Annotated in this window: 47 protein-coding genes, 2 tRNA genes and 1 other RNA gene (2 of these 50 only partly in view); 17 read left to right on the top strand and 33 right to left on the bottom strand. The window is 69.8% G+C overall.

The window, feature by feature from the left end; genetic code table 11:
* From QNO11_RS11460 to QNO11_RS11540, 17 genes are all read right to left on the bottom strand, one after another.
* Positions 1 to 139: the start of a D-alanyl-D-alanine carboxypeptidase family protein gene (locus QNO11_RS11460; protein WP_257508153.1), read on the bottom strand. It extends 1,208 nt beyond the left edge of the window; 139 of the gene's 1,347 nt are visible here — the first part of the coding sequence; the start codon lies at positions 137 to 139; its stop codon lies off the left edge, out of view.
* A gap of 265 nt (positions 140 to 404) precedes the next feature.
* On the bottom strand, positions 405 to 1,013 hold the full coding sequence (locus tag QNO11_RS11465; RefSeq protein WP_257508152.1) for an NADase-type glycan-binding domain-containing protein: 609 nt from the start codon (positions 1,011 to 1,013) through the stop codon (positions 405 to 407).
* Between the two features lie 310 nt (positions 1,014 to 1,323).
* Complete coding sequence (locus QNO11_RS11470; RefSeq protein WP_257508151.1) at positions 1,324 to 1,905, bottom strand: isochorismatase family protein; 582 nt, start codon at positions 1,903 to 1,905, stop codon at positions 1,324 to 1,326.
* A gap of 49 nt (positions 1,906 to 1,954) precedes the next feature.
* Entirely contained in the window at positions 1,955 to 4,261 is a 2,307-nt protein-coding gene (locus QNO11_RS11475) for an MMPL family transporter (RefSeq protein ID WP_257508150.1), read from the bottom strand.
* 45 nt (positions 4,262 to 4,306) lie between these two features.
* Positions 4,307 to 4,726, bottom strand: a complete 420-nt coding sequence (locus tag QNO11_RS11480; RefSeq protein WP_257508149.1) for a hypothetical protein — start codon at positions 4,724 to 4,726, stop codon at positions 4,307 to 4,309.
* A 43-nt stretch (positions 4,727 to 4,769) separates the two neighbouring features.
* Positions 4,770 to 4,842: transfer RNA gene (locus tag QNO11_RS11485), tRNA-Thr, on the bottom strand.
* A 68-nt stretch (positions 4,843 to 4,910) separates the two neighbouring features.
* Complete coding sequence (locus tag QNO11_RS11490) at positions 4,911 to 6,464, bottom strand: alpha/beta hydrolase (RefSeq protein WP_257508148.1); 1,554 nt, start codon at positions 6,462 to 6,464, stop codon at positions 4,911 to 4,913.
* On the bottom strand, positions 6,461 to 7,618 hold the full coding sequence (locus QNO11_RS11495) for a DNA polymerase III subunit delta' (RefSeq protein ID WP_257508147.1): 1,158 nt from the start codon (positions 7,616 to 7,618) through the stop codon (positions 6,461 to 6,463). The genes QNO11_RS11490 and QNO11_RS11495 overlap by 4 nt, the downstream gene beginning before the upstream one ends.
* Positions 7,619 to 7,659: 41 nt before the next feature.
* The gene (gene tmk / locus QNO11_RS11500) at positions 7,660 to 8,286 is read right to left on the bottom strand and encodes a dTMP kinase (RefSeq protein WP_257508146.1); all 627 of its coding nucleotides are present in this window, start codon (positions 8,284 to 8,286) and stop codon (positions 7,660 to 7,662) included.
* Positions 8,283 to 10,997 (bottom strand): type I DNA topoisomerase, encoded by a 2,715-nt coding sequence (gene topA, locus QNO11_RS11505; RefSeq protein WP_257508145.1) that lies wholly within the window; start codon positions 10,995 to 10,997, stop codon positions 8,283 to 8,285. Before topA ends, tmk begins: the two co-directional genes overlap by 4 nt.
* Before the next feature lie 134 nt (positions 10,998 to 11,131).
* On the bottom strand, positions 11,132 to 12,643 hold the full coding sequence (locus QNO11_RS11510) for a thioester domain-containing protein (protein ID WP_257508144.1): 1,512 nt from the start codon (positions 12,641 to 12,643) through the stop codon (positions 11,132 to 11,134).
* A 68-nt stretch (positions 12,644 to 12,711) separates the two neighbouring features.
* Positions 12,712 to 14,610 carry a DUF5979 domain-containing protein gene (locus QNO11_RS11515; protein WP_257508143.1) on the bottom strand — a complete coding sequence of 633 codons (1,899 nt, stop codon included), beginning with the start codon at positions 14,608 to 14,610 and terminating at the stop codon, positions 12,712 to 12,714.
* Positions 14,611 to 14,795: 185 nt separating this feature from the next.
* Entirely contained in the window at positions 14,796 to 15,122 is a 327-nt protein-coding gene (locus tag QNO11_RS11520; protein ID WP_257508142.1) for an Rv3654c family TadE-like protein, read from the bottom strand.
* A complete protein-coding gene (locus tag QNO11_RS11525) occupies positions 15,122 to 15,463 on the bottom strand; it encodes a TadE family type IV pilus minor pilin (protein WP_257508141.1) in 342 nt (113 codons plus the stop codon). Before QNO11_RS11525 ends, QNO11_RS11520 begins: the two co-directional genes overlap by 1 nt.
* Positions 15,463 to 15,675: a DUF4244 domain-containing protein gene (locus QNO11_RS11530; protein WP_257508140.1), complete on the bottom strand. Its 213-nt coding sequence runs from the start codon at positions 15,673 to 15,675 to the stop codon at positions 15,463 to 15,465. The genes QNO11_RS11525 and QNO11_RS11530 overlap by 1 nt, the downstream gene beginning before the upstream one ends.
* A gap of 34 nt (positions 15,676 to 15,709) precedes the next feature.
* The gene (locus QNO11_RS11535) at positions 15,710 to 16,639 is read right to left on the bottom strand and encodes a type II secretion system F family protein (protein ID WP_308211120.1); all 930 of its coding nucleotides are present in this window, start codon (positions 16,637 to 16,639) and stop codon (positions 15,710 to 15,712) included.
* Positions 16,636 to 17,733, bottom strand: coding sequence for a TadA family conjugal transfer-associated ATPase (locus QNO11_RS11540; RefSeq protein ID WP_257508139.1), 1,098 nt, complete (start codon positions 17,731 to 17,733; stop codon positions 16,636 to 16,638). The genes QNO11_RS11535 and QNO11_RS11540 overlap by 4 nt, the downstream gene beginning before the upstream one ends.
* A 638-nt stretch (positions 17,734 to 18,371) precedes the next feature.
* On the opposite strand from QNO11_RS11540, the gene QNO11_RS11545 reads away from it, so the two are divergent.
* The 6 genes from QNO11_RS11545 to acs all read left to right on the top strand — a co-directional run bounded on the left by QNO11_RS11545 (position 18,372) and on the right by acs (position 26,499).
* Positions 18,372 to 19,667 carry an ABC transporter substrate-binding protein gene (locus QNO11_RS11545; RefSeq protein ID WP_257508138.1) on the top strand — a complete coding sequence of 432 codons (1,296 nt, stop codon included), beginning with the start codon at positions 18,372 to 18,374 and terminating at the stop codon, positions 19,665 to 19,667.
* Positions 19,664 to 20,638 carry a carbohydrate ABC transporter permease gene (locus tag QNO11_RS11550; protein ID WP_257508137.1) on the top strand — a complete coding sequence of 325 codons (975 nt, stop codon included), beginning with the start codon at positions 19,664 to 19,666 and terminating at the stop codon, positions 20,636 to 20,638. The genes QNO11_RS11545 and QNO11_RS11550 overlap by 4 nt, the downstream gene beginning before the upstream one ends.
* The gene (locus QNO11_RS11555; RefSeq protein WP_257508136.1) at positions 20,635 to 21,510 is read left to right on the top strand and encodes a carbohydrate ABC transporter permease; all 876 of its coding nucleotides are present in this window, start codon (positions 20,635 to 20,637) and stop codon (positions 21,508 to 21,510) included. The genes QNO11_RS11550 and QNO11_RS11555 overlap by 4 nt, the downstream gene beginning before the upstream one ends.
* 135 nt (positions 21,511 to 21,645) lie before the next feature.
* Entirely contained in the window at positions 21,646 to 23,232 is a 1,587-nt protein-coding gene (locus QNO11_RS11560; RefSeq protein ID WP_257508135.1) for an FAD-binding oxidoreductase, read from the top strand.
* 1 nt (position 23,233) lies between these two features.
* Positions 23,234 to 24,148: a fumarylacetoacetate hydrolase family protein gene (locus QNO11_RS11565; RefSeq protein ID WP_257508134.1), complete on the top strand. Its 915-nt coding sequence runs from the start codon at positions 23,234 to 23,236 to the stop codon at positions 24,146 to 24,148.
* A gap of 380 nt (positions 24,149 to 24,528) precedes the next feature.
* On the top strand, positions 24,529 to 26,499 hold the full coding sequence (gene acs, locus QNO11_RS11570) for an acetate--CoA ligase (RefSeq protein ID WP_257508133.1): 1,971 nt from the start codon (positions 24,529 to 24,531) through the stop codon (positions 26,497 to 26,499).
* Positions 26,500 to 26,549: 50 nt separating this feature from the next.
* Here acs and QNO11_RS11575 read toward each other — a convergent pair whose 3' ends face one another.
* A complete protein-coding gene (locus tag QNO11_RS11575; protein ID WP_257508132.1) occupies positions 26,550 to 27,017 on the bottom strand; it encodes a RidA family protein in 468 nt (155 codons plus the stop codon).
* A 2-nt stretch (positions 27,018 to 27,019) separates the two neighbouring features.
* Complete coding sequence (gene sp36 / locus QNO11_RS11580; protein WP_257508131.1) at positions 27,020 to 27,235, bottom strand: Sp36 family protein; 216 nt, start codon at positions 27,233 to 27,235, stop codon at positions 27,020 to 27,022.
* 108 nt (positions 27,236 to 27,343) lie between these two features.
* On the opposite strand from sp36, the gene QNO11_RS11585 reads away from it, so the two are divergent.
* The 4 genes from QNO11_RS11585 to QNO11_RS11600 all read left to right on the top strand — a co-directional run bounded on the left by QNO11_RS11585 (position 27,344) and on the right by QNO11_RS11600 (position 31,773).
* A complete protein-coding gene (locus QNO11_RS11585; RefSeq protein WP_257508130.1) occupies positions 27,344 to 29,893 on the top strand; it encodes a transglycosylase domain-containing protein in 2,550 nt (849 codons plus the stop codon).
* A complete protein-coding gene (locus QNO11_RS11590) occupies positions 29,886 to 30,818 on the top strand; it encodes a metallophosphoesterase (protein ID WP_257508129.1) in 933 nt (310 codons plus the stop codon). The genes QNO11_RS11585 and QNO11_RS11590 overlap by 8 nt, the downstream gene beginning before the upstream one ends.
* 48 nt (positions 30,819 to 30,866) lie before the next feature.
* Positions 30,867 to 30,940: transfer RNA gene (locus tag QNO11_RS11595), tRNA-Pro, on the top strand.
* A gap of 65 nt (positions 30,941 to 31,005) precedes the next feature.
* Positions 31,006 to 31,773, top strand: coding sequence for an HAD-IIB family hydrolase (locus tag QNO11_RS11600; RefSeq protein ID WP_257508128.1), 768 nt, complete (start codon positions 31,006 to 31,008; stop codon positions 31,771 to 31,773).
* A gap of 272 nt (positions 31,774 to 32,045) precedes the next feature.
* On the opposite strand, the gene QNO11_RS11605 is transcribed toward QNO11_RS11600, so the two are convergent.
* The 3 genes from QNO11_RS11605 to QNO11_RS11615 form a co-directional block, all read right to left on the bottom strand.
* The gene (locus tag QNO11_RS11605; protein ID WP_257508127.1) at positions 32,046 to 33,320 is read right to left on the bottom strand and encodes an alpha-hydroxy acid oxidase; all 1,275 of its coding nucleotides are present in this window, start codon (positions 33,318 to 33,320) and stop codon (positions 32,046 to 32,048) included.
* 20 nt (positions 33,321 to 33,340) lie between these two features.
* Positions 33,341 to 34,039, bottom strand: a complete 699-nt coding sequence (locus QNO11_RS11610) for a FadR/GntR family transcriptional regulator (protein ID WP_257508126.1) — start codon at positions 34,037 to 34,039, stop codon at positions 33,341 to 33,343.
* 70 nt (positions 34,040 to 34,109) lie between these two features.
* Positions 34,110 to 34,751, bottom strand: coding sequence for a thymidine kinase (locus QNO11_RS11615; RefSeq protein WP_257508125.1), 642 nt, complete (start codon positions 34,749 to 34,751; stop codon positions 34,110 to 34,112).
* Positions 34,752 to 34,847: 96 nt separating this feature from the next.
* On the opposite strand from QNO11_RS11615, the gene QNO11_RS11620 reads away from it, so the two are divergent.
* Together QNO11_RS11620 and QNO11_RS11625 are read left to right on the top strand one after the other, a co-directional pair.
* Positions 34,848 to 35,288, top strand: coding sequence for a YciI family protein (locus tag QNO11_RS11620; protein WP_257508124.1), 441 nt, complete (start codon positions 34,848 to 34,850; stop codon positions 35,286 to 35,288).
* A 12-nt stretch (positions 35,289 to 35,300) separates the two neighbouring features.
* Entirely contained in the window at positions 35,301 to 36,527 is a 1,227-nt protein-coding gene (locus QNO11_RS11625; RefSeq protein ID WP_257508123.1) for an RNA polymerase sigma factor, read from the top strand.
* Between the two features lie 187 nt (positions 36,528 to 36,714).
* Here QNO11_RS11625 and QNO11_RS11630 read toward each other — a convergent pair whose 3' ends face one another.
* The 6 genes from QNO11_RS11630 to QNO11_RS11655 form a co-directional block, all read right to left on the bottom strand.
* Positions 36,715 to 37,143, bottom strand: a complete 429-nt coding sequence (locus QNO11_RS11630; RefSeq protein WP_257508122.1) for a pyrimidine dimer DNA glycosylase/endonuclease V — start codon at positions 37,141 to 37,143, stop codon at positions 36,715 to 36,717.
* A gap of 8 nt (positions 37,144 to 37,151) precedes the next feature.
* Complete coding sequence (locus QNO11_RS11635; protein WP_257508121.1) at positions 37,152 to 38,624, bottom strand: malate:quinone oxidoreductase; 1,473 nt, start codon at positions 38,622 to 38,624, stop codon at positions 37,152 to 37,154.
* 98 nt (positions 38,625 to 38,722) lie between these two features.
* Positions 38,723 to 39,793 carry an aspartate-semialdehyde dehydrogenase gene (locus QNO11_RS11640; RefSeq protein ID WP_257508120.1) on the bottom strand — a complete coding sequence of 357 codons (1,071 nt, stop codon included), beginning with the start codon at positions 39,791 to 39,793 and terminating at the stop codon, positions 38,723 to 38,725.
* A gap of 203 nt (positions 39,794 to 39,996) precedes the next feature.
* Positions 39,997 to 41,283 carry an aspartate kinase gene (locus QNO11_RS11645; protein WP_257508119.1) on the bottom strand — a complete coding sequence of 429 codons (1,287 nt, stop codon included), beginning with the start codon at positions 41,281 to 41,283 and terminating at the stop codon, positions 39,997 to 39,999.
* Positions 41,284 to 41,561: 278 nt separating this feature from the next.
* Positions 41,562 to 42,155 carry a recombination mediator RecR gene (recR, locus tag QNO11_RS11650; RefSeq protein ID WP_257508118.1) on the bottom strand — a complete coding sequence of 198 codons (594 nt, stop codon included), beginning with the start codon at positions 42,153 to 42,155 and terminating at the stop codon, positions 41,562 to 41,564.
* Positions 42,156 to 42,158: 3 nt separating this feature from the next.
* The gene (locus tag QNO11_RS11655; RefSeq protein ID WP_257508117.1) at positions 42,159 to 44,468 is read right to left on the bottom strand and encodes a DNA polymerase III subunit gamma and tau; all 2,310 of its coding nucleotides are present in this window, start codon (positions 44,466 to 44,468) and stop codon (positions 42,159 to 42,161) included.
* Positions 44,469 to 44,567: 99 nt separating this feature from the next.
* Here QNO11_RS11655 and QNO11_RS11660 point away from each other — a divergent pair, with 99 nt between their 5' ends.
* Positions 44,568 to 45,251 carry a hypothetical protein gene (locus QNO11_RS11660; protein ID WP_257508116.1) on the top strand — a complete coding sequence of 228 codons (684 nt, stop codon included), beginning with the start codon at positions 44,568 to 44,570 and terminating at the stop codon, positions 45,249 to 45,251.
* A 98-nt stretch (positions 45,252 to 45,349) separates the two neighbouring features.
* Here QNO11_RS11660 and QNO11_RS11665 read toward each other — a convergent pair whose 3' ends face one another.
* From QNO11_RS11665 to pta, 4 genes are read right to left on the bottom strand one after another with little or no spacing between them, the layout of a single operon-like run.
* Complete coding sequence (locus tag QNO11_RS11665) at positions 45,350 to 47,902, bottom strand: glycoside hydrolase family 65 protein (RefSeq protein WP_257508115.1); 2,553 nt, start codon at positions 47,900 to 47,902, stop codon at positions 45,350 to 45,352.
* Between the two features lie 36 nt (positions 47,903 to 47,938).
* Positions 47,939 to 48,670, bottom strand: a complete 732-nt coding sequence (locus QNO11_RS11670) for an HAD family hydrolase (RefSeq protein WP_257508114.1) — start codon at positions 48,668 to 48,670, stop codon at positions 47,939 to 47,941.
* Positions 48,671 to 48,717: 47 nt separating this feature from the next.
* Positions 48,718 to 49,956: an acetate/propionate family kinase gene (locus QNO11_RS11675; protein ID WP_257508113.1), complete on the bottom strand. Its 1,239-nt coding sequence runs from the start codon at positions 49,954 to 49,956 to the stop codon at positions 48,718 to 48,720.
* Positions 49,953 to 52,085 (bottom strand): phosphate acetyltransferase, encoded by a 2,133-nt coding sequence (gene pta / locus QNO11_RS11680; RefSeq protein WP_257508112.1) that lies wholly within the window; start codon positions 52,083 to 52,085, stop codon positions 49,953 to 49,955. The genes QNO11_RS11675 and pta overlap by 4 nt, the downstream gene beginning before the upstream one ends.
* Positions 52,086 to 52,191: 106 nt before the next feature.
* On the opposite strand from pta, the gene QNO11_RS11685 reads away from it, so the two are divergent.
* On the top strand, positions 52,192 to 52,755 hold the full coding sequence (locus QNO11_RS11685; RefSeq protein ID WP_257508111.1) for a dihydrofolate reductase family protein: 564 nt from the start codon (positions 52,192 to 52,194) through the stop codon (positions 52,753 to 52,755).
* A 29-nt stretch (positions 52,756 to 52,784) separates the two neighbouring features.
* Here QNO11_RS11685 and ffs read toward each other — a convergent pair.
* An RNA gene (gene ffs, locus QNO11_RS11690) (signal recognition particle sRNA small type) lies at positions 52,785 to 52,881 on the bottom strand.
* A 99-nt stretch (positions 52,882 to 52,980) separates the two neighbouring features.
* Between ffs and QNO11_RS11695 the strand changes: the two genes are divergently transcribed.
* The 3 genes in view from QNO11_RS11695 to QNO11_RS11705 are tightly spaced (at most 7 nt apart) and all read left to right on the top strand, a layout consistent with a single transcriptional unit that may run on beyond the window.
* Positions 52,981 to 53,973 (top strand): AAA family ATPase, encoded by a 993-nt coding sequence (locus QNO11_RS11695; RefSeq protein WP_257508110.1) that lies wholly within the window; start codon positions 52,981 to 52,983, stop codon positions 53,971 to 53,973.
* A 7-nt stretch (positions 53,974 to 53,980) separates the two neighbouring features.
* Positions 53,981 to 55,321 (top strand): DUF58 domain-containing protein, encoded by a 1,341-nt coding sequence (locus QNO11_RS11700; RefSeq protein WP_257508109.1) that lies wholly within the window; start codon positions 53,981 to 53,983, stop codon positions 55,319 to 55,321.
* Positions 55,308 to 57,671, top strand: partial view of a transglutaminase TgpA family protein gene (locus QNO11_RS11705; RefSeq protein WP_257508108.1) — the 5' portion only. The gene runs 36 nt beyond the window's last position; 2,364 of the gene's 2,400 nt are visible here — the first part of the coding sequence; it begins with the start codon at positions 55,308 to 55,310; its stop codon lies off the right edge, out of view. Before QNO11_RS11700 ends, QNO11_RS11705 begins: the two co-directional genes overlap by 14 nt.

Below are 57,671 nucleotides of genomic sequence, written 5' to 3' on the forward strand. Positions count from 1 at the left end.
CCGTGGTGATGATCAGGCCGCGGCGACGGTTTTTGCGCCGGACATCGGGGTCGATTTGGTTATCGAAGGTTGCCTGGTCGTCAAGGAGCAGTGCTGTGAAGTCTTCGAGCGCATCGTCGGGCCGGTGCTGCGTCGTCATCGTGCGGGACCCCCATCCAATTTCTGTCTACCACGCATATGCGCGGGAGCGCATCTACGGGTTTTCGGGGTGTGCGGGGGCGCGGATTTGCCGGGGTGAGGAGATCTGCCCGGGCGCGGGCCGTGGCGCGGCATCCGCCCTCAGCTCGGCCGATCCCCGCTCCTCGGCAATTCCGGGGGGGCGCGGCTCAGGCAGCGGACTCGGCCAGGTCCGCGCCCGCCGTGCCCAAGCCGCCCTGCGCCACGAGCTCTTCTTTGGGGTGACGTCAGCGCGCCCAGAACTCCAGCTCCGAGAGCGCGAGGTCGCGCTCCCCGGAGACCGGCTCGTATGGCAGATGGACGGACACGAGCGTGAACTCGATGAAGTCGGTGCGGCCTGGCACGATCGCGATGGACTGCCGAACCCGAAGCTCATCCGGTGATTTCTCGCGGAGCGACCTGCGTTCCACACCATGTTCGGTCGCCGCCTCGACCGTGGCCAGCGTGGCGTTCCGCGCGAAAAGCGCCTCGCTCCTCGCCCATCCGTTGGCCAGGCAGACCAATGCCAGATCGGTGTCGGTAGGCAGCTCAACCCGCAGGGTCACGCCCTCCCCGTGGTCCGCCATCCCCTCAATCCACGCGGAATTGAGATCCCCATCAATGAGATTGCTCGCCTCATAGCCCGGTTCGGTATAAGTGCTGGAGGCTTCCACAGGCACAGGCACAACTCGCTGTAACTCCCCGGGGTCGTCGCACATGGGCTCCGGGCGCGGCGCAATGAACGCGGCGGCGACGGCCACCACTCCCGCACCGACGAGTGCCGTGACGATACCGTCCAGGTGACCGAGCACCCAGGACCGGAGCCTTCGCCCCCGCGAAACCTCTTCTTCAGCCACGATGCCCTCCACGGACTCGCCCCCACACGGCTTGGAGTTGGGCGCGAGAATACACCTTCCGACGTCCGTCCCGTAGGTTGCGATTTCGAGGACCGCGCGCTGCCGAGGCGAGGAGATCTGCCCGGGCGCGGGCCGCAGCGCGGCATCCGCCCTCACTTCGGCCGATCCCCGCATTTCGGCGAATCGGGCGCGGCTCCGGCCTCGGGTTACCGGGGAGAGGAGATCCGCCCGGGCGCGGGCCGCGGCGCGGCATCCACCCTCAGCTCGGCCGATCTCCGCAGCTCGGCAACACCGCGCCGGCAGGCGCGGCTCAGGCGCCGGACTCGGCCAGCTCGGCGCCGGCGTGGGCGAGCTCGGCCAGCGCGGCATCGCTCGACTCCGGTGCGACGCCGGCGACCAGGTCGGTCAGCACGCGCACCCGGATGCCGTGAGCGATGGCATCCAGCGCCGACGCCCGCACGCAATAATCCGTCGCCAGTCCGACGACATCGACCTCCAGGATGCCGCGAGCGGTCAACAGCTCCGCGACGGACTCGCCCTCTTCGGTGCTGCCCTCGAACAGCGAATAAGCGGGAACGCCCTGCCCCTTCTTCACGTGGTGGGTGACGGCGTCGGTGACCAGGCCGGGGTCGTATTCGGCGCCCTCGGTGCCGGCGACGCAGTGCGGCGGCCAGGTGTCCACGAAGTCGGGCTCGCCGCGGGCGAAGTGCCCGCCGTTGTCGCCGTCGGCATCGTGCCAGTCGCGGGAGGCGATGACCAGGTCGTAGCCGTCGGGGTTGGCGGCGAGGTGCCGGGTGATCGCCTCGGCGACCGCGTCACCGCCCTGCACGGCCAGCGCGCCGCCCTCGGTGAAGTCGTTCTGCACGTCGACGATGAACAGTGCCTTACTCATGCTCGCTAGGGTACGCCGTCGCGCGCGTGCACAACGTCGCTAATCCGGGTCAGCGACGGCGCAAGGAGCGGCGGGTGGCCCCTGTCGGCGCCGGTTTGGCGACGTTGTGCTCGGCGGGAGCGCCGCCGCCAGCGCCAGCGCCGCCGGCGCCGGCGCCGACCTCACCCGCAGCCCGTTGCCGCCCGCCGATGTCGTTGCGCCACAGCTTCGACGGCCACCAGATGGCCCGGCCGATGTCATACGACAGCGCCGGCACCAGCAGCGACCGCACGATGAACGTGTCCAGCAGCACGCCGAACGCGACGATGAACGCCAGCTGCGCGAGGAATAGGATCGGGATAACGCCCAGCGCGGCGAAGGTCGCTGCGAGCACGAGCCCGGCAGAGGTGATCACCCCGCCGGTGGCGACGAGCCCCCGCAGGATGCCGAGGCGGGTGCCGTGCGCGAGGGACTCCTCCCGCACGCGCGTCATGAGGAAGATGTTGTAGTCGATGCCGAGCGCGACGAGGAACACGAACCCGTACAGCGGGACGGCGGGATCGGCCCCGGGGAAGTCGAAGATCCCGTTGAAGACCAGCGCGCTCACCCCCAGCGCGGAGCCGAACGACAATATGACGGTGCCGATCAGCAGCACCGGCGCGAGCAGCGATCGCAGCAGCGCGATGAGGATGATCAGGATCACCAGCAGGATGATCGGGATGATCAGCGTGCGGTCGCGGATCGACGTGTCGTTGGTGTCGACGTCGGTCGCCGTCTCGCCACCCACCAGCACGTCGCTGCCGACGGTGTCGGTGAGCTCGGTGCGCAGGTCGCGCACGACGTCCTCCGCGGCGATCGAGTCGGCGGTGTCGGTCAGGGTCGCAACGAGCAGCACGTCGCCCTCGGCCACGGTGGGCGCCGGCACGGGCGTTCCGGGGGGACCCATCGCGGTGAAGACGACGTCCCCACCCTCCAAGGCCACGCCCGCCTGACCGTTGGGCGAATCCTCCGACGCCACGGCGACCGAGTCGATGCCGTCGTTGGCGGTGAGCACCTCGACACCTGCGGCGAGCTGATCCTCCGGGAGGATCACGTACACCGGGCTGCCGGAGCCCCCCGGAAAGTGCTCGACGAGCTCGTCCTGCCCGTCGCGGGCTTCGGACGCACCGAGCACGAGGTCGCTCGAGGGCACTCCATCGGCCTTCAGCTGGGTGACCCCGAAGCACGCGGCCAGCAGCACCAGCGTGGAGACGATCCACACGGCACGCGGATGCCGCGAGACGAACCGGGCCTGGCGGGGCCACAGTCCCTTCTGCGGCTGGGTGAAGTCATCCGGGATGCCGAGCGCGTCGGGCTTGGGAGCGAACGGCCAGAACGCCGCCCGCCCGGTGAGCGCCAACATCGCCGGCAGGAAGGTGAGAGCCGACAGCATCGCGAACGCGATGCCGATCGACGCGATCGGGCCGAGCGCCCGGTTCGTGGCGAGGTCACTGAGCAACAGGCACAGCAGCCCCGCGATCACGGTGCCGCCGGAGGCCAGGATCGGCTCGAACGCCCCACGCCAAGCCGCCATCGTCGCTTCCCACCGATGCTTGCCCGAGGCGAGCGCCTCCCGGAAGCGCGCGACGTACAGCAGCGCATAGTCGGTGGCCGCGCCGATCACGAGGATGAACAAGATCCCCTGTACCTGCCCGTTGAGCACGAAGATGCCCGCCTTCGCGAGCCACCACACCGTCAGCAGCGCCACGCACAGCGCGAACACGCTGGTCAGCAGCACGAGCACCGGCAGCAGCGGCGACCGGTAAACGATGATGAGGATGACGAACACGGCGATGAGCGCGACCGCCAGCAGGATCCCGTCGATGCCGAGGAACCCTTCGACGAGGTCCGCGGAGAACCCGGCGGGGCCGGTCACCCACGTTTCGATGCCGGCTGGTGCCACGTCGACGAGGTGCTGACGCAGCTCGGTGACGGCGTCGGCGAGCTCGGCGTCGGCATCCAACGGCACGAAGATCTGCACTGCCTCGCCGTCCTCGGACGGCACCGCGGGCGAGACCTCACCGGCCACTGCGTCGAGGTCGGCCAGGCCCGCGGCAACCTCGCCGAGTTCGGCCAGCTGCTCTTCGGTCAGCTCGCCGTCGCCGGTGGCCACGACCAGGGCGGGCACGCTGTCATCGCCGAGGAACGCCCCCAGTCGCTCGTTCACCTGCGTCGCGTCGGCGCTGGAAGGCAGGTAGGCGGAGCGGTCGTTGATCGCGACCTCGTCGACCTTGCCGAAGTACGGGCCGCCGATCGAACCGCCGATCAGCCACACCAGCACCAGGATCGCCGGAATTCCGATGCGCAACCAGCGCGGCACGGTTCGCTCATTTGCCATATTGCTAGCTTATCTAGCGATCACCGAGATCGCCACCGGGCGACCTCAGCCGCGAACGAACAGAAGAATTCCGGATGCCGCGAACGCCAGCACCCCGAGCATCGCGAGCCCCGCGGCCAGCCAGGCGGCGGCGCGCACACCGGGTGAGTGGTGCGTCAATCGGAAGCGGTCGCGGGAGCCGTGCCGGTACCAGATGTCGACCATCGACTCGCCGGCGAGGCGCTCCGCGTCGGCGTGGCTGGCGACAGCGCCGCCCACTCCCCCGTCATCGTCGAACCAGCGGACGACGGTGCGGTCCTCGTCCTGGTCCACGACACCGCGGGTGGGAAGCCACGATCCGTCCACCGCCCACAGCACGAGGGCGACGAGTCCGACCAGCGCGCCGGCGCCGAGGCCAACCCAGCTGAAGATCTCGAGGATCGCGTCGAGCGCGGCATCCATGAGTCCCCCTGCGCGCTCGATCACCCGATACGAAAATGGGGCTCCGAAGAGCCCCACTTTCGGTCAGAGCCACCTAAGGGAATCGAACCCTTGACCTATTCATTACGAGTGAATCGCTCTGCCGTCTGAGCTAAGGTGGCGTACTCCGCTTGCGCGGTGCACGATCATCGATCTTACATGGCCGAAAGTGCGCTCGCGAACCGGCGGATCACTCGCAACGCAGGCCGTCCTCGGGCACGGTGCCGTCCACGAGATACGCCTCGACGGCGGCATCCACACAGGCGTTGCCCTTGTTGTAGCCAGTGTGTCCCTCGCCCACGCGCGTGACGAGCACACCCGAGGCCAGCTGGTTCGCCAGCGACACCGACCACTCGTACGGCGTGGCGGGGTCGTTGGTGCTGCCGACCACCACGATCGGCGGTGCACCCTCTGCCGCGATCGGCTCGCGCACGCCGGTGGGCGGGTAGGGCCACACGGAGCAGGAGTCCGGCCCGCTCCAGTACGGCGCCACCGTCGGCGCCTGCGCGTTCAGCAGCGTTTCGGCGGCGGCCTCTTCGGTGCCGTCGCTCACCGGGTAGTCCATGCAGTTGTACGCCCGGAACGCCTCGGTCGAGTTGTCGGTGTAGACCCCGCCCTGGCGCCCGTTGTAGAAGTCGGCCAACTGCAGCGCGAGGTCGGGGTTGCCCTCGAGTGCGTCGGCAAGCGCGTCGATGAGGAAGGGCCAGCTGCCCTGCGCGTACAGCGCGGCGATGATGCCGGTCATGAGCGAATCCGCTCCCAGCTGCCTGCCGTCCGCTCCCTGCAACGGGCGTGCGTCGACGCTGGCCAGAAGCGTGCCGAGGTCGGCCATGGCATCATCGACCGTGCCGCGGAAGGGGCAGTCCTGACCCTCGAGACACGCGGCCATGAACGCGCGCAGTGCCGACTCGAAACCGACCGCCTGGGTGATGCCGACCTCCAGCCCTGATACGGCGGGATCGATGGCGCCGTCGAGCACCAGCCGGCCCACCCGCTCCGGGTAGAGCTTGGCGTAGGTGGCGCCGAGGAACGTCCCGTACGAGTAGCCGAGGTAATGCAGCTGGTGGTCACCGAGCACGCCGCGCAGCAGGTCGAGGTCGTGCGCGGCCTGGATCGTGGTGATGTACGGGAGGATGCCGTCGCTGTTCGCTTCGCAGGACTCGGCGAACTCGGCGTTGCGGTCGGTGAGTTCTTCTTCCCATTCGACGGAGCCGCGTGGGTTCTGCGGCAGGTCGTACAGGTACGCGTCCATCTCGGCGGCGTCGAAGCAGCGCACGGCGGTGGATTCCCCCACCCCGCGCGGGTCGAAGCCGATGACGTCGTAGTTCTGCCGCAGCGCCTCACCGGTGGCGAAACTCGCCGAATCACGCACGAGCGCGACGCCGCTGGCTCCCGGTCCGCCGGGGTTGGTCAGCAGCGATGCGATGGGCTCACCCGAGTCGGAGTGGCGGCGGATGACGGCCAGGTCGATCTCGCCGTCGCCTGGTTCGTCCCAGTTCAGCGGTGCGGTGACGGTGGCGCAGTCGTAGTACCCGCCGTCGACGCCGTCGCAGGGCTGCCAGTCGACGGCCTGCTCGTAGAACGGCAGCAGCTCGGCAGAGACGCCGTCGACGACGGGAGCACGGCTCGGCCCCGGCGAAGGCTGGGCCTCGTCGGGGATCATCGCCGACAGACACCCGGTGAGGGCGAGCGTGAGCGCGGCGAGTGACGAGGTGACGAGCAGGAGACGGCGGCGAATGCTCACGGGGTCCTTCCGCTGGCGACGGTGACGAGCATGCTCTCGAGCGCGAGCACCGGCGCGGCGTTCTGCTCGAGGTTGGTGCGGGTGACGGCGATCTGGTCGAGCACGGTGAGGGTGCGCTGCATGGTCCACGCCGCGGCGAGGGCGCGCAGGTCGGCTTCGAGTTCGCGGTTGATCAGGTCGCCGTCGCGGCCGAACTGCAGCATCAGGGTGTCACGGTACAGCGACTGCAGGTCGGTGAGCACCCGGTCGATGCCGTCGCGCAGGCTGCGCGTGGCGCGGCGCTTCTGTTCGTCCTCGAGGGCATTGATCTGCCCCCGCACCGACGGCGGCACGGCGGCGCCCTCGGCGATTCCGAGCGTGCGCCGCAGCGACGCGCGTTCGGCCTCGTCCCGGTCGGCGGTGAGCGACTTGGCGTCTTCCGTGGCGGCCTGCACGATGCGGCCGGCGACCTCCACGGCATCGCCCACGCCCCGCACGCTCAGCACGGCGCGCAAGGTCTGCTCGCGGCGGGCGCGCGATGCGGCATCCGTCGCCAGTCGCTGCGCCATGCCGATGTGACGCTGCGCGAGCCGGGCCGACTGCTCGGCGATCGCCTCGTCCACCCCGGTGCGCTGCACGATGAGGCGCGCCACGTCAGCGATCTCGGGATCGCGCAGGCGCAGCGTCCGCACCCGCGAGCGGATCGTCGGCAGCAGGTCGGCGTCGCTCGGCGCGCACAGCACCCAGACGGTGCGCGGAGGTGGCTCTTCGAGCGCCTTGAGCAGCACGTTCGAGGTGCGCTCGGTCATGCGATCGGCGTCTTCGACGACGATCACGCGGTACCGGCCCAGCGACGGCGAGAAGTAGGAGCGCTCCACGAGGGAGCGGGCGTCCTTGATCGAGATGATCACGCCCTCGGCGCGCAGCGTCGTGAGGTCGGGGTGGGTGCCGCCGAGCACCTGGCGCATCACATGCTCTTCGCCCTCGTCGGCGATCAGCTGCGCGGCGAAGGCATGCGCGATGGTGGAGCGACCCGATCCGGGTGGACCGGTGATGAGCCACGCGTGCGTCATCGCGGCGGGATCGGATGCCGCGGCCTGCAGCTGCGCGACCGCCTCGTCCTGCCCCCAGATCTCCCCCCATGGCAATGAGTGCACGGTGGGGGCGGATTCCATGGGCTCCAGCTTATCGACGGGCATCGACACGACGGCCCCGGTCAGGACAGCGCGGCCGAGATGCGGGCCTGCACCCGCGCGGCGATCTCGTCGACGGGCAGCAGGGCATCCACGACGAGGAAGCGGTCGGGTTCGGATGCCGCAAGCTCCAGGAACCCGGCCCGGACCCGCTCGTGGAACTCGGTGAGCTCGGCTTCAAGCCGGTCGAACGGCTTGTCGTCGGCGTCGAGGCGGGTGCGCGCGGCGACCGGGTCCAGATCCAGCAGCACCGTGACATCGGGCAGGGCGCCCTCTGTCGCCCACAGCGACAGGTCGCGCACCTCACCGGCATCCAGCACCCGCCCGGCGCCCTGATAGGCGACGGAGGAGTCGAGGTAGCGGTCCTGGATCACGACGTCGCCGCGCTCGAGCGCGGGACGAACGAGGGTCGCGACGTGATGCGCGCGGTCGGCCGCGTACAGCAGCGCCTCGGCGCGCGGCGCGATGTCCCCGCGGTGGTGCAGCACGATGTCGCGCACCAGCACTCCGACCTCGGTGCCGCCCGGTTCCCGGGTGCGCACGACGGTGCGCCCCTGCGCCTGCAGCCACTCGTGCAGCAGGCCGGCCTGGGTGGTCTTTCCGGCCCCGTCGCCACCTTCGAACGTGACCCAGAGACCCGCGGCGCTCACTTCTTGGCCGCGGCCTTACGCGGCGCAGCCTTGCGGGCGGTGGCGCGCTTGGGCGCCGGTCCCTTCGCGCGCTTGTCGGCCAACAGCTCGACGGCGCGCTCGAAGGTGATCTCTTCGGCGTTCTCGCCGCGCGGGATGGTGGCGTTGGTCGTGCCGTCGGTGACGTACGGACCGAAGCGGCCGTCCTTCAGCTTGATCGGCTTGCCGCTGACCGGGTCGGCCTCGAATTCCTTGAGCGCGCTGGACGCGCCGCGGGCGCCGTACTTCGGCTGCGCGTACACGGCGAGGGCCTCGTCGAGGGTGATGTCGAAGAGCTGGTCCTCGCTCTGCAGCGTGCGCGAGTCGGTGCCCTTCTTCAGGTACGGGCCGTACCTGCCGTTCTGCGCGGTGATCTCGGCGCCCGTTTCGGGGTCCACACCCACGACGCGGGGCAGCGCGAGCAGCTTCAGCGCGGTGTTCAGGTCGACCGTCTCGACCGACATGCTCTTGAACAGCGACGCGGTGCGCGGCTTCGGGGCGGCATCCGCCTTCTTGCGCGTGGTCTTCTTCTTGGGCGCCTCTTCGACAACTCCGGTCTCGGCGTCGACGGCATCCGGATCGACCGGCTCCACTTCCTGCACGTACGGGCCGAATCGGCCGTCCTTCACGACGACCAGCTTGCCGTTGTCGGGGTTCTCCCCCAGCACCCGGTCCCCGGCCACCGGAGCGTCGATGAGCTCCTGTGCGCGGGCGGGAGTCAGCTCGTCGGGGGCGAGCTCGTCGGGGACGTTGACGATGCGGGGCTTGGCCTCGGGGTCGCCGCTGGGGTCGGGGACCTCCAGATACGGCCCGTACTTGCCGAAGCGGAGCGTGGCCACGTCGCCGATGGGCGTGGAGTTGAGTTCGCGCGCATCGATGTCGCCGAGGTTGTCGACGATGTGACGCAGGCCCACGTGGTCCTTGGAGCCGTAGTAGAAGTCCTTCAGCCACGCGACCCGCTGCTGCTCGCCGCGGGCGATGGCGTCGAGGTCGTCTTCCAGCGCGGCGGTGAAGTCGTAGTCGACCAGGTCGGCGAAGTACTGCTCGAGCAGACGCACGACGCTGAACGACAGCCAGCTGGGCACGAGTGCCTGGCCGCGCTTGGTGACGTAGCCGCGGTCGAGGATGACATCGATGATGCTGGCGAAGGTCGACGGGCGGCCGATGCCCTTCTCCTCCAGCGCCTTGACCAGGCTCGCCTCGGTGTAGCGGGGCTTGGGGCTCGTGGCGTGGCCCTTGGGCTCCACCTCGCGCAGCGACAGGGTGTCGCCGACGGCGAGGATGGGCAGCGACTGGTCGGCGTCACGGTCGGCGTCGCTGCGCTTCTCGTCACGGCCCTCTTCGTACGCCTCGAGGAAGCCCTTGAACGTGTAAACGGTGCCCGACGCGGTGAACTCGGCGCTGCGGCCGGCCGCGGTGGCGGTGAGGACGACCGTGGTGGTCTCGTACTTGGCGTCGGCCATCTGGCTCGCGACAGTGCGCTTCCAGATGAGGTCGTACAGGCGCGCCTCGTCGCGGTCGAGCTCGCCCGCCACGGATGCCGGCGTGCGGAACTGCTCGCCGGAGGGGCGGATCGCCTCGTGCGCCTCCTGGGCGTTGCGGCTCTTGCTGCGGTATTCGCGGGGCTTGTCGGGCACGGATGCCGCGCCGTACAGCGCCGTCGCCTGCGCCCGGGCCGCCTCGATCGCCTGCGTGCTCAGCGCCGTCGAGTCGGTACGCATATAAGTGATGAAGCCCTTTTCGTAGAGCCGCTGGGCAACGCTCATGGCGTGCTTCGCGCTCATCGAGAGCTTGCGGCCGGCTTCCTGCTGCATCGTCGACGTCGTGAACGGCGCCTTCGGGCTGCGGGTGCCGGGCTTGGAGTCGACGGAGGTGACGGATGCCGTGGCTTTCGCGGCGATGGCCTCGGCCAGTTCCCGCGCCTGCTTCTCATCGAAGACGATGACGGCCTTCTTCAGCTCACCGCGGTCGTCGAAGTCGGTGCCGCGGGCCAGCGGCAGACCGTCGACGCGGGCCAGGCGCGTGCCGAAGCTCGCGCCGTCCTTGGCGGCGGTGGCCTCGACGTCCCAGTACGACGCGGAGACGAACGCCATGCGCTCACGCTCACGCTCGACGACCATGCGGGTCGCGGCGGACTGCACGCGGCCGGCGCTGAGCGCCTGCCCTTCGCGGCCACTGCCGATCTTGCGCCACAGCACCGGCGAGACGTCCCAGCCGTAGAGGCGGTCGAGCACCCGGCGGGTCTCCTGCGCGTCGACGAGCGCGTGGTCCAGTTCCCGGGTGTTCTCGGCGGCCGCCTGGATGGCGTCCTTGGTGATCTCGTGGAACACCATGCGCTTGACCGGCACCTTGGGCTTGAGCACCTCGAGGAGGTGCCACGCGATGGCCTCGCCCTCGCGGTCCTCATCAGTGGCGAGCAGCACTTCGGCGGCACCCTTCAGTGCGCGCTTGAGTTCGGCGACCGTCTTGGTCTTGCGGTCGTTGACGACGTAGAGCGGATCGAAGTCGTTGTCGACGTCGATCGAGTACTTGCCGTAGGCGGCCTTCTTGTCCGCCGGGATGTCCTTCTTATCCGCGAGATCGCGGATGTGGCCCACCGAGCTGAGCACCTCATAGTCATCGCCCAGGTATCCCTGGATCGACTTCATCTTCGTCGGGGACTCGACGATGACGAGCTTCTTGCCCTGTGCCACGGTGGCCGCCTTTCTATCCGTGCACACCATACACACCGGCAAGCACAGGGAATGCTGAGTACGCTCAGGGCGCAGGACCCTCATTTCGCGGTGGCGGGTGGGGCGGACGCCGCGGCATCCACCCCACCCTCACCTCACTCGGCCCTGCGGCGCTTCGCTCGGACGGCCGCCATCAGCAGCACTCCGAGACCGATCACGCCCGCTGCCAGCGCCAGCAGCGGCGTCGGCGCGTCGCCTCCCGTCTTCGCCAGCGCGTCGCCTCCTGACATCGACACCGCGCCACCGGGCACGGCCTTCACCGGCTCCACTGTGTTGGTCAGCCTGGCCTCCGTGGCTGCCCCCGGTGCGATCGTCACCGTCACCGGGTCGTCAGCGACCACGCTCACCGAGCTGTTGCCACCGGCCTCCCGCTCCGCGACGGTGCACTCGGTACCGGCGGGAAGGTCGCCGAACGTCCGCACATACTCCCCCGCAGCCGTACCGGCGGGGATGTCGAAGGTCTCGGCCAACCCGTTCTCGCAGATCACCGACAGGGAGATCGCGGACTGCTGGCCGGCCCCCGCGCCGTCGATGACCTTGACGACGTTGAGTGCGCCGGGATTGAGCTCGCCGGCGGTGAAGAACTCCGTCGTCGCCGTCGCGACGGCCTCCCGCTGCGTCGTGTCGGCGAGGACCAGCGGCTGCGCCTCGCTGTACGACGGGGTGTTGCCGTCGTAGAGGTAGATGCTGCCTCGCTGCACCGTCACGGTGGCTCGGGCGGTCAGGACGGTTTCCACGCCCGGCACCCCTGGCCCGGTGATCCAGATGGATGTCTCCGACGGGACGCTGCTCCCGTTCGCGATCGGCTTCGTGGCGTCGGCGTCGTGGTACATCGTGTAGTCGTCGGGCACGCTCACGGTCACCGCCTCAGCACCCTCGACCGTGACGACGTAGGGGCCTGCCACGCTCCCCGCGGGTGCGGAGACGGATGCCGGGTTGATCGCCACCTCGGGCGCCGCCGGCTCGGTGACCGGCCCGTTGGCCTGGGCGTCCGCGATCATCGCCGCGGTGGCAGCGCGAACCACAGGCGACTCCGCGCCCAGCACCAGCCCGTCCGTGAAGTACCAGATCGCCGCCTGGGTGGCGGCCGCTTGCTCGTCGGGCGTCAGCCCTGCGGGCGCATCGACCGCCGGGAAGTAGTTGTTGAGGATGTAGGTGACGTAACCGATGTTCGGCACATTGGCCTCCGACCACGTCCCCGACTGGTAGCCGATGTCGACGGCGGTGGGAGTGCGTGCGGCGATGCAGTACATCTCGCCGGTGCTGGACGGGTCATCGACCGACTTCGTGGTGATGATGCCGATGAACCCCGTCCGTGAGGTGTAGTCCGCCGGTGGGCCGTCCGGATACGGGGCTGCGGGATCGGGCACGATGGCCGTGGGGGGCAGATAGCCCGTGGTCCGCAATCCCTCGTCGATGCCTGTGGTGACGATCTCGGTGTTCGATCCCCTGCCGGCGTCCGCCACCGGGGTCGCGTCGTCGATGCTCGCTTGTGCGGCCGTCAACGGCGTCGCCACCAAGGCTGCCGCGGCGAATGTGCCCACGACCGCGAGCAGACCGTGTTTGCGGTGGCGGGAACGGGCGGGGGAAGAGAATGGTGAGTTCATGATTGCCTTCCGAATTCTTCGCAGTGCGGCGGACTGGCGGATGCCGCGGTATCCGCCCCACCCTCATCTCATTCGGCGTTGCGACGGTTCGCCTGGACGGCCACCATCAGCAGCACACCGAGACCGATCACGCCCGCAGCCAGCCCCAGCAACGGCATCGGCGCGTCGCCTCCCGACATCGCCAGCGCGCCCCCGCTCGCGGTGGTCTCCGCGCCCCCGCTCGGGGTCCCGTGCGCGCCACCGCTCGGGGTGCCCTCGGCGCCACCGCTCGGGGTGCTCTGCCCGCCACCGCTCGGGGTGCTCTGCCCGCCACCGCTCGGGGCGGTCTGCGCCGGCTGCACGGTGTTGATCAGCCTGGCATCCGTGATCGCCCCCGGCGCGATCGTCACCGTCACCGGGTCGTCAGCGGCGACGCTCACCGAGCTGTTGCCACCGGCCTCCCGCTCCGCGACGGTGCACTCCGTGCCGGCCGGCAGGTCGCCGAACGTCCGCGCGTACTCCCCCGCGGCCGCGCCGGCGGGGATGTCGAAGGTCTCAGCCAGCCCGTTGCCGCATGTCACCGACAGGGAGATGGCGGACTGCTGGCCGGCTCCCGTGCCGTTGATGACCTTGACGACGTTGAGTGCGCCGGGATTGAGCTCGACGGTGTTCGTCACCGTCAGCGCGATGCCGGCATCGACCATCGTGCCCGTCTGCGGGGCGTCGGTGGTGACGCCGACCTCGGTGGTGGCTCCGGTGGTCGGCTCGGTGACCGTACAGGTGTTACCCACGGGGATGCCACGGAACCTGTAGGTCTGGGTCGCGCTGGTCCCCGCGGGGATGTCCTGCGTGAACGTGTAGCCCTGGCCGCAGTCGATCACGAGCTGGGCCGCGCCCTGCTGACCCACCGCGCCCCCGGCATACGCCTTGTTGACGGTGAGCTCGGTGAAGAACTCCGTCGTCGCCGTCGCGACGGCATCCCGCTGCGTCGTGTCGGCGAGGACCAGCGGCTGCGCCTCGCTGTACAACGGGGTGTCGCCGTCGTAGAGGTAGATGCTGCCTCGCTGCACCGTCACGGTGGCTCGGGCGGTCAGGACGGTTTCCACGCCCGTCACCCTTGGCCCGGTGATCCAGATGGATATGGATTTTGTCTCCGATGGGACTGGGACGCTGCTCGCGTTCGCGATCGGCTTCGTGGCGGCGTCGTCGTGGTACATCTTGTAGCCGTCCGGCACGCTCACGGTCACCGCCGCAGCACCCTCGACCGTGACGACGTAGGGGCCTGCCACGCTCCCCACGGGTGCAGAGACGGATGCCGGGTTGATCGCCACCTCGGGCGCCGCCGGCTCGGTGACCGGCCCGTTGGCCTGGGCGGCCGCGATCATCGCCTCGGTGGCAGCGCGAACAGGCGAATCGGCGCCCAGCACCACCCCGTCCGTGAAGTACCAGATCGCCGCCTGGACTGCGGCCGCCTGCTGGTCGGGCGTCAGCCCCGCCGGCGCAGCGACCGCCGGGAAGTAGTTGTTGAGGATGTAGGTGACGTACCCGAGGTTCGGCACGTTGGCCTCGGACCACGTCCCCGACTGGTAGCTGATGCCTGCGGCGGCGGGAGTGCGCACGGAGATGCAGTACATCTCGCCGATCAGGGACGGGTCATCGACCGACGTGGTGGTGATGATGCCGATGAACCCGTACTGCGAGGTGAAGTCCGCCGCTGCATCGTCCGGATACGGGGTTGCGGGGTCGGGCACGATGGCCGTGGGTGGCAGATAGACCGTGGTCCGCAGTCCCTCGGCGGGGGCCTTGGTGACGATCTCGGTGTTCGGTCCAATTCTGGCGTCGGCCACCGGGGTCCCGTCGTCGACGCTCGCTTGTGCGGCCGTCAACGGCGTCACCACCAAGGCTGCGGCGGCGAGTGTGCCCACAAGCGCGAGCAGACCGTGTTTGCGGTGGCGGGAACGGGCGGGGGAAGAGAGGTGTGAGTTCATGATTGCCTTCCGACTTGCGTGGCAATGCGGCGGAATGACCACGCCGCATACCCATCGGTGGCCCGGACGAATGAGGCTGACGGTCGGGACCACCGCTAGAGTCGCGGCGACAGGATAACCACTGCGACGTTCGCGGCTCAATTTGGAAGCTGCTATGAAAAATCCGTGACGTCCGTCACTGCGCGTCACGGCGCAGCGGGAGGCGGGCCTGCGCGCGCCGCCGCCGAGACGGGCAGCACGCCGTACGTCGCACCGAGGGTGACGGTGGCCACGAGGCCGTCGAGTTCGCACGCGATCACCTCTGCCCCCACGGTGGCGCCGACCTGCGCGGCACGTTCACAGGGCACGCCGGCGACGGCGCCGGATGCCGCGTCAGCGGCGGCGAGCGCGGCGGCATCGGCCGCTCCCGCCAGCCGCTGGCTCCACGCCGCCGCGGTTCCGACGCTCAACAGCGACGCGCCGAACAGCACGCCCGCCGCGAGCACGCCGACAGTGGCGACTGTACCGGGCATCAGCGCCCCTCCCCCACGGCGCACGCCGTCGCGCGCAGGTCGCCGAGCGGCAACGGCAGGCCCGTCGGCGCGGTCGCGGTGACGCACACGAGGTCGCCGTCGGATCCGATGGTGGCGGCGGCACCGGTGACCGCGCGCGACACGGCATCCTGCACGCGCCCGTCGGCTTCGCCCCGCGCCGCCAGGCGCGCGCCCTGCGCCGCGCCCTGCTCGAGTCTGACCTGGCGCCCCGAGGCGGTCAGCGCCCCGGCGAACAGCAGGAACACGATGATCACCGCCGGCAGGGCGACCGCGAACTCGGCGGCGGCCGAGCCGCGATCGTCCCACCGGCGGCTGCTCATCAGGCGACGGTGAGGGCTCGGCGGATGAGATCGGTGAGGATGCCGCGCACTTCGTCCGAACGCATGATGATCACCAGCAGCCCGGCGAACGCAACGGCGGCCATCGTCGCGATCGCATACTCGGCGGTGGCGGCGCCGGAGTCCTCTTTCAGTAGCCGGGCCGCGCGGCGGCGGGTGAGGCCGGGCAGGGGGTCGGGTGTCGTTCTCGTCATGATTCTCCTTGTCGTGAGGTGGTTCGGGCACGGGTCAGAGAGTGAGCGGCGTCGTCGCGAGCACGCCGAGGAGCATGGGCGCCACCCCGAGCAGGAGGAAGGCGGGGAGCGTGCAGACGCCGAGCGGCAGCAGCAGGCGTGACGACAGGCGCGCCGCGCGCAGCCGCCCCTCGACGCGCGAACGGTGGCGGGCGTGGGCGGCGTCGGCGCGCAGCAGCTCGACCGCGGGCGCGCCGGCCGTGCGGGAGAGGTCGAGCACGGCGACGGTGCGCGGGTGCTCTTGCATGCCGGTCGCAGTGACGAGATCTCGGGCGCGGGGAATCGAGACGCCGCCGGCGAGGGCGACGGCGAGCAGTTCGGCATCCAAGCCGGGAACTCCCGGGGGCGGCTGCGCGCGTGCGATCAGCCGGGCGGTCCACCCGCGCGCGGCGAACATGAGCAGGGCGCCCGCCACGACCGCTACCGTGCCCAGCGGCTGGGTGAAGACGACGCCCACGGCGTTGAAGCCGAGCGCTGCGCCGAGGGCGACCGCGACCAGCGGCAGCCAGGCGATGAGTCGTGCCGTCGCGATCGGCTCGGCGAGCGCGACCCGCACATCGTCGGCGGCCGCCTGGGCATCGCGCAGCGCTTCGGCGACCGCCCGCAGGCTCACGGCCAGCGGGGCCCCGACGGTCGTCGCCACCGACCAGGCGTCGGCGACGTGGCGCCAGGGGCCATCGGCCCCCGCGATGGCTGCCGGCAGCGCCGCACCCTCCGCGACCCGCGCGCACACGCCCGCCGCCGTGGCGTTTCCGGACGAGGCGAGGTGCTGCCAGGCACGGTCCGGTGTGATCCCGGCCTGCAGCAGCACCGCAAGCTGCAGCACGGTGGTCGCCGCGGCATCCGCATCGGGGGCTTGCGGGCGTCGGCGCCGGCGGATCGCCGCGGCATTCGCATCCGGAGCTCGCGGGCGCCGGCCGATCACCGTGGCACCGCCTCGAGCGACAACGCCCCGCCGGACAGCACGGGCCACGCCATCCCCGCGACCTTGCGCGCCCCGTCCGCCCCGCGCGCCACGTGCACGATGCAGCCGATCGCACTGACGACCTGCCGTGCGACCGCGCGCTCATCCATCCCGGCAAGCGCGCCCAGAGCCTCCAGCCGGGCGGGCACGTCGTCGATGCCGCCGGCGTGCAGCGTGCCGGCCCCGCCGTGGTGGCCGGTGTTGAGCGCGGTGAGCAACTCCCGCACCTCTTCGCCGCGGCACTCCCCCACCACGAGACGATCGGGACGCATCCGCAGCGCCTCGCGCACCAGCCGCGCCAGGGAGACGCAACCGGCACCCTCGAGGTTCGGTTGACGTGCCTCCAAGCGCACGTGATGCGGATGCCGCAGACGCAGCTCGGCGACGTCCTCGATCGTGACGATCCGCTCGGTGGACGGCACCCGGCCGAGCAGGGCCGCAAGCAGGGTCGTCTTTCCCACCCCGGTGGCACCGGTGATCAGCACGTTGACGCGCTCGTCGACGACCGCCTCGAGCAGCTCCCGGGTGCGGGTGCCGAACATGCCGCGGGTCTGCAGCGCGTCGAGGTCGGGGACCTCGGCGGCGGGCGCTCGCACCGAGATCATGGTGCCGCCCCGCGACACCGGCGGCAGCACGGCGTGCACCCTGATGCCGCCGGCCAGTTGCACGTCGACGCAGGGCGTCGCGTCATCGAGATGACGCCCGCCGAGCGCGATGAGGTCGACGGCGAGCGCTCGGACGTCCGCCTCGTCCGCCCGCCACGCGAGCACCGGCTGGGCGCCGTGACCGCGGTCGACGAAGAGCCCCTCGGCACCGTTGACGAACACGTCGGTGACCGCCGGGTCGGCCAGGTAGGGCGCGAGCGGTGCCAGCGCGGCATCGGTGGGCAGCTTGCGAGCGAGCACTTGGTGGGGTGCGGCCACAGCGGCGGGCGGGCGCAGCAACGGATCCGCGAGGGCCGTCGGTCGCGGCTCGACGCCGACGAGGGCTGACACCTCAGCCGTGGGGGTCACCGCCGCTGCGCGGCGCGGGACGACGACGAACGTGCTGGTCATGCACCGACGGTAGGCCGTGTCCAGGACGCGGCGGAGTGCCCACCGGGCGATCGGTGGACGAACGCCGACTGCAGCCGCCCTGGGAGGAGGCGGGAACAAGGATGGGCGGCATCCCATGGGGGGGGATGGGATGCCGCCCTGACAACGAACACCGTCCGGGGGGAGGACGGGCGCTGCGAATGCCGAAAGAAATCGGCTCGGATCGAGCTTACAAACACCGCACGCGCCGACCAAACGAGCGCGCCGCGTGGCGGCGGACCTCGCCCGCGGGCCGTGAAAACAATTCGACAACACCCGCCGACAGCTTCGCATTATTGAGGGTGATCGCGGCCGTGGTCACGGAGCTGACACGGGGGCTGCGGACGATCTTCGTCGACCGCAGTGAGACCGCACGTCGGCCCCGCGGCCGTTTGCGACGTTCAACAGAACCGTCTCGTACACTTCTCCCGCTGTCCCAACCGGGGGGCGAGGAGGGTGACGGTTCCGGCGTTTTCCGCCATTTTGATATCTTGTTGATTCTTACGATAGTTTCCCACTGAACGAAGTTGTTCACTTTCTCCGCTCGTCAAAGTAGACGGAGCAATCCGGTCGGTCGCGGCCGGGACGCTTACCCGAATCCTGCGCAAAGGTGCGATCACATGATGAAAAAGAAACTTCGCTGCGCCGCCGGCATTGTCGCCGCGGCCGCTGTAACCCTGTCCCTGGCGGCGTGCTCCTCTGGCGGGACCGCCGGTGCCAGCGAGGTGCCCACCGGCGTGACGCTGACGATGTGGCACACCACCGCCGACAGCGACGCGCTGCTGAACCTCTACAAGGCGTACGAGGAGCACTCCGGCAACACCATCGAGCTGGTCGACATCCCCTCCGACAGCTTCCCCGCCACCGTACAGACCAAGTGGGCGACCGGTGACCGTCCCGACATCCTCGAGTTCTACGGCGCCCGCGAGGACCTTCGCTCGCTCAACCCTTCGCAAAACCTCGTAGACCTGAGCGACCTCGACTTCGTCGACGCACTCGGCGACATGGCGGGCCTGTCCGGTTCGATCGACGCTGTCACCTACGGCGCGTCGTTGGGGCCGGTGACCTCGTTCGGACTCTTCTACAACAAGGCCGTCCTCGCAGATGCCGGGCTGAGCACTCCGGAGAGCTACGCCGATCTCGCTGACGTCTGCTCCGCCCTGGGCGGCACCGGTGTCACTCCGATCTTCGAGGCCGCTGGCTCCGGCTTCCCGCCGATGATCCTCAGCGTGTTCAACTACATGGCCGAGCACAACGGCGACCTCGAGTACGCCGACCGGGTCGTCGCGGGAGATGCGAAGATCAACGACCCCAAGGGTCCGTTCGTAGCCGGACTCGAGGCCTATGTCGACATGCGTGACAATGGGTGCTTCAACAGCGACGCGACCACCGCGACCTTTGAGAGCGGTCTTGCGTCGGTATTCGGCGGTCAGGCGGCCTTCATCGCCCTCCCATCCGACATGGCGGGCATGCTCATCGGCATGAACGACGGCGACGCAGCGCTGGTCAGCGAGACCGTCGGGTTCATCTCGGTGTCAGCGACCGGCGCCGTCGGCAACATCTCGCCGAGCCCCTCGGGCACCTACTACGTGCCCAAGAACAAGGATGCGGCTAAGCAGGCCGCCGCGATCGACTTCATCAACTTCGTGACAGGTGACGGCTACCAGGCCTATGTCGACGAGGCGATGATCGTGCCGGTGCTCACCACCGCCACCGCGCCAGAGCTGCCGGGCATCATGCAGGACGTCGCCGCGAGCATGGCGGGCGCCACGCTGACGGTCAACGCCGCCATCCCCGGCTTCGGGGCCATCGTCGCTGAGACAAACAAGCTGCTGGCCGGCCAGCAGAGCCCGCAGGAGACCGCGGACCAGCTGCAGCTCGCCTTCGAACAGGCGAAGGTGGCCGCGGGTCTGTGACCGAGCTCGACACTCGCGAGGTCGTCACCCGCTCTGTCGAGCGCCGTCGGGGGTCATTCCGACGGAACGACCCCCCACGGGTCGGTAACGGCGCTGCTGGCGTCAAGCCGCGCCAGTGGTACCAGTGGTGGTTCGCGTTGCCGGCCGCCGTGCTCGTGCTGTTCTTCTTCTTCGTCCCCTTCATCGCGAACGCGTTCTTCGCGTTCACGCAGTGGACCGGGTACAGCTCGGTCATCACGTTCAATGGGCTGCAGAACTTCCAGAACCTGATCGATCGCGGCGTGCTCTGGCAGGCTACGCTGATCACCCTTGTGTACGCGGTGATCGGGATGGTCACACAGAACGCCGTCGGGCTGTCACTGGCAAAGGCGCTGCAGCACACCGGGCGAGCGAACACCGTTTTCCGCTCCATCTTCTTCATCCCCGTGCTCATCTCGCCGCTCGCAGCGGGCTATATCTGGAAGGCGCTGCTGCAGCCCGAGGGGTTCGTCAACGACGTCATCTCGCTGTTCGTTCCCGGCGACTTCACCTTCGCCTGGCTCGGCAACGCGGTCACCGCACTGATCGCGGTCGCGTGCATCGACGCGTGGAAGTGGAGCGGCATGGCGACCCTGGTGTACATCGCCGGGCTCAACCGCATCCCCGGGCAGCTGGTCGAAGCGGCGACGCTCGACGGGGCCGGGGCGTGGCGGCGATTCTGGGCTATCGAGTTCCCGCTGCTCGCTCCCGCCTTCACCTTCAACATCGTGATCACCTTCGTGGGAGCGTTCAGCGCCTTCGACGGTATCGTCGCGACCACCGGTGGGGGTCCGGGTACCGCGACCACGGTGCTGAACAAGGCCGCCTACGACCAGTACGGCCAGGGTCTTTTCGGCACCGCGAGCGCCCTGAACTTCGTGGTGGCACTGCTCGTGATCTGCACCGCGATCCCCCTGATCGCCTGGATGCGCAAGCGTGAGGAACGGATGTGAGCGCGACACAGGCACTGACCGTCGGCGCGGGCCGCGGCATCGCGCGGCCTCGCCCGGGGAGCATCGTGAAGTACACCTTGCTCTCTGTGTTCGCGCTGCCGTGGGTGGTCCTGCCGCTGTGGATGCTGCTGGTGAATTCGGTCAAGTCCGAGGGTGAGGCGGCCGTCCCGACTCTCGGACTGCCGAGCGAGTGGGCGGCCTGGGAGAACTACGCGACCGTCATCAGTGACGGGAACTATTTCACGGCGTTGCGCAACAGCCTGTTGGTCGCAGTGCCCTCCATCGCGCTAATCATCCTGCTGGGGTCCATGGCGGCCTGGGCCTACGCCCGGACTTCGTCCATGTCGCTCAAGACCTTGTACTTCGTTTCCGCGCTGTCGATCATCCTGCCGCCGGCCATCATTCCTTCGGTGTTCGTACTTACGCAGGTGGGTTTGAACGGATCGATGCTGGGCTACGCGCTCACGATCATCGGAACCAGGCTGGGGGTGGTGGTCTTCATCGCGACGGGGTTCGTTCAGGCCCTCCCGACCAGCTATGAGGAGGCCGCGCAGATCGACGGCGCGAACCGCTGGCAGATCTACTGGCACGTCGTCCTGCCGTTGCTCGCACCTGTGCTGTTCACCGCGGCGGTGCTACTGGTGATCTCGGTATGGAACGACTTCTTCTTCGCGCTGTTCCTGCTGCAGGGGAGCGAATCGGCGACTTTGCCGCTCGCGCTGTACCAGTTCGCCAACTCGGGGACTTACGGCGTCCGGTGGAACCTCGTTTTCGCGAACGTCGTGCTCACGAGCGTGCCGCTTCTCATCGCCTACATCTTCTTGCAGCGCCGGGTCCTGGCGGGGCTGACCGAGGGCGGGGTGACCGGCTGAGCATGCGGGAGACCGGTTCGTGGGATGACCCTGCCCAAGCGGTGGGCGTCGTCAGCGCGCTCGATTTCGTAACTGGTCAGCGTCCCCGGCGTCGATAGGGGCGAGCATGCAATCTCAGACATCTTGGAGAACACGATGACATCACCTCAGCTTCACCTCTTCCTCGACCGTGCGCGCGGAATCGTCGGCGAAGCGCACGTGTACGCGTCGGACGACGAACGGCTGGACACCCTGCGCGACCGGTTCGGCGCCTACTACGAGACCGAGCACGAGCCCCGCCCGGGCGGGGCCGTGCGCCCCGCCTCTACGGAGGAGGTGCAGGCAATCGTGCGGCTGGCCAACGAGACCGGCGTGGCGCTGTGGACGAGTTCGCGGGGCCGCAACTTCGGCTACGGCGGGCCGGCGCCGGTTCGTCGCGGGGATGTCGCGCTCGACTTGCAGCGCATGAACCGCATCCTGGAGATCGACGAGAAGCGCGCCTACGCTGTCGTGGAGCCCGGGGTGGCCACCGGTGAGCTGCTCGCAGAGATCGAGCGGCGCGGCCTGAAGCTGTGGCCGGGCACGACGTCGTCCCCGTACTCGAGCATCATCGGCAACGCGCTGGAGCGCGGGATCGGCTACGACATCATGTCCGAGCGCTTCGAGTCGTTGTGCGGGCTCGAGGTCGTCCTCGCCGACGGCACGCTGGTGCGCACCGGGTCCGGGTCGATGGACGGCTCGACCGTGTGGCACGAGAACAAGTACGGCTACGGCCCGATCGTTGATGGACTGTTCTCGCAGTCGAACTTCGGGATCGTGACGAAGGCCGGATTCTGGCTGAGCCCCGAGCCGGCGGCATTCCGCCACTCCGAGCTGTACCTCGAGGACTTCAGCCGGATGGCGGAGTTCATGGACATCCTCGGCGACCTGCGTCGGCGCCGCATCCTCGAGAATGGGGTCAGTAGCGGACCGGACTTCCCCGCCAGCGCGCCGGGTGATGTGCCCCCGCCACACGACGCTGCTCCGGCCGGCCCACCACCTCAGCGCCTGCGCTCTCGCCTCGGCTGGCACGGCCCCCGCTCCGTCATCGACGCAAAGTGGGAGGCGACGCTCGCGGCGCTCCAGGGCATCGATGGACTCACATACGACACCGCGGTGTACGAGGCGCCCTACGACTACACGATGTGGAATGCGAACGCGCGGATGGCCGCGGGGCTTCCGACCGACCTCGAGGAACCAGACTGGGAGAACGCGCACTACGGCCTGTTCATCGCCCCGGTCATTCCGAACATTGGAGAGGCATACGTCGAGGTATGGAACCTCATCAACGAGGTGTTCGAGCGACACGGTCGCGTGGGAGGTATGCCGCCCGGGTTCCACATGCACTCCGCGCGCTCGCTCGTCGTGATCCCGCCGGTGCCGCTCAAGGGGATGCCGATGCTTCCGAACCGCGGTGCGGATATCGACAACGCGGTGTCGGTTGCGCTGGTGTCCGATCTCATTCACGAGTGCGCGCAGCGCGGCTGGACCGAGTATCGCGCCGGCACGCTGTTCATGGACCAGGTGCTCGCCGAGCAGGACTTCGCCGGCGGAACCAGGGCGGAGCTCTACGAGCGCATCAAGAACGCCCTCGACCCGAACGGCATCCTGAGCCCGGGCAAGTCCGGCATCTGGGGCAGCGCCACTCGGCCCGCCTCAGCCGCCCCTGGCGTGCGCTTCGGCGTCGCGCGGTCGGAGGACTGACATGCGCGTAGGCAACCTTGGTGGCCGCGCCGTGGTCATCGACGGCGACCGTGCCGTCGACGTCGCCGTCGCGAGCGACGGTCGCTTCGGACCGGATCCCATGGACGTGCTTGCGGCGTGGCCGGACTTCGCTTCCTGGGCGGGGTCCGCCACTCTGCCCGCCGGCGAGCCGTTCGACGAGACCGACCTGCTCGCGCCGGTGCCGCGGCCCGCGCAGGTGTTCACGCTCATGACGAACCACCCCGACGGCGCAGCGCTGCCCGGCATGAGCATCCCGGAAGAGCTCATCGTGCTGACGAAGTTCCGCTCGTCACTGACCGGCCCGTTCGAGGACGTGTCGCTCGGCGGGCCGATGGTGGACTACGAGACCGCGGTCGTGGTGGCCGTCGGCCGTGGCGGTCGGGGCATCCCGGCCGACGAGGCGTGGGACCACGTGGCGGGGGTCTGCGTCGGTCAGGACCTCAGCGACCGGGACCGGATGCTGCACGCTTCCGTGCCTCAGCAGTTCAGCATGGCCAAGTCCTTCGCAGGCGCGGGTCCGTTCGGCCCGTACCTCGTTACGCCGGACGAATTCGACGACCCAGACGACATCCCCTATAGCGCCACCCTGGAAGGACCGGGGGTGGACGGGGTACTGACCGTGCAGGCGGCCTCGACCGGGGAGCTTGTGTACGGCGTTCCGGAGGTGATCGCCCGGCTGTCCGAGACGGTCGAGCTGCTGCCCGGCGACCTCATCTTCATGGGCACCCCGAGAGGCATTGGTCTGGCGCGCGGCCAGTTGCTGCGCCCGGGCGTCGTGCTCACCAGCATCCTCGATGACGTGGCCCGGATGCGGACGACGTTCAGCTCGCAGCTCGATCCCTTCCCGGTTCCGCCCCCGCCGCCCGGCGCTCCGGCCGGACCGCCACCTCGGTAAAACGAGCAGGAGGAATCAAGGCGCGCGCGCGGCACGGGGACGAACAGGGTCGACTCCCCTGCCGCGACGGAACCGACCGGTGGACTCGCCGGGCAGAAGAGTGGCGGCATCCCATGGGGGGAATGGGATGCCGCCAGGGCAACGAACACCGTCCGGGGGGAGGACGGGCGTTGCATATGCCAGAATTTGAATTCGGCTGGGCCCGAGCATACAAACCTCTACGCGCCGCACCAAATATGCGCGCCGTTTCAAAGCAGATTCGTCTCGTCGCGGCGCGCGCCACCCACTATCGGCGGTAGTGACCGCGCCGCGTCGCTGCATAGAGTGACCCGCGATGACCGAAGACCCGTCATCGCCGACCCGCAAAGGAGCGCGCCGACATGAGCAGCCAGATCGACCACCTGCTGAACGAGACCCGCCGGTTCGCTCCGGCCGAGGATTTCGCGGCCAACGCCGTGGCGACCGCCGAGCTGTACGAGCAGGCCGCGGGCGACCGGGAGGGATTCTGGGCGACCCAGGCCCGCGAGCTGCTGCACTGGGACACCCCATTCACGCAGGTGCTCGACTGGTCGAACCCGCCGTTTGCGACCTGGTTCGCCGACGGCGAGCTGAACGTGGCATACAACTGCCTCGACCGTCACGTCGAAGCGGGCAACGGCGACCGGGTGGCGCTGTTGTGGGAGGGCGAGCCGGGCGACGAGCGCCGCGTCACGTACGCCGAGCTCACCGACGAGGTCAAACGCCTCGCCAACGTGTTCACCGACCTCGGCGTGGTCGCCGGTGACCGCGTCGCGATCTACCTGCCGATGATCCCCGAGGCGGTGGCGGCCATGCTCGCCGTCGCCCGCGTCGGCGCCGTCCACTCGGTGGTGTTCGGGGGGTTCTCCGCCGACAGCCTGCGCACCCGCATCGACGACGCTGGCGCGAAGCTCGTGATCACCGCCGACGGCGGGTACCGCAAGGGAAAGGTGTCGCCGCTGAAGACCGCGGTGGATCTCGCCCTGGCCGGACGCAACGGCAGCGGCACCCAAGAGACCGTCGAGCACGTGCTGGTGGTCCGTCGCGGCGGCAACGAGGTGGAGTGGACCGAGGGCCGCGACCTGTGGTGGCACGACGTCGTGCCCGCGGCCTCGGCCGACCACACGGCGCAGCCGTTCCCCGCCGAGAACCCGCTGTTCATCCTGTACACGTCGGGGACGACGGGTAAGCCCAAAGGCATCCTGCACACCTCTGGCGGGTACCTCACGCAGACGACCTTCACGAACAAAGTGGTGCACGACCTGCACCCCGAAACCGACGTGTTCTGGTGCACGGCCGACATCGGCTGGGTGACCGGGCACAGCTACGTCGTGTACGGGCCGCTGTCCAACGGCGCGACGCAGGTGCTTTACGAAGGCACCCCCGACATGCCGCATCCGGGCCGCTGGTGGGAGATCGTCGAGAAGTACAAGGTGTCGATCCTCTACACCGCCCCCACCGCGATCCGGTCGTTCATGAAGATCGGGCGCGAGGTGCCGCAGCGCTTCGATCTGTCATCGCTGCGGCTGCTCGGCTCGGTGGGGGAACCCATCAACCCCGAGGCGTGGATGTGGTACCGCAAGATCATCGGCGGCAAGACCACCCCGATCGTGGACACGTGGTGGCAGACCGAGACCGGCGCGATCATGATCTCGGCGCTGCCGGGAGTGACCGAGACCAAGCCGGGTTCGGCGCAGGTGGCTCTTCCCGGCATCGCGATCGACGTCGTCGACGAGGACGGCACGCACGTCGGCAACGGCAACGGCGGGCTGCTCGTGGTGACCGAGCCCTGGCCCAGCATGCTGCGCGGCATCTGGGGCGACCCGGACCGGTTCGTCGAGACCTACTGGGAGAAGTTCCGCACGCAGGGCTACTACTTCGCCGGCGACGGCGCACGCCTGGACGACGACGGCGACGTGTGGCTGATGGGCCGCGTTGACGACGTCATGAACGTGTCGGGGCACCGGCTGTCGACGACCGAGATCGAATCCGCCCTCGTCGGGAACGAGGCGGTTGCCGAGGCGGCGGTGGTCGGCGCCTCGGACGAGACGACCGGACAGGCCGTGGTGGCGTTCGTCATCATCAAGCAGAGCTACCTGTCGGCGCACTCCCCCGCCGGCTTGGCCGGCGGGCTGCGTACCTGGGTGAGCGAGCAGATCGGCCCGATCGCCCGCCCCCGCGACGTGTACATCGTGGGCGAGCTGCCCAAGACACGCTCCGGCAAGATCATGCGGCGCCTGCTGCGGGACGTGGCCGAAGGCCGCGAGGTGGGCGACACCACGACGCTGGCCGACACCGCCGTCATGAGCGTCATCAGTGCGCAGGTGCGCTGAGCGGCATCCGCCCCACCGGCATCCACTCGGGGAGTGCGTGCGCCGCCGGCTCAGCCGACGATGAAGACCACCTCGACCTCGACCGGGCTGTCCAGCGGCAGCACAGGCACACCAACGGCCGAGCGGGCGTGCCGCCCGGCGTCGCCGAAGATCTCGCCGAGCACTTCGCTGGCACCGTTTATGACCCCGGGCTGGCCGGTGAATTCCGCAACGGATGCCACGAAGCCGGTGACCTTGAGCACACCGGCGATGCGGTCGACGCCGCCGACGGCGTCAGCCGCGGCCGCGAGGGCGTTCAGCGCGCACTGCCGCGCGAAGATGGCGGCATCGGCGGCGGGCACGAGGCCATGGCCGTCGCCCACCTTTCCGGTCGCCGGCAGGGCGCCGGAGACCATCGGCAACTGGCCGGCGGTGTAGACGAGATCGCCGTGTACCTTCGCCGGTACATACGCGGCCACCGGCGGCACGACGGTGGGCAGGTCGATGCCGAGTTCGGCCAGGCGCTGCGTGACGCTCACGGTCACTCCTGCTCGAACTGGCGGGCCGCCTGCGCGGCGGCATCCAACCCGGCGTTGGTCGAGCCACCGCCGGTGGGGCGCTTGAGGTAGGCCACAAGCCCGCCTTCCGGGCCGGTCACCACCTGCACCAGTTCCCAGCCCTGCTTGCCCCAGTTGTTGAGGATTGCGGCGGTATTGTGGATCAACAGGGGCGTGGTGAGGTATTCCCACGTGGTCATCGCGGCTCCGGATCTGAACAGTTCGAGGGTGGTCTCGCCGATACCACAGGGCGCGACGCACGGCATCCTGTCGAGCCTTCGCCCAGGGTTCTGGCTTACGATCAGCCTATGCCCCATAAGAAACGGACGGCCAGCGGCGTGCTCGGCGGAGTGCTCGGCCTGGTCGGCTTGAGCACCGTGGCCGGCATTCTCATCACCGCAACGGTCACCCCCGCAATCGCCGTATCCGGGTATGCAGCAGGCAACGCGATCTCGATGTTCGAGAACATGCCCAGCTACCTCGAGATCGACGAACTCATGGAGCCCACTGAGATCTACGCGACCGTCGGCGACCAGCCACAGTTGCTCGCACGGTTCTACGACCAGAACCGCGTACCGCTGGAGTTCGACCAGATCAGCACCCTCGCCTACGACGCGGTGCTCTCCAGCGAGGACAAGAACTTCTACAAGCACGGCGGCGTCGACCTCGCCGGCACGATGAGCGCCCTGATCGCCAACGTGCGCGGCACCGACGACCGCGGCGGATCCTCGATCAGCCAGCAGTACGTCAAGAACATCCTCGTGCAGCGTTGTGAAATGAACGCCGCGACGGTAGACGAGAAGAACGCCTGCTACTCCGAGGCGACCAACTCCAACATCTCCGAGGGCGGACTGCAGCGCAAGCTGCAGGAGATGCGTTTCGCGATCCAGCTGGAGAAGACGTACACGAAGGACGAGATCCTTCTCGGGTACCTCAACATCGTGAACTTCGGCGGATCGAACTACGGCATCGGCGCCGCAGCGAAGTACTACTTCGGGGTGGATGCCGCGAACCTGTCGCTGGCCCAGGCCGCGACCCTCGCCGGCATGGTGCAGGAGCCCAACGGGTACCGCATCGACCGCGACAGCGAGTCCAACAACGCCGCCAACGGGTTCCAGAAGACCCTCGACCGGCGCAATTACGTGCTCACCCGCATGCTCGCGGACGGCAAGATCACCCAAGCGGAATACGACGCGGCCGTCGCTGAGCCGATCACGCCGCAGATCACCCCGACCGATCAGGGCTGCCAGATGGCCGGCGGGTCGGCCTACTTCTGCGACTATGTGCGCACGATCATCGAGAACGATCCGGTCTTCGGAGAAACGCCCGACGAACGCAAGGCGATGCTGCGCCAGGGCGGGTTGCGCGTCTACACGACGCTGGATCTGGATCTGCAACTCGCGGCTGAAGAGGCCCTGTCGATCGTTCCTGCCACGATGACCGGCATCGAGCTCGGCTCCACCGGCGTACAGATCGAAGTCGGCACCGGCCGCGTGCTGTCGATGGCGCAGAACACGCTGTACTCGCAATCCAGCGACCAGCTGGCCGATCCGGCGTACTCCGCGATCAACTTCAACACCCGCAAGGTCAACGGCGGCTCGAACGGCTTCAACGTCGGCTCGACCTACAAGGTGTTCACGCTGCTGGACTGGCTGGAGAAGGGCCACTCCATCAACGAGACCCTCAACGGCACGGTGCGCAACTTCAAGATCGACCGCGGCTGCGACGGCGGCGTGCAGACCGTCGTCGGTGCGGACATCGGCAACTTCGAGGGGTCGCGCGGCTACACCAGCAGCCCGTTCAAGTTCACCGCCGACTCGCTCAACACCGGGTTCTTCGCGATGGCCGAGAAGCTCAACGTCTGCGAGATCAACCAGCTTGCCGACCGCATGGGGGTGACCCTCGCCGATGGCACCAAGACATACGAGGCCGGCAACGCGCCGTACGACATCCTCGGCTCGATGAACATCGCGCCAATCGACATGGCGGGCGTCTACGCCACCATCGCCTCGGGCGGCACGTATTGCGAGCCGAAGGCGATCGACCGGATCACCGACTCCGCCGGGGCCGAACTGCCCATCCCCCAGAGGACCTGCACCCGCGTGCTCGACCAGTCGGTGGCCGCCACTGCGGCCTACACGCTGGCGAACGTGCTGAGCAACGGATCGGCGGTCGCTTCGCGCACCTACGACGGTGTGCCGGTGATCGGCAAGACCGGCATCCACCAGCAGTTCCAGACCTGGATGGACGGCAGCTCGACCAAGGTCGCCACGGTCGTCTGGGTCGGCAACGTGATCGGTGAGTCCCAGCTGCACCGTCTTTACGCCAACGGCTACGCACTATGGCGCATGCGGCACGCGATCTGGCCCGACATGCAGCGCGCCGCGAACGCCAAGTACGGCGGCGACGCGTTCCCCGCGCCCGACAACAACCTGACCCGCCGCGTCTACGTGGACCTGCCGAACGTCATCGGCATGGGCGTCGATGATGCCACCAGGACTCTGGAGGATGCCGGCTTCAACGTCGATGTGACCGAGCCAGTGGACGGGGTCCAACCCGCCGGAACCATCACGGTGCAAAATCCCGGTGCCGGGCGCGTGACCAGCGGTACCACCATCGTGATCAGTCCCAGCAACGGCCAGGGCGTGGCTGTGCCCACCGTGGCCGGAATGGACATGGACAAGGCCGTCGACGCGCTGCGCAGCGCCGGGTTCTCTTCCATCACACCGTGCACCGACGGCGGTGGTGGCGGCGGCCCAGGCAACGACGATGATGACGATCGCTCCGTCACCGGCACCGACCCCGCGGCCGGCACCGTGACCGGCCGCAGCGCGACCATCACGCTCGTCTGTGGCTGACCGCGCCCGAGCACCGCGCGCCGCTCTCACCGCCCTCGCGGCGGTGGGAGCGGTGGGCGCGGGCGCCGCGATCTGGGGCATCGGCATCGAGCGGCACCTGTACACACTGCGCCGTCACGAGCTCCCCGCGCTCGCCCCCGGCTCGCGGCCGCTGCGCATCCTCCATATCTCGGATGCGCACATGGCCCCGTGGCAGGGCCGCAAGCAGCGATGGATCGCCTCGCTCGCCGAACTCGAGCCCGACCTGGTGGTCAACACCGGCGACAACCTCGGGCACGCCGACGGCATCCGCGGCATCCGCGTCGCCCTCGCACCTTTCGCCGGGATCCCCGGCGTGTTCGTACACGGCTCCAACGACCTCGTCGCCCCGTCGCCGCGCAACCCGCTGCGGTACTTCAGCGGACCTTCGCAGCGCCGCCGCAAGACCACGCGGCTCGACACCGGCGCGCTGGACAGGTTCCTCACCGACGATCTCGGCTGGGCGGATCTGAACAACAAGGCGACGACGGTGGATGCCGGCGGGTTGCGCGTCCGTGCGTATGGCGTCAGCGACGCCCACCGCGATTGGGACGACCTCGACGCGATGGCGGCCGCCCTCTCCCCCGTGCCCGCCGGCGACCTCGAGCTGGGCGTCACGCATGCCCCGTACCGGCGCATCCTGGACGACTTCACCGCGCGCGGGGCCGATCTGGTGCTGGCCGGTCACACCCACGGCGGACAGGTGCGCATCCCCGGGTCACCCTCGGCCCTCGTGGCGAACTGCGACATCCCGCTCCACCAGGCGCGGGGACTGAGCACCTGGACCGGCGGCGGCAGAACCGTGCCGCTGAACGTCAGTGCCGGCATCGGACACTCCATCTACGCCCCGGTGCGTTTCGGGTGCGCGCCCGAAGCGACGCTGCTGACGCTGGTCCCGCGTTCGTGACCCGGTTCGGAGCACACCCGCACATCGGGTAGGCTGGATGGGTTGCCACGGGGTGTGGCGCAGCTTGGTAGCGCGCGTCGTTCGGGACGACGAGGCCGCAGGTTCAAATCCTGTCACCCCGACATCAGAAGGGCTCCGCCGCAAGGTGGGGCCCTTCGTTCAAGAAGCGTTCGACAGGAGCAGCCCGATGCCGACCCCCCGCCTCATCGCGTTCGACCTGGACGACACGCTCGCTCCGTCCAAGAGCGCGATCGACCCCGTGATCGGTGAGCTGCTGGTCGCACTGGCCGAGCGCGTCGAGGTGGCGATCATCTCCGGCGGACAGCTGCAGCAGTTCCAGGTGCAGGTCGTGGACAACCTGCCGGCGGCATCCGCCGCGGTGCTGGCCTCGCTGCACCTCATGCCCACCTGCGGTACCCAGTACTACCGACTCACCGACGCCGGCGTCGAGACGGTGTACGCCCACCGGCTGACCGACGACGAGAAGGTCCGTGCCCTCTCCGCCGTCGAGGGTGAGGCGCGTCGACTGCGGCTGTGGGAGAGCGAGACCTGGGGCGACATCCTCGAGGACCGCGGCTCGCAGATCACGTTCTCGGCGCTCGGCCAGACGGCACCCCTCGCGGCGAAGGTCGCGTGGGACCCCACCGGGGCGAAGAAGAACGCCCTGCGCGAGGCCGTGGCCGCGCGCATCCCCGACCTCGAGGTGCGATCGGGCGGGTCGACGTCGGTGGACATCACCCACCGCGGCATCGACAAGGCCTACGGCATGCGTCAGCTGTCCGAGCAGACCGGCATCGCCCTGGATGACATGCTGTTCGTGGGCGACCGCCTCGACCCCGACGGCAATGACTACCCGGTGCTGGCCATGGGCGTGGCCTGCCAGGCCGTCGAGGGCTGGGAGGACACCGCCGCCTTCCTGACGACCCTGATCCCCACCCTCCCCGTCCGGGTCTGACCCAGACCTCCCAGCGCGTCCTGGGGGGCCTGCGGGGGCGCATGCGCGCGTCTCCGGTTCAGTCGTCGCAAACGCCCCGGCATCCGGACGCCGCAGGGACATACGCGACGACCGAAGCAGAGGATGCCGCGGGGCGCGGCGGCGGTGGCCGGTTCAGTCGTCGCAAACGCCCCGGCATCCGGGCGCCGCAGGGACATTCGCGACGGCTGAAGCGAAGCAACGCAAGAACGGCCCCCACGCGGAGGGCCGTTCTTGCATTCGGGGGTGCGGGATCAGTCCTGCATCGCCGCCATGGCGCGCGCGGCGTCGGTGGGCTGCGCCACCGGCGTCAAGCGCTGCAGCTGCGTGACGTGGCGCGGCTCCAGCTCTTCCAGGCTCGACACACCCAGCAGCGTCATGGTCCGCTCGATCTCGGTGCGGAGGATCTCGATCGCACGGTCGACACCTGCCCGGCCGCCGGCCATCAGGCCGTAGAGGTACGCGCGACCGATGAGGGTGAACTTCGCCCCCAGGGCGACGGATGCCACGATGTCGGCACCGTTCATGATGCCGGTGTCGATCATGACGGTGGCATCCTTGCCCACCTCACGCACGACGTGCGGCAGCAGGTGGAACGGGATCGGCGCCCGGTCCAGCTGACGTCCACCGTGGTTGGACAGGATGATGCCGTCGACACCGAGGTCGATCAGGCGCTTGCTGTCGGCGACGTTCTGCACGCCCTTGATGACGATCTTGCCGGGCCAGATGCTGCGGATGTACTCGAGGTCCTCGTAGCTGATGGTCGGGTCCATCGCGGCGTTGAGCAGCTCGCCCACGGTGCCGCCGGTGGTCGACAGTGACGCGAACTCGAGCTTCGGGGTGGTGAGGAAGTCGATCCACCACCACGGCCGCGGCAGCGCGTTGATGATCGTGCCGACGGTCAGCTGCGGCGGGATCGAGAACCCGTTGCGCTTGTCGCGCAGGCGGGCACCGGCGATGGGGGTGTCGACGGTGAACATGAGGGTGTCGAACCCGGCCGCGGCGGCACGCTTGACCAGACCGTACGAGATGTCGCGGTCGCGCATGACGTATAGCTGGAACCAGTTGCGCCCGCTCGGGTTGGCGGCGACGACCTGCTCGATCGAGGCGGTGCCGAGGGTCGACAGCGTGAAGGGGATGCCGGCGGCGGCCGCGGCGCCGGCGCCGGCGGTCTCGCCCTCGGTCTGCATGAGGCGGGTGAAGCCGGTCGGCGCGATGCCGAACGGCATCGCGGAGCGGCCGCCGAGGATCTCCACCGAGGTGTCTACGTGCGCGGCGGGGCGCAGGATGTCGGGGTGGAACTCGATGTCCTCGAACGCCTGGCGGGCGCGAGCGAGCGACAGCTCGCCCTCGGCGGCGCCGTCGGTGTAGTCGAAGGCGGCTTTGGGGGTGCGGCGGTGGGCGATCTTCTGCAGATCGGCGATCGTCAGGGCGCCGTCGAGGCGACGCTTGGTGGCGTTGAGCTGCGGCTTTTTGAACTGCATCAGCTCGAGCAGCTCTGCTGGCTTGGGAAGTTGGCGCTGGACCATTTTGGGGTGACCTCTCGCGATCAGTGGGTGTAGTAGCCGGCAATGTGTAGGGGCACGAGGGCACGGGCGCGCTCGACGTCGCCTGCCTCGATCGCTTCGAGGATGGCGTGGTGCTCATCGCGAAGGCGCTGCGACTCCGTGCCCCAGTCCTCGATGTGGCGGGCGATCTGCGCGGTGTAGCCCTGGATCGACGAGCGCAGTCCGGCCATCGTGGCCGCCACGACGGTGTTTCCGGATGCCGCGGCGAGGGCGTAGTGGAACTGGGCGTCCAGCGCGAGGAAGTCCTCCGGGGGCAGCGGCTCGGCATCCATCGCGTCGATGGTGGCGCGCGCGACGGCGAGGTCGGTGTCCGACTGCGCGGCGAGCGTGCCGACGATCCACTCCTCGACGAACAGGCGGGTGGCCACGACGTCTTCGATGGGGAAACCCTGTGCGGCCACCTGCAGCCGCAGCAGCGCCGACATCCCACCGGTGGGGGACGAGATGACGATCGCGCCGGCGGAGGGGCCGGAGCCGGTTCCGGTGCGGATGAGTCCCATCACCTCGAGCACTCGCAGCGCCTCACGGACGCTGGAGCGGCCGATGCCGAGCTGCGCGACGAGGTCTCGTTCGGAGGGAAGCCTGTCCCCCGGGCCGAGGCGACCCTCGATCAGGTCAGTCTCGATCTTGTCGAGCACGACCTTCCAGGCGCGCGCGGGCGCTGGTGCTGTGTCCGTCATGGGCACGGTCCCCTTCGTTGGTGGTCCGACCACGATAATCGATGTGGTCAGACCATGCAACCCCCGGGCGTCACCCGTCGAGACGGCCCCCGGATTCCCGCAGGTAGCACTCCGCGCACATCGACTCGTAGGTGACGCGATCGGCGGTGAGTTCGTCGATGGCCACCTGGTCGCCGTCGAAGACGAACCGGCCGCCGACGAGCCGGGCGTTGAAGAGCGCCTTACGCCCGCACCGGCAGATGGTCTTGAGCTCCTCGAGCGAGTGGGCAAGTTCCATCAGCCGCGCCGAACCCGGGAACGCGTTGGTGCGGAAGTCGGTGCGGATGCCGTAGGCGAGCACCGGCACCCCGTCCATCACGACGATGCGCAGCAGATCGTCCACCTGCTCGCGCGTGAGGAACTGCGCCTCGTCCACCAGCAGACATGCCACGTCGGTGGGCGCCTCGGGGAGCAGTTCGTCGGCCGCGCCGGCGCGCACCTGCTCCCTGTGTTCGCGGAACAGCGACCGCAGATCGGCATCCGGAGCGATGAGGAAGTCAACCGGACGGGTCATCCCCAGACGACTGGCGACCTCGCCGGCACCCTTCGTGTCGATCGCGGGCTTGGCCAGCAGCACGCGCTGACCGCGTTCTTCGTAGTTGTAGGCCGCCTGCAGCAGAGCCGTCGACTTGCCGGAGTTCATCGCTCCGTAGCGGAAGTACAGTTTGGCCACCCGTGGATTCTACGTGCGATGTCGATTCCCGCCGTCGCCGTTCGACGCGATAGTAGAGGGCGACAACGAGCCCCATCGAGACGAAGGAACGCGACGATGTCGAAATACATGCTGGTCATGCGCAACAGCGGCTCCGAGCAGAGTTACGAAGACATGGACGTCGAGGCTGTGATCAACGCCATGGGCGCCTACAACGAGTCCATGATCAAGGCCGGGGTGCTCCTCGGCGGCGATGGGCTGACGGATGCCGCGCAGGGCGCGGTGGTCGAATTCACCGACGACGCCCCGATCGTCACCGACGGCCCCTATGGCGAGACGCACGAGCTGTTCAACGGCTTCTGGATCATCCAGGCCTCCACCCGGGAGGAAGCCGTGGAGTGGGCCAAGCGCGCTCCCCTGGGACCGGGAAACAAGATCGAAGTGCGCCGCGTCACCGACGACTCGGACTTCGCCGACTACCAGGACAACGAGTACGTGAAGAAGGAGAAGGGCTGGCGCGACGAACTCGGTCTCAGCGTGGGCGCCGACACCCCCTGACGCCGTGCCCTCATGACCGACCACATCCACCGCACAGTCGACGCCGTCTGGCGTATCGAGAGCGCGCGCATCATCGCGTCGCTCGCGAAGGTGACAGGCGACGTCGGGCTGGCGGAGGATCTCGCCCAGGAGGCGTTGGTCGAAGCGATCGAGCAGTGGCCGGATGCCGGCATCCCCCGCAATCCCGGGGCATGGCTGACCGCCGTCGCCAAACGTCGCGCGATCGACCGGTGGCGGCGGCGCAGCGCGCTGGATGAGCGCTACCGCGCGATCGCACACGACCTGTCGGCGACGACGGCCGACGAGTGGGAGCCGATCGACGACGACATGCTGCGGCTGGTGTTCACCGCCTGCCACCCGGTGCTGTCGCGGGAATCGCAGGTGGCCCTGACGCTGCGGGTCGTGGGCGGACTGTCGACGCAGGAGATCGCGCGGATGCTGCTGGTGCCGGTGCCCACCGTGCAGGCGCGCATCACGCGGGCCAAGAAGACCCTCGCCGCCGCGCACGTCCCGTTCGAGACCCCCGACCCCGCCGATTGGCGGGAGCGACTGGGCGGCGTGCTCGGCGTGATCTACCTGATCTTCACCGAGGGGTACGCGGCCACCAGCGGGGACCGCTGGATGCGCGAGGAGCTCGCCGAGGAGGCGCTGCGGCTCGGCCGGGTCCTCAGCGGCCTGTTGCCGCGGGAGCCGGAGGTATGGGGCCTGGTCGCGCTGATGGAGCTGCAGTCGTCGCGGTTCGCCGCGCGCACCGCGCGCGACGGCACGCCGGTGCTGCTGACCGACCAGGACCGCACCCTGTGGGACCGCAGGCAGATCGCGCGGGGGCGCGGGGCGCTGGCGCAGACCGATGGCCGGGGCGGGCGGGGTCCGTACGCGCTGCAGGCGGCGATCGCGCTGTGCCACGCGGTGGCGCCGAGCGTCGAGTCGACCGACTGGGACCGCATCGTGCTGCTGTACGAGGCCCTCGGGCGCATCGCGCCGAGCCCCGTGGTGGACCTCAACCGCGCCGTGGCGGTGTCGATGGCCACCGGCCCCGCGACCGCCCTGCGGATCGTGGATCGGCTGCAGGCCGACGGTGCGCTGCGCGGCTCGCACCTGCTGCCGAGCGTCCGCGGCGAACTGCTGCGCCGGCTCGGCCGCGTCGACGAGGCACGGTCGGAGCTGCTCACGGCGGCGGCGCTGGCCGCGAACGACCGCGAGGCCGCGGTGCTGCGCGGCAAGGCCGCCGCGCTGTGAGTCGTCCCTCCCCTCTCCTCCCCACGCCCCGGTTTGGGGCGCGTATCGGGTACCGAACCCCGCGATCTCCCGGTTTGGGGCGCGTATCGGGCGCCGAACCCCGCGATCCCCCGGTTTGGGGCGCGTATCGGGCGCCGAACCCCGCGATCCCCCGATTTGGGGCGCGTATCGGGCACCGAACCCCGCGCTACGGCCGCTCCCACGTCTCGATCGGCCCGGCCACCACCGTGAACGACGGCCCGGCGGCCGGCGCGCCGGCGGGCAGTCGCCCCAGCCACTCCGGCGATCGTTCGGTGACCTTGCGGCGCAGGTGCTCCAGTTCGAACGCCAGCTGGCCCTCGGTCACCGGGATCGCCGGATTCGCGGCATCCGCGCACCGGATGCGTGTCACATCGAACCGGTAGCCGCGCGCCGTCGCCTCGGCCTGCAGGGTCCCCAGGAAGTGTCCGATTGCGCCCTCCGGGTCAGGCTGCGCGCGGAAGCGCTCCAACTGCGGATGCCGCGTGTAACCGCGCGTGGCCCCCACGAGCACCGCCTGCGCCAGCAGCGCCTCGCGCCAGCCGGCGACGAGGGCTGCCCGGTCCAGCAGCGCCGGGTGCAGGGACCAGAGCCGCATGCGGCTCGCTAGGGGTGGATGCCGAGGGCAGCGGCCGTGGCGGCCATCGACGCCCGCGCGGCATCCGGTCGGGCGTTGAGCGTCTCGCCGTAGCTGGGGATCAGCTCCCGCAGCCGCGGCTCCCACTCGTCGACACGGTCGGGGAAGCAGTCCTTCAGCAGGCCGAGCATGATCGACGCCGCCGTCGAGGCCCCGGGTGAGGCGCCCAGCAGGCCCGCGATCGAGCCGTCCGCGGCCGCGATCACTTCGGTGCCGAACTGCAGCACACCGCCCTTGTCGGGATCCTTCTTCATCACCTGGGCACGCTGGCCGGCCTGGATGAGCTCCCAGTCGGCATCCTTGGCCGTCGGCACGAAGTCGCGCAGGCTGTCGACCTTCTTCGCGTGGTTCTTGGCCAGCTCCCCCACGAGGTAGGTCAGCAGCGACGGGTTGTCGATGGCGACCTTGATCATCGGGAAGAGGTTGCCCGGGCGCACCTGGGTGATGATGTCCAGGAACGAGCCGGTCTTGAGGAACTTGGGACTGAACGTGGCGAACGGCCCGAACAGCAGCGATGCCTCACCGTCGACGACGCGGGTATCCAGGTGGGGCACCGACATGGGAGGGGCGCCGACGGATGCCTGCGAGTACACCTTCGCCTTGTGCTTGGCCACGACAGCGGGGTTCGAGGTCTTGAGGAACTGCCCGCCGATGGGGAACACGCCGTAGCCGGATGCCTCGGGGATCCCGGAGCGCTGCAGCAGCTTGAGTGCCCAGCCGCCGGCGCCGACGAAGACGAAGCGGGCGTTGATGCTTCCGGGCGTGCGGCCGATGGTGTTGCGGTACGACACCTTCCAGGTGCCATCCTTCTGCTTCTTCAGACGCTTCACCTCGCGGTTGGTGACGACCTCGACGCCCTGCTCCTTCAGGTGGGCGAACATCTGCCGGGTGAGCGCCCCGAAGTCGATGTCGGTACCGGCCGGCACGCGCGTGGCCGCGAACGGTTCGCCCTTGCGGCGGTGCTCCATCAGCAGCGGTGCCCACTGGTGGATGACGCGGGAGTCCTCGCTGTACTGGATGCCCTCGAACAGCGGCTGTCCCTTGAGCGCCTCGTAGCGCTTCTTGAGGTACGCGACGTCCTTCTCCCCGCGGACGAAGGTCATGTGCGGGGTCTCGTTGATGAACGTCGACGGATCATCCAGGATGCCGCGTTCGACCAGCGACGCCCACAGCTGCCGACTCTGCTGGAACTGCTCGTTGATGGCGATCGCCTTGGCGGGATCGACGGAGCCGTCCTTGCCCTCGGGCATGTAGTTCAGCTCGCAGAGGGCGGCGTGTCCGGTGCCGGCGTTGTTCCAGGCGTTGGAGCTTTCCAGCGCCACATCGCCCAGCCGTTCGTAGACGACGATCTTCCAGTCTGGCTGGAGTTCTTTGAGGAGGGTGCCCAGGGTGGCGCTCATAATTCCGCCCCCGACCAGCACGGCATCGTACGTCTCGATCACGATGAGCCAGTCTAGTTGGCCTTGGGAGGGGCGCCGGACCGCGCGGCATCCAGCATTCGCCGCCGCATGCCGCCGCGTGCCGGCGCGTGCGGTGTGCGTCAGGCGGTGACGCCGAGGCGCGCGGCGACGATCTCGGCGATCTGCACGGCGTTGAGGGCGGCGCCCTTACGCAGGTTGTCGTTGCTGATGAACAGCACCAGACCCTTGCCCTCGGGGGCGGACTGGTCCGCGCGGATGCGGCCGACGAAGGCCGGATCCTTGCCCGCCGCCTGCAGCGGCGTGGGGACTTCTTCGAGCACGACACCGGGGGCGGATGCCAGGATCTCGCGGGCCCGCTCCGGCGTGATGTCGCGGGCGAACTCGGCGTGGATCGACAGCGAGTGGCCGGTGAACACGGGCACGCGCACGCACGTGCCGGCGACGCGGAGGTCCGGCAGCTCGAGGATCTTGCGGCTCTCGTTGCGCAGCTTTTTCTCTTCGTCGGTCTCGTTGAGGCCGTCGTCGACGATGGAGCCGGCAAGCGGGATCACGTCGAACGCGATGGGGGCGATGTACTTCTCCGGCTGCGGGAAGTCGACGGCCGAGCCGTCGTGCACGAGGCGCAGCGTGTCGCCCTGCGCGAGGACGCCCTCGACCTGGCCGAGCAGTTCTTCGGCGCCGGCGATGCCCGAGCCCGACACCGCCTGGTAGGTGCTGATGATGAGCCGCTCCAGGCCCGCCTCGGCGTGGAGGGGCTTGAGCGCCGGCATCGCGGCCATGGTCGTGCAGTTCGGGTTGGCGATGATGCCCTTGGTCGCCTCGGCGATGGCGTGCGGGTTGACCTCGCTCACTACGAGCGGCACGTCGGGGTCCATGCGCCAGGCGCTGGAGTTGTCGATGACCACGGCGCCGGCCGCGGCGAACCGGGGGGCGTGCGCGCGGGAGCCGGTGGCGCCGGCGGAGAACAGGGCGATGTCGATGCCGGCGGGGTCGGCGGTGGCGACGTCTTCGATGATCACGGTGTGGCCGCCGAACTCCACGGCCGTGCCGGCGGACCGGCTGGTGGCCAGCAGCCGCAGCTCGCTGATCGGGAAGGCCCGCTCGGCCAGGATGTCGCGCATGACCGTGCCGACCTGGCCGGTGGCGCCCACGACGGCGACGGTGAGTCCTGAATCGGAGATGCGGGTCATGGTGGATCCTTGCGTGGCGCCGGGGTGCGGGGTGCGGTCGTGCCCGAGTGGGCGGTGCCGCGATTCTACCCGGCGCGGTCGGGCAGGGGGCGGTCGGAGGCATCCGTCACCAGCGCAGGCGAACTCCCGGAAACAGGACGATTCCGGCCGGAACGTCCTGCGTCGGTGAGTCTTCCTGTGGTGGGGAGAGGATGGATGCCGCGTCAGCGACCGGTGCCGGCATGCACGACGGCTTCGCCGTCGCCGTCGAGGCCGTATGCGGTGTGCACGACGCGTGCCGCGGCGGCCAGGTCGTCGCCGCGGACGACGACCGAGATGCGGATCTCCGAGGTGGAGATCATCTCGATGTTGATGCCTGCCGTGCTCAGCGCCTCGAACAGCGTCGCCGAGACCCCGGAGTGCGTCCGCATGCCGGCGCCGACGACGGAGAGCTTGCCGATCTGGTCGTCGTGCACGAGGTTCTCGAACCCGATGTCGCCCTGGTCGGCGGCAAGGGCACGCAGCGCGGTGGCGGCGTCGCTCTTGGGTAGCGTGAAGGAGATATCAGTGCGACCGGTGGTGGCCGCCGACACGTTCTGCACGATCATGTCGACGTTGGCGCCTGACCGGGCGACGACCTTGAAGATCTCGGCGGCCTTGCCAGGCACGTCGGGAACGCCGGTGACGGTGACCTTGGCCTGCCCGAGGTCGGTTGCGACTCCCGCGACGATCGGCTCTTCCATCTCTGCTCCCTCTTCGCGGTCCGGCATGCTCATCCCGGGCGCAAGCACATAGGTGCCGACGCCCGACGAGAACGTCGACCTTGCGTGGATCATGACGCCGTGGCGGCGGGCGTATTCCACCGCACGGATATACAGCACCTTGGCGCCGTTGGCGGCCATCTCGAGCATCTCTTCGCTGCTGACGACGCTGAGCTTCTGGGCCTTGGGCACCACGCGCGGATCGGCGGTGAAGACGCCGTCGACGTCGCTGTAGATCTCGCACACGTCGGCGTTGAGCGCAGCGGCGAGGGCGACGGCGGTGGTGTCGGAGCCGCCGCGGCCGAGCGTGGTGATGTCGCGGGTGTCGCGGTTGAACCCCTGGAACCCGGCGACGATGACGATCGCGCCCTCGTCGAGCGCTTCCCGCAGCCGCACCGGGGTCACATCGACGATGCGGGCCGCGCCGTGCGTGGCATCCGTGATCATGCCCGCCTGGCTGCCGGTGAACGAGCGCGCCTCGAACCCCATCGAATGGATCGCCATCGCCAGCAGCGCCATCGAGATGCGCTCACCGCTGGAGAGCAGCATGTCCAGCTCGCGGGGTGCCGGCATGGGGGCGACCTCGTGGGCGAGGTCGAGCAGTTCGTCGGTGGTGTCGCCCATCGCGCTGACGGCGACGACCACTTCGTGGCCGGCGCGGCGCGCGTCGACGATGCGCTTGGCGACGCGCTTGATGCTCTCCGCGTCGGCGACCGATGAGCCGCCGTACTTCTGCACGATCAACGCCATAGGGAAAGCTCCAAGGGATGGTGGCGCACGCGCGCCCGACGCTCCATTCTATGGATCCCGCCATTCCCGCTCTGCCATGTGACGGCGCCCGGGCGTCGCGAGCGTAGGAGATGTAGCGACGGTAGGACCGATCACCGCGGAAACGTCCTACGCCGGGCACATCTCCTACGCTCGGCACGCGGCGCGCGCGGCGCATCCGGCGACGATGGATGCCGGCGACTAGGACTCGACGGCGTAGAGCAGCCATCCCCGGGCGCCGATGTGGCGCCCGGTGTGGGTCACATCGAGCGGCGACCCTCGAACGCGCGCCCCAGTGTCACCTCATCGGCGTACTCGAGGTCTCCGCCGACGGGCAAGCCCGATGCGAGACGGGTCACGCTGATCTCCAGCGTGTGCAGCAGGCGGCTGAGGTAGGTCGCGGTGGCCTCGCCCTCGAGGTTGGGGTTCGTGGCCAGGATCACCTCCTGCACGGTGCCGTCTGCCAGGCGTTGCATGAGCTGCGTGATGCGCAGGTCGTCGGGTCCGATGCCGGCGATGGGGCTGATCGAGCCGCCGAGCACGTGGTAGAGCCCGCGGAACTCGCGGGTGCGCTCGATGGCCGACACATCCTTGGCATCCTCGACGACGCAGATGAGGGTGGGATCGCGCCGCGGGTCGCGGCAGATGCCGCACCGGTTCTGCTCGGAGACGTTGCCGCAGACCTCGCAGAAGCGCACCCGCTCGCGGATATCGCTCAGCAGCGACGCCAGCCGTGCGACGTCGAAGTTGGGGGTCTGCAGGATGTGGAAGGTGATGCGCTGGGCAGACTTCGGACCGATGCCGGGCAGGCGCCCGAACTCGTCGATCAGATCCTGGACGATGCCGTCGTACATGGCTTAGTTGAACCTCGTCGGCGGGGTGTACGGCTCTTCGCGCACGAAAGTGGCGCCGAGCATCTGGCGCACGACCGGCTCGCCGTAGCGCTCCACTCCCCCGCGCGTCGCGATCGGACGGCTCGTGACGACCACCGGCGGCACGGGCACGTCGACGGGGACATCGGGGACGTCCGGCTCGTCGGCGTCTTCGGGCTCCGGGGGCGCGACGACATCCGCCGGCAGCACGTCACCCTCGCGCACCGGCGCGAGTGTGGCCACGCGTGCTCGGGCGGCGGCATCTTCGGGCTCGTCGTCGACGGCGAACTGGGCGGGAGCCACCGGCACGGTGGGGTCGTCGGCGGGAATAGCCGCGACCGCCCACTGCGTGACGGGCGCCGACGCGGATGCCGGTGCGGGCGCGGCCGGACCGGCGGACGGGACCCGCGAGCCGCCGGAGCCCCCACCGTCGCGGGGACCGCTCGGGGCGGGTCCGGATCCTTCGGGGCCGGCCGACGGCGGACCCGGCGGAACGGCGCCGGCGGGCGGCGGCGTGGGGTCGGTGTCGTGGCGGGCGATGTACTTCACGCGGATGCCGAGCACCTGCTGGATCACGCCGCGCAGGTCTTCGCTGGGCCCCTGGCCCGCCTGCAGCTTCTTGAACGCCGTGACGTCGGCCTGGCTCTGGAACGCCAGCGTCAGCACGTCGTCGTCGAACGCGGCGACGCGGGCGACAGTGGCCACCAGCCACGACGTGCGGCTGACGTTCTCGAGGCGCTTGAGGATCTCGGGCCACGCGTCGCGGACGTGTGCGTAGGTGATGGGCCCGGCAGGGACGACGGGGGCATCGGCGGCCGCCGCGTCGGGTCCGGGGTCGGGCACGGTCGGGTCGGGACCGTGCTCCTCTTCGTCGTACGGCGGCGCGTCGGAGGGATCGGCGGGTGCCGTGTCGGTGAGGGGAGCAGCGGATGCCGCTGCGGACGTCGCCGGCGGTGCGGCGGCCGGCGGCGCGGCGGGCGCAGCGGCGGCGGCAGGAGCAGCGGCGGAAGCCGGAGCGGCGGCAGGGGCAGGCGCTGCAGCAGGCGCGACCGGGCGCTCCTGCCGAGGCGCAGGCGCGGCCGCGGGCGCCGCAGTCGGTGCCGGCACGCCAGGCGCAGCGACCGGCGCAGCCGCGGTGGGAGCCGCGACACCCGCACCCGCAGGCGCACGCCCGGCGGGTGGGGTCTGCGCCAGCACGCGCGCGACCAGCAGTTCCAACTGCAGCCGCGGCGACGTCGCCCCGGTCATGTCGTCGAGGGCCGCGACCACCAGGTCGGCCGTGCGAGACAGGCGCTCGGTGCCGAAGACACCGGCCTGCCGGCCCATGCGCTCGAGTGCGTCTTCCGGGACGCCGCGCAGCACTCCGGCGGCGCCGTCACCGGTGGCGGCCACCACGATCAGGTCGCGCAGGCGCTCGAGCAGGTCGTCGACGAAACGACGCGGGTCCTGGCCGGTCTGGATGACGCGGTCGACGGCGGCGAAGGCACCGGCGGCGTCACCGGAACCGAAGGCCTCCACCACTTCGTCCAGCAGTTCGGCGTGGGTGTAGCCCAGCAGCGCCACGGCGCGCTCGTAACGCACGCGCACGGCGCCGTTCTCTGCGGCATCCGACCCGGCGATCAGCTGGTCCAGCAGCGACAGGGTGTCACGCGGCGACCCGCCACCGGCCCGGACGACCAGCGGCAGCACGCCGGTTTCGACTTCCACGCCCTCCTGCGTGCACAGCTCCTGCACGTAGTCGAGCATCGGCCCGGGCGGGACGAGCCGGAACGGATAGTGGTGGGTGCGCGAGCGGATCGTGCCGATGACCTTTTCGGGCTCGGTGGTCGCGAAGATGAACTTGATGTGGTCCGGCGGCTCTTCGACGAGCTTGAGCAGCGCGTTGAAGCCCTGCGGCGTCACCATGTGCGCCTCGTCGAGGATGAAGATCTTGAACCGGTCGCGGGCGGGCGCGAAGATCGCGCGCTCGCGCAGGTCGCGCGCGTCGTCGACGCCGTTGTGGGATGCCGCATCGATCTCGACCACATCGAGCGAACCGCCACCGCCGCGGCCGAGTTCGACGCAGCTCGGGCAGGTGCCGCACGGGGTGTCGGTCGGTCCCTGGGCGCAGTTGAGGCAGCGGGCGAGGATGCGCGCAGACGTGGTCTTGCCGCAGCCGCGCGGGCCGGAGAACAGATACGCGTGCCCGATACGGTCACCGCGCAGTGCGGTCATGAGCGGGTCGGTGACCTGGGACTGCCCGATCATCTCGCCGAACGCCTCGGGACGGTAGCGGCGATAGAGGGCGGTGGTCACTTCACTAGCCTACGGCGTGCCCACGACATCGCGCCCGGCACAATTCCCAGGCTCGAATCGGACCTGTCGCGTGTCCGCCGCCTGCGGGAGACTTCCTGCATGGCACACCGCCCATCCCGCCGCCCGCTCCCGACCACCCGCGCCAGGGCGATCGTGGCCGCGGTACTGGCGGCATCCGTCGCGGCATCCGGAATGCTCGTCGCCTGCACCCCGCGCATCCGCGCACCTGCCACCCCCACCGCGACGGTCACGCCGACCCCGACGACACCGGCGCCGCGGCCCGATGCGACCATCCCGGAATCCCCCGACAGCGCCGACGCGGCACTGTCGTGCACCGACGACCTCGCGGCGTGGATCCTGGGCGAATCCGGGCTCATCGCCGACGAGCGCGTCGCGACGCCCGCGCCGAGCGACCCGACGGTGGACTTCACCCGGCTCGCCGCCCCCGCCTGCGCGTTCCGCGGCACCCACCGCTCCTTCACCGACATCGACGAGCTCGAGGCGACCTCGGATGTGCGGGCGTGGGTCCTTCCGGATGCCGCGGCGGCCGCGGCCCACGCCGACGCCGCCATCGCCGTGCTTGAGGCCGCCGGCTACACCACGACGTCCCGGAAGGACGGCACGGACCCCGCCGCGCATCTGCTGCGCGTGGTGGGGACCGAGGTCGCCGATGAGAGCGTCGTGCTCACGCGGGACCACGTCCCGTCGGTGCGCGGCCTCGGCGCCGACGCGGGTCCGGTGGCCGTCGTGGTCGGGGTGGTCACCTTCGCGACCGTCGGCTGACGCCGCGCGACCGCGCCCGCGCCCCCGACAACCCGCACAGCCGAACGGCCGGCGCCAGGGACCTCACGTGGCCCCGCCGCCGGCCGTTCATCGGGTGCTTACGTGTCGGCCCGGACGTTCGCGTCGTCGCCGGACAGCAGTTCCTCGTCGGAGATGACGGGGATGGAGCTGGTGAGGGTGGGGATCGACGCCGACAGGAAGGTGCCGTCGTCGCGACGGGCATCCTCGATCTGGCGCAGCGACGGGCGGCCGGGGATGTTCGGCCCCTGCCCCTGCAGCGGCACCACGAGCGTCTCGCCGCCGGCGATCACGTGGCCCGCACCCCGCACCGACAGCACGATCGGTCCACCGGGGCCGGCGCTCAGCGTGATCGCGTCTGCGGTGATCTCCACGTCCAGCCGCGTGCCGTGCCACAGCAGCGAGTAGGACAGCGACGGCCAGTCGGCCGGCAGGCGCGGGTCGAACGACAGGTCGCCGAAGTGATCGCGCATGCCGCCGAATCCCGACACCAGCGCCGTCCACACCCCGCCGGCCGATGCCACGTGCACGCCGTCGGAGGCGTTGTGGTGCAGGTCGCCGAGGTCGACGTAGATCGACTCCAGGAAGTACTCCAGCGCGAGTTCCTGATAGCCCACTTCCGCCGCCAGGATCGACTGCACGACCGCCGACAGGGTGGAATCCCCCGTCGTCAGCGGGTCGTAGTAGTTGAAGTCGGCGAGTTTCTCCTCGTCGGTGAAGTGGTTGCCCTGCAGGAACAGGGCCAGCACGACGTCGGCCTGCTTGAGCACCTGGTAGCGGTAGATCACCAGCGGATGGAAGTGCAGCAGCAGCGGCCGGCGGTCCGCCGGAGTCTTCTCCAGGTCCCAGACTTCCTTCTCCAGGAACACGTGGTCCTGCGGGTGGATGCCGAGCGCCTCGCTGAACGGGATGTGCATGGCATCGGCCGCGCGATCCCACGACTCCGCCTCACCCGGTTCCAGTCCCAGCCGGTCCGCCGCCAGCTGGTACGCGTCGGGCGCGTCCTGCTGCATGTCGCGGATCGTCCGCGCCGCGAAGCGCAGGTTGAAGCGGGCCATGACGTTGGTGAACAGGTTGTCGTTGACGACGGTGGTGTACTCGTCGGGCCCGGTGACGCCGTGGATGTGGAACGTGTCGCCGTCGGCGTCATCGTCGTCGTCATGGATGCCGTCGCTCGTGCGCCAGAAGCCCAGCGTCGCCCACAGGCGCGCCGTCTCCACCGCGATGTCCACGCCGTCGGTGTAGAGGAAGTCGAGGTCGCCGGTGGCGCGCACGTACTTGGCCAGCGCAAAACACACGTCGGCGTTGATGTGGTACTGCGCGGTGCCGGCGGCGTAGTACGCCGACGCCTCCTCGCCGTTGATCGTGCGCCACGGGAACAGCGCGCCGGCCTCGTTCAGCTGGGCGGCGCGTTTGCGGCCGGCCGGCAGCATGAGGTACCGCATGCGCAGGGCGTTGCGCGCCCACCGCGGGGTCGTATACGCCAGGAACGGGAGCACATAGATCTCGGTGTCCCAGAAGTAGTGGCCGCTGTAGCCCGACCCCGTGACGCCCTTGGCCGGCACGCCCATGCCGTCGGCGCGGGCCGCGGCCTGCGCCAGCTGGAACAGGCACCAGCGGGCCGCCTGCTGCAGGTCGTCGTGACCGGCGATCTTGACGTCCGAGCGCTCCCAGAAGTCGGCGCACCACTGGCGCTGCTGCTCGAACAAGGCGGGCACGCCCACGCTCTGCGCGCGATCCAGGGTGCGACGGCACCGGTCGACGAGTTCCCGCGCCGGCACGCCGCGGGACGTGTGGTAGGTCACGATCTTGGTCACCGTGGTGGGCACGCCCGCCTTGGCCTGCACGCGGTACAGGTTCTTGGCGATGTCGGGCTCGATGAGGCCCCGTACGTCGTACTCGTTCTCGGTCTCGATGATGTGGTCGGCGGCGACGGCGAGGGTCATCCCCGACGCCGTCACGCGGTACGACAGCGCGGTGCGCGCGCCGTCCTGCCAGTAGTCCTGCGGCTGCAGCACCCGCTCCTGCATCCGATCGGCCTTGCGTGGGTCGAAGCCGGCGCGGCGCGGCGTGACGGCGGTGCCGCCGTAGACGTCCTCGCCGTCCTGGCGGTTGACCAGCTGGCAGTTGATCGTGACGGGGGCGTCGGCGTTGAGCACGGTGACGGTGATGGACATCACCGAAAGGTGCTTCTCCTCGAACGACACCATCCGCTCGAAGTCGATCTGCACCTCCTTGCCGCTGGGAGTCACCCACAGCACGTGGCGGCGCAGCACCCCGTCGCGCATGTCGAGCACCCGCTCGTACTCGCGGACGTCGGCGATGTCCAACGACAGCGGCTCGTCCTCGACGTAGATGCGCATGACCTTCGCGTCGGGGGCGTTGATGATGGTCTGCCCGACCTCGGCGAACCCGTACGCCTGCTCGGCGTGACGGATCGGGAAGGTCTCATGGAACCCGTTGATGAACGTGCCGTGCTCATGACCGTGCAGCCCCTCGGGCTGGTTGCCGCGCATGCCGAGGTACCCGTTGCCGACGGCGAACAGGGTCTCGGTCACACCGACGTCCTCGAGCGAGAAGTTCTTCTCGACGAGACGCCAGGGGTCGACGGGGAAGCGATCGCGGTCGATCATGGGGGGCCTTCCGGGTGTTGTCAGGTTCGGGAAAAGTCAGTCGAGGAAGGCGTCGAGGTCGTCGACGACCACGTGGGCACCGGCGTCGAGGAGCACCTGCGCCCCCACGCCGCGGTCGACCCCCACGACGAGGGCGAAGCCACCGGCAGCGGCGGACTGCACGCCGCTGTGGGCGTCTTCGATCGCGGCGCTGCGGGCGGGGTCCACGCCCAGCATCTGCGCGGCGACGAGGAACATCTCGGGTGCGGGTTTGCTGGGGATGTGCTCGCGCTCGGCCACGAGGCCGTCCATGATCACCGGGAACCGGTCGATGAGCCCGGCGACGGTGAGCACTTCGCGGGCGTTCTTCGAACTCGACACGACCGCCACCGGCATCCCTGCCGCCTGCAGCTTGTCCAGCAGTCGCAGCGACCCCGGGTACGGCGCAATGCCCTCCTCGCGCAGCACCCGCTCGAACACGATGTTCTTGCGGTTGCCGATGCCGCACACCGTGTCGGCGGTCGGCGGGTCCGACGGGTCGCCCCAGGGGACTTCCACGTCGCGGCTGCGCAGCAGGCTCGCGACGCCGTCGTAGCGCTTCTTGCCGTCCAGGCTCTGGAAGTAGTCACGCTCGGTGTACGGCGGAGTGATGCCCCACGCCGTGAACAGTTCCGTGAACATCGCCTGCCAGGCGTGCATGTGCACTTCGGCGGTCGGAGTCAGCACCCCGTCCAGGTCGAAAAGAACGGCGTCGTAGGAGGTCAACTCGGGAAGAGTGCGTGTGGACACTCAGTCAGCGTAGTCGCGCATTCTGTACGCCGGAATGCGCGTGCGCGTCACAGCCCGGCGACGACCTCGAGCGCCTGGCGGGCGATCTCGAGCTCTTCGTTGGTGGGGACGACGAGCACCGTGACCGCGGAGTCGTCGGCGGAGATGACGCGGATGCCGCGACCTCGTGCCTCGTTGCGCTCCGGGTCCAGCTTCACACCGGCGAAACCGAGCGTCGAGACGGCCCCGGCACGCACGATCGGGGAGTTCTCGCCCACGCCGGCGGTGAACACGATCACGTCGACCCCGCCCAGCTGGGCCATGTAGGAGCCCGCGTAGGCGCGCAGCCGGTGCAGGTACACGTCCATCGCGAGCGTGGCATCCTCGTCACCGGCTCCGACCCGTTCTTCCAGGTCGCGCATGTCGGTGACCCCGGCCAGCCCCAGCACGCCGCTGGTCTTGTTGAGCATGTCGTCGAGGTCGTCGATGGTCATCCTGGCGCGGCGGGCGAGGTGGAACAGCACCGCCGGGTCGATGTCGCCCGAGCGGGTGCCCATGACCAGGCCCTGCAGCGGCGTGAGGCCCATCGAGGTGTCGACCGACTTGCCGCCGTCGACGGCGGTCGCCGACGCGCCGTTGCCGAGGTGGAACACGACCTGCTTGAGTTCCTCCAGCGGTCGGCCGAGGAACTCCGCTGCGGTGCGGCTGACGTATTTGTGGGACGTGCCGTGGAACCCGTAGCGGCGGATACGGTGCGCCTCGGCCAGGTCCTTGTCGATCGCGTAGGTGTAGGCGGCCGGCGGCAGCGTCTGGTGGAACGCGGTGTCGAAGACGGCGACGTGCGCGAGCTCGGGGAACGCGGCCTTGGCGGCACGGATGCCCTGCAACGCACCGGGGTTGTGCAGCGGCGCGAGCACCGACAACTCGTCGATGTTGATCTCCACGAGGTTGGACACCAGCGTCGGCTCGAAGAAGCGCGCCCCGCCGTGCACGACGCGGTGACCGACGGCGACCGGCGGGTTCTCCGTCAGCGACGGCCCCCACTCGGCGAACGCGGCGAGCATCACGCCGAAGCCGGTGGTGTGGTCGGGGATCGGCAACTCACGGGTGTACGTGGCAGCCGTCGCCGTCACTGCCTCGGTGCCCCCGCCCGAAGGCAGGCCCATGGTGACCTTGTGCTTGGCGGCGCCGATCGACTCGCCGATGCGCTCGACCAGACCCGAGGCGAGGACGCGCCCGTCCTCCGGTTCGACCAGCTGGTATTTGAACGACGATGATCCGCTGTTGACGACGAGCACGACGCTCATGCGGTTGCCTCTCCCTGCGCTTGGATCGCAGTGATGGCGATCGTGTTGATGATGTCGTCGACGAGTGCGCCGCGCGACAGATCATTGATGGGCTTGTTGAGCCCCTGCAGCACCGGGCCGATGGCGATGGCGCCGGCCGAGCGCTGCACAGCTTTGTAGGTGTTGTTCCCGGTGTTCAGGTCGGGGAAGACGAACACCGTCGCCCGGCCGGCGACGCTGGAGCCGGGCATCTTCTTGGATGCCACGGCGGCGTCGGTTGCCGCGTCGTACTGGATCGGTCCCTCCACCGGAAGCTGCGGCGCGCGCTCGCGCACGAGCACGGTGGCCGCCCGCACCTTCTCCACGTCGGCACCGGTACCCGACTCGCCTGTCGAGTAGGACAGCATCGCCACGCGCGGTTCGATGCCGAACTGCGACGCCGTCGCCGCGGACGACACCGCGATGTCGGCGAGCTGTTCGCTCGTGGGGTCGGGGATCACGGCGCAGTCGCCGTAGACGAGCACGCGGTCGGCGAGCGCCATCAGGAACACGCTCGAGACGACCGAGACGCCCGGCTTGGTCTTGATGATCTCGAACGCCGGCCGGATGGTGTGCGCCGTGGTGTGCGAGGCGCCCGAGACCATGCCGTCGGCCAGGCCCAGGTGCACCATCATCGTGCCGAAGTACGACACGTCGGTGACGGTGTCGGCGGCGCGCTCGTAGGTCATGCCCTTGTGCGCGCGCAGTCGGGTGTACTCCTGCGCGAACTTGTCCACGTACTCGCCGTCGAACGGGCTGATGATGTCGGCGCCGGTCAGGTCGATACCCAGGTCCCGGGCGCGGCCCCGCACATCGGTCTCCTTGCCGAGGATCGTGACGTCGGCGATGCCGCGGGTGAGCACGGTGGCCGCGGCGCGCAGCACGCGGTCGTCGTCGCCCTCGGGCAGCACGATGCGGCGACGGGCGCTGCGGGCACGCTCCATCAGGCCGTATTCGAACATCAGCGGCGTGACGACGGTGGTCTTGGCCACCCCGAGTGCCTGGGTGAGATCTTCGGTGTCGACGTGCTTCTCGAACAGGGCAAGCGCGGTGTCGTACCGGCGCGGCGAGTCGGCGGCGAGGCGCCCGCGGGCGCCCATGACGCGCACCGCGGTGTCGTAGGTGCCGAGGTCGGTCGCGATGATCGGCAGCGTCGACCCCAACCCGTCGATCAGGCTGTCGATCGTCTCCGGCAGCGGGAACGGGCCGTTGAGCACGACCGCGGCCACCGACGGGAAGGTACCCGATGTGTGAGCCAGCAGCGTCGCCAGTAACACCTCGGTACGGTCGGCGGGGATCACCACGACGGCCGACTCGGTCAGCCGCGGCAGCACGTTGACCATCGACATGCCCGCCACGACGATGTTCACCACCTCGTGGGTCAGCATCTCGGGGTCGCCCTTGACCAGCGTGCCCTCGAGCGCGTGCAGGATGTCGCGCACCGACGGGGCGACGAGGTACAGATCTTCCGGGATCGCCCGCACCGGGATATCGCGGCCGGGGAGCGCTGCGGCGACGGCGGCGGTGAGGGCGTCGACGGTCTCGCCGAGGCGATCGGCGTCGGCACGGTTGGCGACGACGGCGAACAGGTCGGCGCGCCCGTGGGCAAGTTCGGCGAGGCCGAGCGAGGTGATCTGCCCCATCTCCTCGGGGGTGCGGGCGATGGTGGTGCCCAGCTGCTCGCTCTGACCTTGGAGGTCACGCCCACCGACGACCAGCAGCACCGGGACGCCGAGGTTCGCGGCGATGCGCGCGTTGTAGGCCAGTTCGGCCGGGCTGCCGACGTCGGTGTAGTCGCTGCCGACCACCACGACCGCGTCGCACTGCCGCTCGACGGCCTTGAACCGCTCGACGATCGTCGCCAGCGACCCCTCCGGGTCGGCGCGGACGTCGTCGTAGGTGACGCCGATGCACTCGTCGTACTCGAGGTCCACCCCGTCGTGGTCGAGCAGCATCTCCAGCACGTAGTCGCGCCGGTCCGTCGACCGTGCGATCGCGCGGAACACCCCCACCCGGGGGGTCGCCCGGCTCAGGGCGTCCAGCACCCCGAGCGCGATGGTGGACTTGCCGGAATGACCTTCGACCGAGGTGATGTATATGCTCTGCGCCACACGCCCACCCTAGGCGGGCCCCCGCCGGGCGAACAGGCAGGGGTCCGTGAATAATCCCGACGGCCCCCCCTTGCGGGTGTGCGGGGCCGCCCGGTTGAGTGTGCGCATGGGTAGCGTCATCTACTCCGTCGCCTCCTCGCTCGACGGCTATCACACCGATCTGCAGGGCGATTTCAGTTGGACCGTCCCCGACGACGAGGTGATCGCCGCACTCACGGCGGACGCGGCATCCGTCAGCACCTACCTCTACGGGCGCCGCATGTACGAGACGATGGCGGTGTGGGAGACGGAGCCGTCCGCCGCCGCGCAATCGCCGGAGTCGGCCGCGTACGCCCACACCTGGAAGCGCGCCCGCAAGGTCGTGTTCTCCTCGACGCTGGGAGCGGTGTGGACCAAGCGCACGCGGCTGGAGCACACCCTCACCGCCGAGGCGATCGAGCGGGCCAAGGCCGAGTCGCACGGGGACCTGACCATCGAGGGGCCGACCATCGCCAAGAGCGCGCTGCACATGGAACTGGTCGACGTGGTGGAGTTGCTGCTGTGCCCCGTCGTCCTCGGGGGCGGCATGCGCGTGTTCCCGGAAGGACTGTGGCTGGGGCTGCGCCTGGTACGCGAACGGGCGTTCGGCAACGGCATGGTGCAGATCACTTACGAGCGCAGTCGCTCCTGACCCTCGCACGGCGACAGTGCCGGGGGGAAGATTAAGACTCTCCGCGAACCCGGCAGAGCCTGGTTACCCTTGCTACGTTTCCGTCCTGGGGGAGTTGGCCTGGATGCCGCCTCGCGGAGAGCTGACACCAGTGTATCCCGATCGACCCACCGGTCGCGCCCGCGGGATACGATCGGGGCAGCGACGCATCGATGCGCCGCACCCCGCCACCGTCGAGGGGATGGCATGAGCGACCAGTCCGTCGAGCCGATCACCGCAGAGACATTCGCCCGGTCGACCACAGCGATCATCGATTCGGTCACCCGCGTGATCGACGGCAAGCCGGATGCCGTGCGGTCGGCGCTGATGTGCCTGCTGGCCGAGGGGCACCTGCTGATCGAGGACGTGCCCGGCGTGGGCAAGACGATGCTCGCCAGGGCACTGGCGGCATCGGTGGATGCCACCGTGCGCCGCATCCAGTTCACCCCCGATCTGCTGCCGGGGGACGTGACCGGCGTGTCGGTGTTCAACCCGGTCGACCGCGAGTTCGAGTTCAAGCGCGGCGCGATCTTCGCGCACATCGTCATCGCCGACGAGATCAACCGCTCCTCCCCCAAGACGCAGTCGGCGCTGCTGGAGGCGATGGAGGAGCACCAGGTCACCGTCGACGGCGAGTCGCATCCGCTGCCGGAGCCGTTCCTGGTGGTGGCCACCCAGAACCCGCTCGAGATGGAGGGCACCTACGCCCTCCCCGAGGCGCAGCGCGACCGGTTCATGATGCGCATCTCGATGGGATACCCCGATGCCGCCAGCGAAAAGCTCATGCTGCGCCAGCGCGACTCGGTCAATCCGCTGTTGGCCATCACGCCCGTCGTCGACGCCACCCGCATCCGCGAGCTGATCGCGTGGGCGCGCAGCGTGCACCTGTCCCCCGCCGTCGAGGAGTACGCCGTCGCGCTCGCGCAGGCCACCCGCACGCACGCGGACCTGCGGTTGGGGGCGAGCCCCCGCGCGACGCTGCAGCTGGTGCGGGCCGCGAAGGTGCGCGCCGCCCTGGACGCCCGCGACTTCGTCATCCCCGACGACATCGCCGCCCTGCTCGTCCCGGTGTTCGCGCACCGTCTCATCGCCACCCGCAGCGCCGGCACAGCCCGCGCCCGCACGACCACCGACGCGATCGCCGCGGTGCTGACGCAGATCGCGGCATCCGTGCGGGTGCCGCTCACCGCCCGCGCGTGAGGTGACCGTGGGACGCCTGTGGCCGCTGACGATCCGGGGCACCGGCGCGGTGCTGCTGGGCCTGGTGTGCCTGATCGTCGCCGCCGACCGCGGGCTGGTCGAGCTGCTGTACGTGGCGATGCTGCTGTTCGCGGTGGTAGGGGCGGCCCTGTTCACGCTTTTCGCGGTGCGGCGGGCTGACGGTCTCACCCGCACCGTGGAGCCGGACGTGCTCGCCGTCGGACGGGAAGGCCGGGTCACGGTGCGGGTGTCGGTGCGCGCCGCGCTCGCCTCGGGGCCCGGCGCCTGGCGCGACACCCTGTCGCCGGGGCTGGCGTGGAGCGGCCCGGAGGCGGATTCCGACAGCGAGACGGACGGCGCGGGGCGCGGCTTCGGCTTCGCGCGCCCGGATGGGCGCGCCCGCGCCGAGGGTTCTGCCCGCGGCGTGTTTCCCGCACTCGATTCCGGACTGCGCGGCGAAGCGCACACCGTCGACGTGGACTACCGGGTGCGCGGCATCCGTCGGGGCATGCACACGCTCGGCCCGCTCACGGTGTCCTCGACCGATCCGTTCGGGCTGGTGCGGCGCACTCACGTGCTCAGCACCCGCACCACCGTGATCGTCGCACCCGAGATCGTCGACCTTCCCGCGCTGAGCGACCTGCCGGGCGAGGCGGGCGGCACCAGACACGCCGCGACCAACGAGCTCGGGCAGGGCACCGACAACCTCATTCCCCGCGCGTATGTGCCAGGCGACTCCCGCCGCCGCATCCACTGGCGCGCCAGCGCACACCGTGATGAGCTGATGGTGCGTCAAGAGGAGCAGGAGTCCACACCGTCCGCCACCGTCGTGATCGATCTGTCCACGCCCCGGTTCACCGTCGCCGCGATGCGCGGGCCGGGCCTGGACCCCGGCTTCGAAGCGGCCGTCAGTGCGTGCGTGTCGGCGGTTGCCCGGTTGGTGCGGGAGGGGTATACCGTCGCGGTGATCGACTCCGACGGGCATGCCCTCGCCGACCCCATCGAGGGCGGCGACATGGCGGCGGTCGAGATCCTCGCCAACGACTTCGCCACCCTCCTCACCCGCCGCGACGACCGCCTCCCGCAGCTGGTGCCGCTGTTCGCCGGGGCGATCGGCGGGCCGGTGGTCGTGATCGTCGGGCACTTCGATGAGACGGATGCCGCGACGCTCGCCCCCGTCGCGCATCACACGTCGCTGCCCGTGCTGCTCGCCGTCGCCCCCATCGCCGACGCGCTGCCGCAGGCCGTGGCATCCGGCTGGCATGTCGCCGCGATCGGGCCGGCCGCCGACCTCGCCGCCGCCTGGGCGGGGGCCGTGGAACGGGGGGCCGGTCATGTGGTCGCCTGACGTGGCGCACCTCGATAGCGTGCACGTGCTCGCCGACCCGATCACCACCACCCAGCGCACGGCTCCACCGCCGCCGCGCACCGGCCGGCGGCGGCGACCCGACCTGCGACTCACGCTCGCGGTGGCGGGCGTCGTCGTCGCGGCGATGCTGCCGCTGCTACGGGTCATCGTTCCGGCGCAGTGGCTCGGCGAGTCGCTCTTCCTCACCGGGCTGCTGCTGACCGCCGGCCACCTCGCGCACGCCCGGCGGGTGCCGGCGGTGGCCGTCAGCGGCTTCCAACTGGTGCTGTGGGCGGTCTTCCTCACGACGGTGTATCTGCCCGACACCGGCCTGGTGTGGGTCGTTCCCACTCCCGAGACGGTGCGCCAGGTGCCGGCACTGTTCTCCTCCGGGATGAACGAGATCCTCGTCGGTTCCGCGCCGCTGGAGGCCAGCGAGGGCCTCGCGTTCCTGCTGGTCGCCGCGGTCGGGCTGTTCGCGATCGCGCTGGACCATGTCGTCGTGACGGCGCGGATGCCGCTGCTGGCGGCGGTCGGCGTGGTCGCGGTGTGGCTGGTTCCCGCCATCGCCGCTCCCAGCGACATGGACGTGTGGTCGTTCACGTTCCTGGCGGTGGCGATCCTGTATCTGCTGCGCGCCGAGACCCGCACGCGGGAGGTCGCCGAGCCGCCGTCGACACCGGCCGCCGACACCGGCCGCCGCGCCGGCGTGGGCGCCACCGCCGTCGGCATCGGGGCGATCGCGGTCGTCGTGGCCATCGCCGTCACCCCGCTGCTGCCCACCCCGACGATGCGGCCCGGGGCCGCTGGACTCGGGGTGGCGGCGACGATCAACCCGAGCCTGGATCTGGGCGAGGACCTGCGGCGGCTGAACAACGTTCCGGTGCTCTATCTGCGCGCCAACTCCCCCCTGCCGCCTTATCTGCGGGTGGCGACGCTGTCGACGTTCGACGGCAGCCGATGGCAGCCCGACCGCATCCGCACCCTCCCGCTGGACAGCGAGTACGGGTTCGGCGAGCTGAAGGTGGACGAGTCACTGCGGATCACCGAATACCGCACCACCGTCGACATCACGAACCTCGCTTCGACGTGGCTGCCGGTGTCGTTCCCGGCGGTCGCCGTGGAGGGCCTCGACGGGCAGTGGGAGGCGATGCCCTTCAACCGCACCGTGATCAGCAGCACCTCGAACACGCAGGGTCAGGCGTACGAGGTGATCAGCCAGCTGCCGCGCCCCACCCGCGAGCAGATCCGCGCGTCCAGCGCGGGCGGCACCGTGCTGCGCGACGCCACGTACGCGCTGCCCGACGTGCCGATGGACACGATCCTGCAGACGGCGCTGGCGGTCACCACGGGTGCGGAGACCGACTACGACAAACTCATCGCGCTGCAGGGCTGGTTCCGCGGCGACGAGTTCACCTATTCGCTGCAGGCGCCTGTCGCCGACGGCTTCGACGGCTCGGGCATCGCCGCGATCAGTCAGTTCCTGGAGCAGAAGGAGGGTTACTGCGTGCACTTCGCGTCGGCGTTCGCCGTGATGGCGCGGCTGCTGGACATGCCGGCTCGGGTCGTGGTGGGCTACCTCCCCGGCAACGGCACGGGCGACCTGGTCGACGGCCAGACGCAGTACGAGGTCACCAGCGACCAGCTGCACGCGTGGCCCGAAGTGCACTTCGACGGCATCGGCTGGGTGTCGTTCGAGCCGACAAAGAGCCTCGGCACGCCCACGTCGTTCCTGCCGGAGCGTGTGCCGGCCGCCGACGATGCCGGTGAGGACATCACCGAGGGTGCGGCGGCGGCGGAGGCACCGGTGCCGTCTGCCAGCCCCACCGACCCGGCGCTGGCGCCGGAACTCGAGGACCAGGCGGGCGCAGGTCAGGCCGCGAGCCGCGGAGTCTCGCTCACGACCGCGCTGACGGCGCTCGGAGTCCTGCTGGCGCTGGCGATCCCCGGCGCAGTGCGCGACGTCGTGCGCCGACGAAGGTTGGCGGCAGCCGGCCGGGGCGATGCCGCCGCAGCGTGGCTGAGTGTGCGGGAGACGGCCGTCGACCTCGGCATCCCGGTGCCCGCGTCGGAATCGCCGCGGGCGTTCGGCGCGCGCCTCGTCGCCGACTACGACGTGCCCGCGGATGCGGTGGCGCTGCTCGTGTCGTCGATCGAGCGAGCGTCGTACGCTCCGGCTGGGGCTGTGGGTGCGGTTGGTGCGGCGTCTGGACGTGGTTCGCAACCCAGTTCGCAGCGCAGTGACCTGGCCGCTGCCGCGTCGGCGGTGCACAGCGGACTGCTGTCCGGCGCCACCCGCGGGCGGCGGCTGCTGGCGGTGATGGTCCCGCGTTCGCTCGTGGTGCGCCCC

It is taken from the genome of Microbacterium sp. zg-B96, from assembly GCF_030246865.1.
Classification (GTDB): Bacteria; Actinomycetota; Actinomycetes; order Actinomycetales; family Microbacteriaceae; genus Microbacterium.

What these genes read in the sequence shown, in the direction of transcription:
- QNO11_RS11470 (WP_257508151.1), bottom strand. Translation starts at nt 1,905, where the DNA reads ATGAGTAAGGCACTGTTCATCGTCGACGTGCAGAACGACTTCACCGAG.
- QNO11_RS11475 (WP_257508150.1), bottom strand. Translation starts at nt 4,261, where the DNA reads ATGGCAAATGAGCGAACCGTGCCGCGCTGGTTGCGCATCGGAATTCCG.
- QNO11_RS11495 (WP_257508147.1), bottom strand. Translation starts at nt 7,618, where the DNA reads ATGGAATCCGCCCCCACCGTGCACTCATTGCCATGGGGGGAGATCTGG.
- QNO11_RS11510 (WP_257508144.1), bottom strand. Translation starts at nt 12,643, where the DNA reads ATGAACTCACCATTCTCTTCCCCCGCCCGTTCCCGCCACCGCAAACAC.
- QNO11_RS11515 (WP_257508143.1), bottom strand. Translation starts at nt 14,610, where the DNA reads ATGAACTCACACCTCTCTTCCCCCGCCCGTTCCCGCCACCGCAAACAC.
- QNO11_RS11520 (WP_257508142.1), bottom strand. Translation starts at nt 15,122, where the DNA reads ATGCCCGGTACAGTCGCCACTGTCGGCGTGCTCGCGGCGGGCGTGCTG.
- QNO11_RS11525 (WP_257508141.1), bottom strand. Translation starts at nt 15,463, where the DNA reads ATGAGCAGCCGCCGGTGGGACGATCGCGGCTCGGCCGCCGCCGAGTTC.
- QNO11_RS11530 (WP_257508140.1), bottom strand. Translation starts at nt 15,675, where the DNA reads ATGACGAGAACGACACCCGACCCCCTGCCCGGCCTCACCCGCCGCCGC.
- QNO11_RS11540 (WP_257508139.1), bottom strand. Translation starts at nt 17,733, where the DNA reads ATGACCAGCACGTTCGTCGTCGTCCCGCGCCGCGCAGCGGCGGTGACC.
- QNO11_RS11545 (WP_257508138.1), top strand. Translation starts at nt 18,372, where the DNA reads ATGATGAAAAAGAAACTTCGCTGCGCCGCCGGCATTGTCGCCGCGGCC.
- QNO11_RS11560 (WP_257508135.1), top strand. Translation starts at nt 21,646, where the DNA reads ATGACATCACCTCAGCTTCACCTCTTCCTCGACCGTGCGCGCGGAATC.
- QNO11_RS11565 (WP_257508134.1), top strand. Translation starts at nt 23,234, where the DNA reads ATGCGCGTAGGCAACCTTGGTGGCCGCGCCGTGGTCATCGACGGCGAC.
- acs (WP_257508133.1), top strand. Translation starts at nt 24,529, where the DNA reads ATGAGCAGCCAGATCGACCACCTGCTGAACGAGACCCGCCGGTTCGCT.
- sp36 (WP_257508131.1), bottom strand. Translation starts at nt 27,235, where the DNA reads ATGACCACGTGGGAATACCTCACCACGCCCCTGTTGATCCACAATACC.
- QNO11_RS11585 (WP_257508130.1), top strand. Translation starts at nt 27,344, where the DNA reads ATGCCCCATAAGAAACGGACGGCCAGCGGCGTGCTCGGCGGAGTGCTC.
- QNO11_RS11600 (WP_257508128.1), top strand. Translation starts at nt 31,006, where the DNA reads ATGCCGACCCCCCGCCTCATCGCGTTCGACCTGGACGACACGCTCGCT.
- QNO11_RS11605 (WP_257508127.1), bottom strand. Translation starts at nt 33,320, where the DNA reads ATGGTCCAGCGCCAACTTCCCAAGCCAGCAGAGCTGCTCGAGCTGATG.
- QNO11_RS11610 (WP_257508126.1), bottom strand. Translation starts at nt 34,039, where the DNA reads ATGACGGACACAGCACCAGCGCCCGCGCGCGCCTGGAAGGTCGTGCTC.
- QNO11_RS11620 (WP_257508124.1), top strand. Translation starts at nt 34,848, where the DNA reads ATGTCGAAATACATGCTGGTCATGCGCAACAGCGGCTCCGAGCAGAGT.
- QNO11_RS11625 (WP_257508123.1), top strand. Translation starts at nt 35,301, where the DNA reads ATGACCGACCACATCCACCGCACAGTCGACGCCGTCTGGCGTATCGAG.
- QNO11_RS11630 (WP_257508122.1), bottom strand. Translation starts at nt 37,143, where the DNA reads ATGCGGCTCTGGTCCCTGCACCCGGCGCTGCTGGACCGGGCAGCCCTC.
- QNO11_RS11640 (WP_257508120.1), bottom strand. Translation starts at nt 39,793, where the DNA reads ATGACCCGCATCTCCGATTCAGGACTCACCGTCGCCGTCGTGGGCGCC.
- QNO11_RS11645 (WP_257508119.1), bottom strand. Translation starts at nt 41,283, where the DNA reads ATGGCGTTGATCGTGCAGAAGTACGGCGGCTCATCGGTCGCCGACGCG.
- recR (WP_257508118.1), bottom strand. Translation starts at nt 42,155, where the DNA reads ATGTACGACGGCATCGTCCAGGATCTGATCGACGAGTTCGGGCGCCTG.
- QNO11_RS11660 (WP_257508116.1), top strand. Translation starts at nt 44,568, where the DNA reads ATGGCACACCGCCCATCCCGCCGCCCGCTCCCGACCACCCGCGCCAGG.
- QNO11_RS11665 (WP_257508115.1), bottom strand. Translation starts at nt 47,902, where the DNA reads ATGATCGACCGCGATCGCTTCCCCGTCGACCCCTGGCGTCTCGTCGAG.
- QNO11_RS11675 (WP_257508113.1), bottom strand. Translation starts at nt 49,956, where the DNA reads ATGAGCGTCGTGCTCGTCGTCAACAGCGGATCATCGTCGTTCAAATAC.
- QNO11_RS11685 (WP_257508111.1), top strand. Translation starts at nt 52,192, where the DNA reads ATGGGTAGCGTCATCTACTCCGTCGCCTCCTCGCTCGACGGCTATCAC.
- QNO11_RS11695 (WP_257508110.1), top strand. Translation starts at nt 52,981, where the DNA reads ATGAGCGACCAGTCCGTCGAGCCGATCACCGCAGAGACATTCGCCCGG.